The organism is Haloarcula nitratireducens (genome assembly GCF_019599505.1).
Genome location: NZ_RKLT01000002.1, coordinates 330357 through 385239, shown reverse-complemented (window position 1 = coordinate 385239; position 54883 = coordinate 330357). Strand labels below are relative to the sequence as shown.

Below are 54883 nucleotides of genomic sequence, written 5' to 3'. Positions count from 1 at the left end.
GGCGAGCGCTCGCAGAGGGACTTCCAGTCGGCGACGTTCTCCTCGTTGGCCCGGCGCTTGGCGTCGCTGACGGCGTCCACCCACTCGGGCTGGGTGTGTTTGTGGTACTGGCGGACGACCTCCTTCGAGACCTGCTGGCCGTCGTAGGAGAAGCGGTTCTCGTCGAAGGTGCCGACGACGTCGGCCACGCGGACCTGGCCCTCGTGATAGAGGCACTCTATCTTCCCGTCCTCGTGGACGAGGTCGGCCTCGGCGGCTTGGTCGGTGACGATGTGGTTGACCGCGAGCGCGAGTTCGGCCAGTTGGTCGACGTCCGCCGCGCCCGCGATGCGGTCGGCCTCCTCGCGATCGAGGTAGCGGTCCTGCTCCTCGTACTTCGTGGAGAACTCGACGATGGGTTCGTCCAGGTCGACCGGTTCGACGGGCCACTCGTCGTACTTCAGTCCGTGGTCGCTCGGCTTCGTACGCGACCGCAGCGAGGAGCCGACCGGGACGCGGTTGCGGAAGACGACCTCCAGCGGGACGAGGTAGTTCTGCCCGGCGTCGTCGTGGAACGACTCGTAGTCGTACGTTCCGTTCTCGAACGGGAGGTCGGGCACCTGCGTCAGCGAAATGACCATCTCCGCCGGCACGTCGCCGGTCGACAGCGCCTCGCCGAGGTCCAGCACCTCGTCGCTGCCGTCGACGCGGACGCCCTCGTAGTGGGTCGGGATGTGGTTCTCCTCCAGCAGTTGGAAGTTGAACGCGCCCATCGCACACAGCGAGGCCCCCTTCTGCGGGATCTGGTCCGGCATCTTCCCCCAGTCGAACACCGAGTAGTCGTCCGTGAACACGAACGCCCCGCGGCCGAGGTCCGTGGTTGTCGCGGGTTCGTCTACGCGGAACTCCTTGACGCTCGTCATTGGCGTCGCTTCGCATGGGGGGACAAAGACGTTTTCACTTGCGACTGCTCGGTACGGGCCGTCGGAGTCGCCCGTTCAGCCCCGGCGTCGGCGGGACCGCTCGCTTGTGTGCCGTCCGTCGGTACATCCTCGCCAGTCGCTCGGCCGTCTCCGAGTCCAGATCGAGCCCCTCCGCGGCCGCCGCGATCGGGAGGTCTCGGTCGACGAGGCGTTCGAGAAACGGATCGATGGTCCCGTAGGGCGCGCCGAGGTCGGCGGCGTCGGTCTGGGCGGGGTAGTCGCCGGCGGTCGGTTCCGCCTCGACGATGCTCTCGGGGACGCCGAGGAGCTCGGCGAGAGCCCGGACCTCCGTCTTGTAGAGGTCCCCGAGCGGACAGAGGTCCGCCGCGCCGTCGCCGTACTTCGTGAGGTAGCCCAACAGGAGTTCCGAACGGTTCGACGTCCCGAGGACGAGGCGGTTCGTCCGGTTGGCGGCGTAGTACGCACACACCATCCGGAAGCGGGCGACGGCGTTGCCGAGCGCGCGGTCGACCGTCGGCGTTGCCTCGTCCGTTTCGTCCGGGTCGAGTGGCGGGGCGACGCGCTGGTCGAACTGGTTGAGCAGCGGCCGGAGGTGAATCCGCTCGAAGTCGATGCCGAGGTGGTCCGCGATCGCCCCGGCCTCCATCGCCGCCGAGGCGTCGGTCTTGTGACAGGGCAGGGCGAGACCGAGGACGCGGTCGCTGCCCAGCGCTTCGGCGGCCAGCGCCGCCGTCACCGTCGAGTCCAGGCCGCCGCTCATGGCGACGACGACGCCCTCTGCGCCCGCCGCTTCGACCCGGTCACGGACGAACTCGACGAGCGCCGATTCGACGGCCGTCGGATCGTCGGTCGGTGGCTGAGTTTCGGTATCGGAATACTGCATGTCATCGTCTCGAACCGAACGACCGTTTTCTTCCATAGGTGTAAAAAGCCGAACGGTGACATATACGACTGGTCCTTAAACAATTGATTGACTATTCCCGTGTGCCAATGTGTTGGTATCCGGCCGCACAGAAAACTCTCTTTGTTCCGGGCGACGTGGCGACGGTCACATGAGCGCGAATCTGCTCGTCGAGGGGGCCGTTATCCTGTTGGCGACGGGGGCGATATGGAAGGGAAGCGACTGGCTGGAGGCGGCGAGCGAGCGGTTGGCGGCGCACTACGGGCTACCGGAAGTGGTTCAGGGAGCGATAATCGTCGCCGTCGGGTCGAGCTTTCCGGAACTCGCGACCGTCGTCGTGGCCGCGCTGGGCGGATCGATGCCGCTCGGCGTCGGCGCGATCGTCGGGTCGGCCATCTTCAACGTCCTCGTCATCCCGGCCGCGGCCGGCATCGCCACCACCGACCACATCGAGTCGAACCGGACGCTCGTTTACAAGGAGGCGCAGTTCTACATGCTCGCCGTCTCGGTGCTGCTCATCACCTTCGCGCTCGCGGTCATCTACTACCCGGGCGAGGCCGCGCTCTCGGGGGCGGTCACGCGACCGCTGGCGCTCATTCCGCTGGCGCTGTACGGTCTCTACGTCTTCATCCAGTATCAGGACACGGCCGACCACGAGGTCGAGGGGAACGAGGCCGGCGACGTGGCCGTCGGCCGACAGTGGCTCTACCTCTTAGCGGGGTTAGCGGTCATCCTCGTCGCCGTCGAGAGCCTCGTTCACTCGGTCGGGGTCATCGGGCAGGCGATCGGGGCCGACGAGTTCCTGCTCGGCGTGACCATCCTCGCCGCCGCGACGAGCCTCCCAGACACGCTCGTCAGCGTCCGCGCCGCCCGCGACAACCGCGGCGTCGCCTCGCTGGCGAACGTCCTCGGGTCGAACACCTTCGACCTGCTCGTCGCGATCCCGATGGGCGTGCTCATCGCCGGCGTGTGGACCGTCGACTTCGCGATGGCGGTCCCGATGTTCGGCGTCCTCACGCTGGCGACGATTCTGCTGTTCACCGCCCTGCGGACGGACCTCGAACTGAGCGGCGCGGAATCGTACGCGCTGCTCGGCGCGTACGTCTTGTTCGTCGCGTGGGTCGTCGCCGAGACGGCCGGTCTCGGCGCCGGGCTCCTGCCCTCGGAGTGACCCAGACTGCGACGAGACGGACCCTCGAATCGGCGGACCGCCGCCAGCTCGCCGCCGACCCACACGTTTTTGACCGTCGTCGTCGTCCGGTAGACCAATGTCGGACGCCTTCGACGCGGCACGGCACGGCGGCGAGTTCGACTTCGCTCACCGACCGGCGACCGACCAGTCCTTCGAGAACGCGCTGGCCAAGGCCCGGAACGGCGAACGCCTGACAGTCGACGACGGCGTCGAACTCATCGCGACCGGAACCGACCGCGCGGGCATCGACAGTCGCCGGAAGGAGCTGGTGCTCGAAGCGGCCGACCGGCGGCGCGCCGAGGTGGTCGGCGACGAGGTGACGTTCGTCGCCAACCTCAACAACAACGTGACGACGGCCTGCAACACGGGCTGTCTGTTCTGTAACTTCAAGGACCGCTCGGAGCAGTTCCGCAGCGACTACCAGGAGGAACACGGCGGTTTCACGAAGACGCCCGAGGAGTCCCGCGAGATCGTCGCCGACGCCGTCGAGCGGGGCATCTACGAGGTCACGTCCGTCTCCGGTCTCCACCCGGCGCTCGCGCTGGACGACGAGCACCTCGAGATACTCGAAGCGAGCGAGCGGGGCGACCTGAACTACCGCCCCGCGAGCGAGTACGACACCGATCCGGGGACCTACGCGGAACAGATCCGCGCGATGAGCGTCGACGGCGTCCACGTCCACTCGATGACGCCCGAGGAGGCCTATCACGCCCGCCGCGGGACGGAGTGGTCCTACGAGGAGGTGTTCGAACGGCTGCGGGACGCCGGCCTCGACAGCGTCCCCGGCACCGCCGCCGAAATCCTCGTCGACGAGGTCAGGGACGTCATCTGCCCGGGCAAGATCGGCAGCGGCGAGTGGGTCGACGCGATGGAAGCGGCCGCGAACGTCGGGCTCGATACGACGGCGACTATCATGTACGGCCACGTCGAGAACGCGAGACACCGCGTCATGCACCTCCGGACAATACGGGAGTTACAGGACCGAACCGGCGCGATCACGGAGTTCGTCCCGCTCTCGTTCGTCCATCAGGAGACGCCGCTGTACGAGCGAGACATGGTCGACGGCGGCGCGAGCACCGACGAAGACGAGCTGATGATCGCCGTCTCGCGGCTCTTCCTCGACAACGTCGACCACATCCAGTCCTCGTGGGTGAAATACGGCGACGAACAGGGGCTGAAGATGCTCAACTGCGGCGCGGACGACTTCATGGGGACCATCCTCTCGGAGGAGATAACGAAGCGCGCCGGCGGCGGCTACGGGGAGTTCCGGTCGATTCGGGAGTACGCCGACATGATAACCGCGCTCGGTCGGACGCCCGTCGAGCGCTCGACGGACTACCGTCAGCGCCGAACGGTCGACGCGGACGCCGACGTCGTGGGACCGACGCTCGGTCCCGAAGCGGACGGGACGCCGCTGTTGGAGTGACGGCGTCGTCACTCCGGGATTTTCTCTCGACGGCAGAACCGAGTCGGCCACCGATTGAACGTGACCGACTCGAAACGGCGTCGTACCCGGGCAAGCTGTCAGAGGCACGACCCGGGTATGTAAAATATTGCGGGCGGGGTCGGTATATACGTACAACCTAGATAGCTAGGTGGCCTACCGCTCACGCGTCGGCCGGGCTCTCGTCCCGGGCGAGTATCGACCGAAATCGCTCGCCGGCCGGGGTATCGGCTTCGACGGCGTCCTCGATCTGGTTCGAGAGCCAGCCGTCGTCGACGAAGCGTTCGTACACCGGCAGGCGCTCGACGAGCGGCACGTCGGCGGCGTCGGCGACCGCCTCTAGCTCTCGGAGTGCGGGCCACTCGTACTCGGGATTGATGTGGTCCACCGTCACCGGCGAGACGCCGCCGAGGTCGTCGATGCCGCAGTCGGTCAACTCGCGGGCCGGCGCGAGGTTGGGCGGCACCTGCACCGAGACGTCGTCGGGGAGGCCCGCGCGGGCCATCGCGGTCACGCGGCGCATCGTCCCTAAGTCGGGCGAACCGCCCTGCCAGCGCTCGTTCTCGGCGACGGGCTGGACGATGACTTCCTGAATGTGCCCGTAGCGTTCGTGCAGTTCGGCGATGGCCAGCAGGCTCTTCGCCCGGTCGGGCCACCCCTCGCCGATGCCGACGAGGATGCCGGTCGTGAAGGGGACGCCGAGTTCGCCCGCGGTTCGGATGGTCGCGAGGCGCTGCCCGGGGTTCTTCGCGCGCGGGCCGCCGTGGGCCTGCACGTCCGCCGTCGTCTCCAGCATCACGCCCATCGAGGCGTTCAGGTCCGCGACCGTCGCCATCTGCTCGCGGGTCTGGTCGCCGGGGTTAGCGTGAGGAAGTAAGCCCTCCTCCAGCGCGATCTCACAGGCCTCGCGCAGGTACTCGTGAATCGTCTCGTGGCCGTACTCGGCCAGTTGATCGTACATCTCGGTGTAGCGATCGTCGGGGTCGTCGCCGAAGGTGAAGAGCGCCTCCGTACAGCCGGCGTCGGCCCCCCGCCGGCACGTCTCGCGGATCTCCCCGGGGGACATCAGGTCGGCCTCCCCCGGCGGGTCGTAGTAGGTGCAGTAGGTGCAGGTGTATCGGCAGGCGGTCGTCAGCGGGACGAACACGTTCCGGCAGTAGGACAGTTCGTCGGCGCTCTCGACGTGCGTCGGTCTCGTCGTCAGCAGACGCTCTACGTCAGCGTCGGCGATGGCAAGGTCGATGTCGTACTCGTCGGCCCCGGGAATCACGTGCGCCGTTCGACGCTCCGCGGTGAAAAGCGTTCACTCGCGCTCGACGCCGACGCGGCCGTCGTCGAACGCCAGTTCGAAGCCCGCGTCGGCGAGCCACTCGCCGGCCGCGCCGTCGCCGTGTAACAGCACCTCCGCGAGGTCCGCCGGTTCGTCGATATCTGTCGCCAGCAGGCGGGAGTCGACTTCCGCGAGGTCGGCTCCGGCCGCCGCGGCGATGCGGCGGTGGTCCCGGATCGACGCGCCGTGGTAGTCGACGCGGAAATCGGGGTGCCGGCAGACGAAGGCGTTCGTCCCGCCGCCCAGTCCCGGCGCGAGCACCACGTCGGCGTCGGGCGCGAACAGGCGCTCGACGGTCTCGGTCGTGATCAGGGGTACGTCCGCCATCACCACCGCCAGCGGTCCATCTGAGAGCAGGTCGTTGACGAGGGCGTCCAGTCCGCGGTCGTCGACCGTCACCGGCGCGTCACAGTCGATGGGCGCCGTCGAGACGACCTCGGGGTCGTAGCCCGCGGCGTCGAGCGCGCGCAGCACGTCGGCCAGCATCGCCTCGGTGAACTCGCGGCGCTCGTCCGGGGAGAGAACGGGGGAGAGTCGCGTCTTCGGGTCCGACCCCGAGACGGGGACGACGACGCGCATTACAGTTTGCTGTAATCGTCGCCCTGGGACTTAGTGTACAGGGCGTAGCCGAGGCCCGCGAGGACGAGGAGCGCGACGATTGCGCCGCCACCCAATAGAAGCGTTCGGGTGTTCTGTTGGCTCTGTTGGGCCTGCTGGGCCGTGCTCTCGGCGTCCTCGGCGAGATTCCGCGCGTTCTCGAAGTTGTCGTTCTCGTAGGAGGAGACCGCGCTCTCGACGAGGTTCTCGGCCTCCTGGTTCCCGCCGGCGCCGTCGATGGCCCGCTGGGCGCTATCGATTGCCTGTCGCGCCTGTCTGCTCTCCTCGGTGTAGTGGTGGGCCGTGCTGTTCTGGAACGTCTCCTCGTTGTTCCCGCTCACGCGCGTGAGTTCGGCGACGGTGTACTGCTGTGGCGGTTCGTAGGTGTAGTTCGTCACTTCGGGGGCCGTCCCGGTGAGTTGCACTCGCACCTCGTCGCCGTTGTTGTCGATGTCCAGCGCCCTGCTGAAGTTCTGGCCGCCGTAGGTCGCCTGGTCGACCTGACTGCCGGCGCGAAGCACCGTCACGGTCCAGCTCACGTCCCGCAGTTCGGTCTGGCCGCGGAGCGTCCACTGGTTCGACGTCCCGGTGAAGGGATCGTCGACGGTGTAGGTGACCGACACCTCGCTGCCGACGGCCGTCTCTTCGGGGACGCCCTCCGCGGAGACGGAGAAGGCGCTCGCGGTGCCGGCGAAGGCGAGGAGACCGACCACGCACAGGAGGACGACGGTGCCCTCAGAAGAGCGGATCGAGTTCATCCTCATCGTCTTCGACCAGGTCCTGTAGGTTTCCGTCGCTCTGTTCGCGGATGTCGTCGATGTTGTCCTGCGCTTCGATGGCGACCTGCTGGAGCTCCTTGATGCGCGGGACGTTGTGAACGCCCGCCAGCAGGATCGAGGCCGCGACCTTCGGGGAGTTGGTCGGGTAGTCCCCGCCGCGGACCTCCATCGACCCCGTCTGCTCCTCCAGCCACTTCCGGCCGCGCTCTATCCCCTTCCGATTGAGGTGGGCCGGCGGCCCGGCCATCACGAGGAGGGCCCGCTCCGCGCCTTCTATCTCGCAGGGGAGCGTCAGCCGACCGAGCGCCGCCTTCCGGACGAGCGACGTGATGCGGTTGGTCGTGTTCGCCGTGTCCAGTCCGTCGTCGCCGCCGTCGTCGCCGGTGAACCGCGAGAGGAGTCCCCCGCCGCCGCCGGACGTGACCTCGACGTCCTCGGAGGCGTACCCGACCGTCGAGACGCCGCCGCCGTCGAGCGTGTTGATGATCTCGGAGGAGTCGACGACGCTCTCGGCGATGTCGTCGCCGGCCTCGACCTCGCCGGCCCCGAACAGCACGCCGAAGCGCCGGACGATCTCCTCGTTGATGTGGTCGTAGCCGCCCTCGACGGACTCGCCGGTCTTGCGCCAGGCGTCGTTGTCGAAGACCATGAGGTTGTCAACCTCGCGGACGAACGTCTGGAACGAGCGGGCGGCGTTCAGCGTGTAGATGCCGCCCTCGTCGCTGCCCGGCAGGACGCCGAGGCCGTAGACGGGTTCGGTGTAGATGCGCTTGAGGTGCTTCGAGATGACCGGCGATCCGCCGGAACCCGTCCCACCGCCGAGACCGGCGACGACGAGGAACGCGTCGACCTCGTGGACGGGGATGTTGTCGATGGCCCCCTGCACCTCGTCGATGTCCTCTTCGGCGATCTCCGCGCCGAGTTCGTTGTCCGCGCCCACGCCGTGGCCCTTGACGCGGGCCTGGCCGATGAGCACTCGATTCTCCTCCGGGATGTGTTCCAGTCCGAGCAGGTCTGCTTTCGCCGTGTTGACCGCCACCGCGGAGCGGACGATTCCCGAGTCCGTGTTCCGGTCGTACTCGAGGAATTTGTCCACGATTTTGCCGCCGGCCTGCCCGAAGCCGATCATCGCGAGTTTCATGATTAGGTCTTCCGCTTAAAAGGGGTAAGTAGGATAGTGCCTATAAGTTTTTTCCCCAAATATCACCGCTGAAAGTCCCACTCAGGAATGAAAATAGCTCGGAAATGCCGAGAACGACCTCTCAGTGCCCGCTCTCGCACTGATACCCGTAAATAGGGTCTGTCGGCTACGATTGGTGGCTGAGCGAGAAAGTAACCGCAGCTGAAAGGTCTCCGGCGCGACCGCTGCGCGCGGGCTATCGGCGCACGCCGAGGTAGTCGCCGAACGTCCGGAACTCGCTCACGTCGTAGCCGAACGCGTCGACGTCGTTGTCCCGCGGCGTGTTGTCGAAATCGAGCCCCTCGTACTGGTCGCTGCCCATCGGGAAGCCGAGGCTCCCCAGCACCGGGAGCCCGACCTTCGCCAACTCCATCGGAAGCGGGACGATAGTGATGGACTCGCCCTCGCTCTCGTAGACGAGTTCCGTCGCCTCCCGGAGCGAGAGGACTTCGGGACCGCCGACCTCGTATGTCTGCCCGACGTGTTCGTCGCTCTCCAGTGAATCGGCGAGTATCGGCGCGAGGTCCTCGACCCAGACGAGCTGGAAGTGCGCCTTCCGGCCGCCGCCGGGCAGGGGGTACAGCGGCACGCCGGGGGCGAAGATCTGCTTGAGCCGCTTGGTGAAGTAGACGAACTCGTCGCCCTCGCCGAAGACGATCGAGGGCCGGAAGATCGTCCAGTCGAGGTCCGAACTCTTGACCGCCTCCTCGGCCTTCCCCTTCGCCCGCAGGTAGTGGGTCGCGCCGTTCGGGTCCGCACCGAGCGCGCTCATCTGGACGTATCGGGAGACGCCGTGTTCCTCGGCGGCCCGCACCGCGTTCTCCGTCCCGCCGAGGTGGACCACCTCGTGCATCTCGTCGCCGCCGTCGGGCTTGAACAGCGGCGTCAGCGCGGGGAGGAAGAAGACGGCGTCCTGCCCCTCGAACGCGCCCTCGATGCTGTCGTAGTCGGTGACGTCCCCCTCTTTTCGAGTGACGCCGGTCGGCAGGTCGGCGTCGTGGGGGTTCCGCGACAGCGCGGTGACCTCGTGGTCTCGGTCGTCGAGTTCTCGACACAGATACTGTCCGACGAAGCCGGTTCCGCCGACGACAAGTACGTCCATACGCGAACCCTCGCCCGGACGCCTCGTAAAAGTACGCCGCAACCAGTTTGGGAGTCCGCGGCGGGCGGCGGTTCTACGGGGGTCCGAGTCGCTTACGTGGCCCCGCGCCGACGCTCGGATATGCTCGTCACGCTCGAAGGACTCGACGGGAGCGGGAAGACCACGGTCTGGGAGCGGCTACGGGCCGACGACGCCCTGCCGACCGACGCGACGTTCACCCGAGAGCCGACCGATAGCTGGTACGGCGAGGCCGTCCAGCGCTCCATCGACGACGCCGACGCCGACTCCGTGGCCGAACTGTTCCTCTACACCGCCGACCACGCCGCTCACCTCGCGGAGACGGTTCGCCCCGGCCTCGACGACGGCGGCCTCGTCGTCTCCGACCGCTACTCCGACTCGCGCTACGCCTATCAGGGCGCGACCCTCGCCGAGACCGACTGGTTCGCGGACCCGCTCGACTACGTCCGCGAGGTCCACGCGCCGTGGACGCGCCCGCCGGACCTGACGCTGTTTCTCGACCTCGACCCCGAGACGGCGGCCCGGCGAAGCGGGGCCACGAACAAGTTCGAGACGGCCGACTACTTAGCGGACGTTCGGGAGAACTACGACCGGCTCCGAGCGGCCGACCCCGAGCGGTTCGTCACGGTCGACGCGACGGCCGATCCGGACGCCGTCTACGAGCGGGTCCGGTCGGCCATCGTCGAGCGTCTCTGAACTCAGTTCATCGAGGTGGGGAGTTCGACGTCGTCCGGCGCGGGCATCCAGATGTAGTCGAAGGTCATTCCCACGGCCAGCGGCACGACGATCGTGAGGAAGACGACGGACCCCGGACCGAGCGTGAGGTCGCCGCCGAACCCGAGCGTCGCCAGCACCATGAACAGGACGAACATGGCGATCGGACACAGCAGTATCGAGTAGAGCAGCCCGCCCCAGCGGGTGTTCATCCGTACCCGGAAGAAGCGTGTCATGAGTGCCGTCACGGCGCTGTTTGCCAGCACGATGACGAGCAAGCCCACGAGTCCCACGACGCTGACCATACGGGCGTTACGACGGCGACGCTCTTTGCGGTGTCGGAACGGCCTCACTCCAGACAGATGTACGTCCGCGTGTCGGCGACCCCCTCCAAGTCCCGCACGCGCGTCGCCACCGACTGCATCACGTCGTACACCTCGGAGCCGCTCGCCTCCGCGATGATGTCGTACTGCCCGGCGACGATGTGCGCCTCGGTGATGCCCTCCGCCTCGCGCACCGCCTCTAGGAGTTCGTCGGACTTGCCCGCCACCGTCTTGACCATGATGAACGCCGTGACCATACTGTGCGATGAGGTACCATGCAACCAAAAAGTTTCCCGCGGTCGGCCCCTCGCTACCGGTCCGCCCGTCGGGATACTTTTATTCATCCCCGTGTCTTACGACTGGACATGCGATTTGTTATCGTGGGTGCAGGCCGCGTCGGCCTCCGAACCGCACGCGTGCTGCAAGAGAGCGGACACCACGTCGTCCTCATCGAACAGGACGAGGGAGCCGTCGAGCGGGCCCAGACCGCCGGCTTCGAGGTCATCGAGGGCGACGGTGCCATCGAGGAGACGCTGTCGCTCGCCGACCTCGACTCGGCCGACGCGGTCGGCGCGCTCACCGGCGACCTGAACGACAACTTCGTCGCCTGCATGATCGGCAAACAGCACGGCTGTCGAACCGTCATGCGTATCGACGAGGACTACCGCGAGGAGATCTACAAGCGCTACGCCGACGACGTGGACGAGGTCATCTACCCCGAACGACTCGGCGCGATCGCCGCGAAGAACGCGCTGTTAGGCGGGAACATCCGCGCCGTCGCGGACGTCGCCCAGAACCTCCAGCTCGTCGAGTTCACCATCACGGACGCCTCGCCGATGAACGGCTACTCCCTCTCGGAACTGGAACTGCCCGCCAACGCCCAACTTCTCGCGCACGGGAAGGGCGAGACCGCGCTGACGATTCCGGACCCGGACGAGACGCTCGAAGAGGGCGACCACGTCGTCGTCCTCGCGGGCTTCGACACCCTCGGCGACGTCCGGAGCATCGTCGCCGGCGAATCCGGCCGCGCGACCGCACTCGGAGGTGCCTGACATGGTCACTGCATACGTTATGGTCAAAGCCCACACCGGAGACGCGGACCGCCTGAAAGACGAGATCGAGGCCATCGACGGCGTCCGGGAGGCCCACATCGTCGCCGGCGACGTCGACCTCATCGCGAAGGTTACCGTCGACACGCCCGCCGAGGTCAAGGACGTCGCCGCGACCCACATCCAGGACATCGAGGGCGTCGAGAGCACGCAGACGTACATCGCCATGGACTAACCGATACCCACCTCTTTCTTCGTTGGGTGGCCTGCGGCCACCACGCCTCGAAAAACGTCCTCAGAAGTCGAAGACTTCTGATGGGCTGCGTTAGAGTCGTCCGAGAGCGCCGTGCGCTCTTTCGGATGACTTCGCTCTAACGAACGTGGGCGAAAAGAGCGCGACGCGTCGCGCTCGCAGTGAAACGGCGGCGAAGCCGCCGTATGCTACTTCTACAGCGGCGTTCCGCCGCGCGTCCCCTCGCTGCCGCCGGTGCTCGCCGAATCCATCAGCTCGGCGACGGTGCCGACGTAGTCGTAGCCGGGGACGATCCCCTCGACGTAGGTGCCCTCGACGTACTCGACGAACGTCTTCGCCACGTCGGCGGCCTGTCGCTCGCCGCCGAGGCTGAACCGGTAGGTGACGACGACCTCTTCGCCGTCGCGCTCGACCGCGTACTCGTCGAGTTCGACGGCGGTTCGCGTCGCCTTGGGCGCGTCTTCGAGGCGGCGCTCCAGCGTATCGAACCAGCCGTCACGGACGGCCGGCCCCACGTCGTCGGCCGTCGCGGCCTGTAACGTCGGCGCTCTGACCGTCACTTGGTAATTCGTCTCCCACGTCTCGCCCTCGCTGGCGGTCACGCGACCGCTGAAACTCGTCGTCTCGATCGCGTAGCCGCCGTCGCTCTCGGCGAACTCCTCGCGGCTATCGAACGCCTCTGCAACGTCCGGTGGAACGTCGGTCATTGGGACGCTATAGCCGTCTGAGCCGGAAAAGCGCGTCGTCTCGCCGAGTCGTCGCCGATTCGCACCGTCACGTCCGCCGTTCCTGATCGACGTCTCGGAGCTCGAAGCGCGCGCCGCCGGCCTCGCTCTCGATCACGTCTACCTCCCAGTCGTACGCGTTCGCTAACTCGCTGACGAACGCCAGCCCCAGCCCGGCACCGCCCCCGTCGGCCGCAGTCGTATAGCCCGCCTGGAACACGGTATCGCGTTCGTCCGGCGGGATGCCCACCCCGTCGTCTTCGACGTAGAATCCGGTCGGGAGTCCGCCCACCCTGACGGTGACGTCTCGACCGCCGTGCTGGAGCGCGTTCTCGAAGAGGTTCCGAAGGAGGTGTCTGAGGTACGTCTCGTCGGCCGCGACCGTGTAGTCGCCGTCGGTCTCGAGGGTCCCGTCGGCCGTGTCGATCTCCTCCCAGACGTCTTGTGCGACCGGCAGGAGCCGGAGCGTAGTCCGGTCGCTGACCGCCTCCTCGCCCCGGGTGAGCACCAGCATGACGTTGATCATGTCCTCGATACGGTCGAACGCCTCGACGACGTACTCGACCGCGTCCGAGTCCGGTTGCGAGGAGAGCTGTTGCGCGTAAATCTGCCCGATGGCGACCGGATTTCTGAGCTCGTGGGCGAGCATGCTGGCGAAGCTCTCCAGTCGTTCGTTCGACTGCTCCAGTTGCCGCTGATACGCCCGGCGGTCGGTGACGTCCTGTGAAAGACCCAGTGCTGCGAAGACCTCACCGTCGTCGTCACGGACCGGATGGAAGTGGAACTGGTACGTCTCGTCGCCGACCGACTCCTCGAACGCGGATATCTCGCCGTCGAGCGCGGCTCGGTAGTGGGGAACGACGACGTCCGCCAGTTCCGCCGGCAGCGCGTCCCGAAGCAGTTCCCCCTCTAACTCCGTTCTCGTCACGCCGGAGTCCCCCTCCGGCGTCCCGCCGAACGTGACGTACCGGAGGTCGCGATTCACCAGCGCGACGGCCCCGTTCGGGAAGTTCTCGACCAGCGTCCGGTACCACGACCGATGCTCTTCGAGTTCCCGCTCGCGTTCCCTCTGCGTCGTGATATCCGAGATGATACCTTCCAGCATCACCAGTTCGCCGCCGTCGTCGTCGAAGACGCCGCGTCCGTGGTTTCTGACCCACCGTCGCTCGCCGTCGACGGTCTCGATCCGGTAGGTGTTGGAGAACGGTTCGCGGTCGGTGACGGCGGTCTGAATCCCCTCCCAGACGGCTTCGCGGTCGGCGTCGACGATGACGTCCTCGCCCCACACGACGTCGCCGCGTTCGACCGCGTCGGGCGCGTAACCCGTGAGATCGCGGCAGGCGTCGCTGACGAACTCCATCGGCCACCCGCGCTCGTTCCGGCACCGATACACCATCCCCGGGACGTTCTCCATGAGTCGCGAGAGCTGTTCCTCCCGCTCTCGAAGCGCCCGCGTCTGCGATTTCCGTTCGGAGATGTCACGGAAGTACACCGATAGGCCAGTCTCGGAGGGATACGCACTGATCTCGTACCACGCGTCGAGCGGCTCGGGATAGTACAACTCGAACACGGTCGGCTCCTGCGTCTCCATCGCGGCGTGGTACTCCGCTTTCAACTTGGAATCGGCCGCCCACTCGAACACCTCCCAGACGTTCTCGCCGACCAGCCCTTCCCCTCGATAGTCGATGAGTGCCTCCGCGCGCTCGTTGACGTACGTGAACCGCCAATCGGTGTCGAGCGCGTAGAAGCCGTCCGAAATCCGGCTGAAGACGTCCCGAAGTTCGGTCGTGAGATGGTCGTGCTTCGCCTCCTCGGGCAGCATCTCCTCGACCGCGCCGAGGGACCGACTCTCCGTCGCGGGTCGCCACCACACTCGCTGTCCTTCTCCGACCGTCTTACTGCGGAGTTCGCCTCGCCCGGCCAGCTCTTCGAGCCGGTTCCGAACCGTGTCGGGGTGACTCCCGAGCTGGTCGGCGACCTCGCCCGCCGTCACTGGCTCCCGAGCCGCACCTGCGGCGTCACAGGCACCGAGTACGTCGTCGGACGTGATCCGGCCGGGACTCATTTCCCTGCTTTCCGCGCGTGAGGGTTAAAAGTCCGTTGCAGGCCCAGACAAGGTGGCAGCCGTCGTGCGACGACATCGAAGCCCGCCGCTCGATCCGTCGTCGGGAAATGCGAGGGATGGGATTCGAACCGAACTCAGACGTGCTCGCTCACTGCTCACGGCTACGCCGTTCGCTTCGCGGTTCTCGCTTCACTCGAACCACCCACTCGCTGCGCGCGACTGATAGGCTTCGAATCGCCATCGGTTAGATTTTCACGACTCTCACGTTCGTTCGAGTCGGAAAATGCGAGGGATGGGATTCGAACCCATGGACCCCTACGGGAGCGGGTCTTAAGCCCACCGCCATTGGCCAGGCTAGGCGACCCTCGCGCACTCGCCTCTCCACGCCGGAGGGGAAAACGGGTTTCGATTACCAGTCGACCGAGAGGGTACCGTCGCCGTGGGGGTCGGGGGCGATCTCCTCGTCGGTTCGGCGGTCGACGACGTGGATGACGCCGCGGTCCTTCTTCGCCGGACAGACCTCGGCGGCTCTGACGTTGTGGTCGAGTTCGTCCTCGCCGAAGAAGTACGTCTCGGGCTTGGCGATGCCGGTGTCGAGGTCCAGCGACCAGTTCTCGGAGACCTCGGCGCACTTGCCCGCGCCGAAGCACTTGTTGGCCTCGAAGATGAGCTTGTAGGGCTTCTCCTCGACGGGCGGGCCGCCCTGTTCGCCGATCTCGCTCGGGTCGACTGGCTCGTCGGCCTCTGTCATGTCACGCGGTTGGTCTCGAACGACCTTTCGACTGTCGATTCCGCGCGGGCGAGCGACTCACCCGCTCCAGCCGCCCGCGACGTCGTCGGTGATGCGGCTTCGCCACGTGCCGAAGGCGGCCTCGCAGTCTGCTTTCTCCTCGATGTGTGCGACGAAGCCGGCTCCCGGCGAGTCCAGCGCGTCGTCACAGAACGGACAGCGGTTCGGGTCGCTCCACGTCTCGGTAGTGGACATATACGACAGTCCCCGTCGGTGATATATAAATTTCGGCTGGTAAGAAGTATATTACTCCCTATGCCATTATATAACGCTAATACAGTTACGAGAGATAGTATCGATCTCGGAATCGAAGCGAGTGAGAGAGAACTACCCTACCGAAATCAGCTTCCGAGGCGCACAGCGGCTCTCTATACGCCCTAATATTCGTATATCGATATTATAATAACTCTCATATACCGCGAGTAGCTCTCATCCGGTAATGGCAACGCACCAGCGAACCGCGGTCGAATCGTACCGATGTCCCGAATGCAGCGACGTACTCGCGATGGCCGACTCGCCCTGTGAGTGCGGATACGTCCCGCGACGGAGCGCCGACTGAGACTCGGTGCAAGAGACGAGCGGGGCTTCGCTCCGCATCACTATCCTCACTCCAGCGTCGTCACGTCGTCGCCGACGGCGATCGTCTTCTCTCGGTCCGCGTCCGGAACGCGAGCGATGAGCATCAGCGTGTAGAAGTGGTCGAAGGCGTCGCGGTCGGCCCACTCGGGGAACGTCTCGCGGCGGCGTTCGACGAACCGTTCGCGGAACTCCGTCGTCGGCTCGCCGGTGTCCGGGTCTCGCTCGGGGACGACACAGCGACCGCAGGGAGTGACGCCCTCGATGCGAACGTCGCCGGCCTCGAACACCGGGGCGGCCTCGCCGACGAACCGATCCTCCCAGAAGGCCTCGACGCCGCCCACCTCGACGTTCGCGCGGAGGCGACGGCGCGCCCCGTCGACGGTCACGCCGGCGAACCACGACGCGACCGTTTCGAGGGTCGCCGTGCTGATGACCGACGGTCCCATCTCCCGCCGGTCGACGTGGCCGAGGGCGGTGTCCCGCGTCAGCGTCGCGTCGAGGCCGAACACCTCGCCGAACCAGTCGGCGGCCCGCTCGCGGCCCGACGCGGTCGCCAGTTCGAACCGCTCGGTGCCGGCGTCCGGGACGCTCGCGTTCAGAGTTCGCGTCTCGGGGTCGTAGGAACTCTCGACGTCGTGGACGCGGTCGGTCCGCTTGCCGTTGACGACGTCGCCGTCGGCGTCTAACAGCGCGAACTCCCGGTCGTGGGCGAGCGTGCCGCCCGGGAGCACGCGGGAGCGTTCCACGTCACGACCGTCCAGTGCCTTCACCGGGTAGACGGTGAGTCGCTCGATGTGTGCCACTGACGGGTCGAAGGCCCGCCGCGATGATAGCCGTTACCCTCGTCGGCGACCCGCCGAGCGCGAACGCGTTCCGGCCGATTATTCTCGCCCGTGCACGCGTTAGCCCGAGAGACCGACGGACCTGTTATCCAGAGAGCGACACAATTACATGGGATTCGAGATTACCGAGGTGCAGACGACTAATGGTCGAGCACACCCGGACCCTGGACTTCAAGATAGCGTTCGCTATCGGTCTCGGGACGATGATCGCGGCGGGGATCTTCTCGCTCTCGGGGACCGCCGTGGCGGCGATCGGTTCCAGCGCCGTCATCGCCTTCGTCATCGCGGCGCTCATCGCCGGCGTGACGGCGGCGGCGTACTCCGAGTTCGCCTCCATCTACTCCGAGAACGGCGGCGGCTACCTGTTCTGTTCGCGGACCTTCGAGGACCGCGACCTGTTGACCTACGCCATCGGGATGTCGCTGTTCCTCGGTTACACCGGGACGACGGCGTTCTACCTGGCGACGATGGACGAGTGGTTCTTCGAGTTCGTCCTCCCCCAGTGGCTCCACTTTCTCCCCCACGGGACGACCGGCGTCCTCGCGGCGCTCCTCTTGGGCGCGCTGAACGCACAGGGGACCGAGGAGAGCGGCGGGTTCCAGCTCGTCGTCACCGGCGCGAAGGTCGCGGTGCTGCTCGCCTTCATCGGCGGCGCGTTCGCGTTCCGCGGCCCCTCGACGGCGGTCGGGAACTTCGCCGCGAACTTCGGCGGCGGCCCCATCGACGTCCTGACTATCTCCGCGCTTGCGTTCATCACGTTCTTCGGCTTCTCGGCGATCGCGGCCAGCGCCGGCGAGATAATCGAACCCCAGAAGACGGTTCCCCGGGCCATCGCGGCGAGCATGGTCACGGTCACGGTGCTGTACGCGCTCGTCATCATCGCGATGGTGAACTCCCCGGTTCCGGCCGAAGTCATCGCCCGGCAGGGCGAGACGGCGATGGGAGAAGTCGCCGCGGGCTTCCTCGGGCCCATCGGTCGGTCGCTCATCGTCGCCGGGGCCATCTTCTCGATGGTGTCGGCCTCGAACGCATCGATCCTCGCGGCCAGCAGCATCGGGTCGCTGATGGGCCGGCAGGGACAGGCCCCCCGTCGCTTCTCTCGCATCCACCAGAAGTACGGGACGCCGTTCTGGAGCGTCGTCACCGCGACGGGCGTCATCGTCGCGCTCATCGTCCTCTTCATCGCGGTGTTCCCGGCGGAGGGCGGCCCGCTGCCGTTCGACCTCACGATATCGCTCCCGCTTCTCGGGTCGCTCGCGCTGACGGACCTCGGTCTCGAAGCGCTGACCGGGTTCGCCACGCTGAACCTCCTCATGCCGCTCGCGGTGGTCAACGTCGCGCTCATCTACTCGCGGCGGAAGCTCCCCGACATCGCGCGCGGGTTCGAGGTCCCCGGCGTCCCGGTCGTCCCCGTCGTCGGCGTGCTGGCGAACATCGGCCTCATCTACAATCTCCCGCGCATCGGCGTCGTGGTCGGTCTCGTACTGACCGCCGCCCTGGTCGTCGCCTACGTCCTCTGGGGCGGCGCGCCCGAGACGGAGGACCTGCTCCGGGAGGTCGTTCCCGAGTCGGAGCCCTCGGCGGCCCCGAACGGCGCGGACGACGCCGAGGGTGACGTGTTCCGCGTGCTCATCCCCGTCGCTCGACCGGACCGCGCGCTCCGATACGTCCGTCTCGCGGGCGCGCTCGCGGCGGTGTCGGACAAGCGACCGCTGATCCACGTCCTCAACGTCACGCAGGTGCCGGACCAGACGCCGTGGGAGACGGTACAGGACACCGCTCGCGGCCGCACCGAGCGCATCCAGAACGAACTCGACAGTTCTGACGTGGGCGTCGACTACACCGTCGAGGGCCACACCTGTCGGGACGTGGCGTTCGACATCGTCCAGACGGCCCGCGACGATAGAGCCGACCTCATCCTGATGGGCTATCCCGAGCGCCACCAGGACGTGACCGAGACGGTCGAACGCGAAGCCCCCTGTGACGTGTTCTTCGCCGACCCCACCGTCTCAGCGGAAGATTTAGACGTCATCAACATCGGCGCCGGCGGCGGCCCGCACCACCAGGCGCTGCTGCCGCTCGTGAACGCGCTCGGACAGCGCGGGAGCGAACTCCACCTCATCAACGTCTCCTCGGGCGAGCCCGGAGCCGCCGAGACCCCCGGCGCGACGCTCGACGCGCTGGAGGGCGTCGAGCGGACGGAGGTCCACAACGTCACCGCCAGTTCCGTCGCCGGCGGCCTCGTCGAGACGGCGGCCGAGAACGGCGGCGTCCTCGTCATCGGCGCGTCCCGGGACCGCTGGCTCCGCCAGGCGCTGTTCGGCAACACGCCCGACGAGGTCCTCGCGCTGGCCGCCGAGATGGACGTTCCGGTGCTGGTCTACGCCAGCGAGACCGGCGTCTCGGACAGAGTGAGCGAACGGCTGTTCCCGGTCGTGCGGTACGTCAGAAAGCGACTGCCGCTCACGGGGTCGAAACAGAGCGGCAGCCTGAACCGAAGCTAGGGCGGCTATTTTCGCGGCGTCTCAGCGGCTGATCTCGACGGATTCGAGGAGGATGTCGGCGGTCGGCGCGTCGTTCATGTCCGTGTCGGCCTCGGCGATGGACTCGACGACGTCCATGCCGTCGACGACTTTCCCGAAGACGGCGTGCTTGCCGTCGAGGTGCGGTTGGGCACCGAGCGTGATGAAGAACTGCGAGCCGTTCGTGTCGGGGCCGCGGTTGGCCATGCTGACGACGCCCGCGCCGTCGTGCGAGAGGTCGTCGTCGAACTCGTCGTCGAAGGTGTAGCCGGGACCGCCGCGGCCGGTCCCCGTCGGGTCGCCCATCTGGACCATGAAGTCGTCGATGATGCGGTGGATCTCGATGTCCGTGTACAGCGGGTCGATGCGCTTCTCGCCGGAGTCGGGGTCCTCCCACGCGCCGGTGCCGGGGCCGACCTCCGCCTCGTCGTAGTCGTCCGCGCCCTCGGCGAGGCCGACGAAGTTCTCGACGGTGTTCGGTACCTCGTCCTCGAACAGTTCGATCTCGATGTCGCCCTCGGTGGTGTGAAGCGTCGCGGTCAGGTCGCTCATACCCGGCCGGACGGAAGCGCGGCAGAAAAGCCTGCCCACTCGTCCGGGAGGGCACGAGCCGACTCTCAGGACAGATGTGAGAGCAGATACTCGCTCACGCGGTCGGGCGCGTCGAACTGCACCCAGTGACTCGCGTCGGGGAGCCGCTCGACCCGGATATCTGACACCCACTCGTCGAGGCCCTCGGTGAGGCGCACGTCGAGCATCCCGTCTCGTTCGCCCCAGACCAGCAGCGTCGGCACCTCGACGGCCGCCTCGCCGAAACCGCCCCGCGTGAGCGTCAACCGCGCGTTTCGGCGGAACAGGGACCGGTAGTAGTTGACGGCCGCCGTCAGCGCGCCGGGCCGGGCGAGCGCGGCCTCGTATCGCTCGATATCCGTCTCCGTGAACGCGTCCGGTCGGGCGGGTTTCTCGCGGAGCATCCGCTCCAGCGCGGCGAAGTCGCCCCGCCGAATCGTCCACTCGGGAACGCGCGGTAACTGGAAGAAGAAGACGTACCACGACTTCGCGACCTGGGCGGGCGAGCGCCGGAGCAACTCCTCGTAGCGCGCCGGGTGGGGCGCGTTCAGTACGGCCAGTCGGTCCACGAGGCCGGGGCGGTCGATAGCGGTCTGCCACGCGACGAGGCCGCCCCAGTCGTGGCCGACGACGCGGGCGCTCTCGCGGTCGAACGCCCGGATGACCCCAGCCACGTCGCTCACCAGTTCGTCGACGTGGTAGGCGTCGACGCCGTCGGGTTTCTCCGAACAGTTGTATCCGCGCATGTCCGGCGCGACGACGCGGTAGCCTGCCTCGACGAGCGCCGGAATCTGGTGGTGCCAGGCGTACCAGAACTCCGGAAACCCGTGGAGGAGAACGACCAACTCGCCGTCTTCGGGTCCCGCGGTGACGACGTGTAACTCGACGCCGTTCGTCTCGACGGTGTCGTGAGACCACAGTTCGCCGTCGGCGGGGACGGCCCACTCGGTGGCGGCCGCGTCGGTCGCTGGCATATCCGCGGTTTCGAACGCGGGACGAAAGACGGTTCCGGGGACCGCTCAGAAGTCCCGCAGCGCTTCGAGCGCCTCGGCCGCGCTGCCGTCCTCGATAGCGCCGCGGGCCTGCTCTAAGCCGTCTTCGATGCTGTCCGCGTCCTCGCGGGCGTAGATTCGGAGGGCGGCGTTGAGCGCGACGGCGTCGGCGAAGCCGTCCGTCCGCTCGCCGGTCAGGACCGCCTCGGTGACGTCGGCGGAGTCGCCGGCCACGTCCTCGACTTCGAGGTCCTCGCTCGTCACGTCCATGCCGTAGTCGCCGGTGCGGATCTCGAAGTCGGCGATGCCCTCGTCGTCCGAATCGCCGCCCTCGACGGGCCACTCGGCGACGACCGTCTCGCCGGGTCGCACGTCGTCGTAGCCCTCCATCCCCTGGAAGAACAGGGCGCGGGAGACGGTGCTGGTCTCGGCGTTGCCGAGCGTGCGGACCATCTTTTTAGCGAAGGGTAGGTGGTAGAAGCTGCCGAGGTGGACGCCGGCGTTAGCCGGGTTGGCGAGCGTCTCGACGGTGTTGACGAACGTGCGGACGCCCATCATCTCGCGGCGTTCGGACAGCTCGTCGATGCCGGGATTGAACCGGGGCTGGTAGTAGAAGCCGAAGCCCACGTCGTCCACCATCTCGGCGCTGTCCCTCGGTTCGAGTTCGGTGCGGACGCCGAGTTCGTCCAGCACGTGCTTGTAGGCGTCCTGTTTCTGCGTCGGGACGCGGTCGCCCGAGTGGACGACGACGGGCGTCCCGGCGGCGGCGGCGACGAGGCCGGCCCCGACGCCGAAGATGGCCGAGCGGCCCTTCCCGTCGTAGTTCGCGCCGCAGTCGACGGGGTCGGCGTCGGGCTCGGCGGTGACGACGGACTCCTCGCGCATCACGTCGACGTACGCGCCCAGTTCCTCGGGGTTGTTGCGCTTCCAGCGGTTGGCGAGCCAGAACGCGCCCAGCGTCGTGTGGTCGGGTTCCCCGGCGAGGATGCGCCGGAAGGCCTCGCGGGCCTGCTCGCGGGTCATGTCGTCGGCGGACTTGTGTCCGGAGCCGACGACTTCCGTCATCAGCCGCTTGAGCGGCCAGTCGCCGTATTCAGGGGTCGTTTGTGCCATACGAGAGGCTTCGATGCGGAGTTTGAAAGCCCCTGTGTTTCCCTCGCATGTTGCGGCACCACTGCCGGCCCGAAAGTGATACCCGTATTCGCTCCTAAGCCCGGCCAATGAGCCTCCCGTCGGGTGACTGGCGCGAGCGCATCGACGACGTGGACGCCGCGCTGGTCGACGGATTCCAGAGCGACTTCCCGGTGCGTGAACGCCCCTTCGAGGTGGTGGGTGAGCAGTTGGGTATCTCGGGCCAGGAGGCCCTCGAACGGGTCGAACGCCTCCGCGAAGAGCGCATCTTCCGCCGGTTCGGCCCGGTGTTGAACCCGCCGGTCGTCGGCTCGTCGACGCTCGCGGCCGTCTCGGCCCCGCCGGAGCGGTTCGACGAGGTGGCCGCCGTCGTCAACGAGTATCGGCAGGTGAACCACAACTACGCCCGCGACCACGAGTGGAACATGTGGTTCGTCGTCACCGCGGGCTCCCGCGACCGACGCGACGAGATCCTCGCCGACATCGAGACCCGCACTGGGTGTGAGGTGCTGGTCTTGCCGATGCTGACGGACTACTACATCGACCTGGAGTTTCCGGTCGTCAACGGCGACAGATTCGCGCGGGAGTCTATCGAGGGGACCGACGCCAGCGCGACCCGGATCAGCGAGGACGCCGCGGCCGACCTCACGGCGCTGGACCGGCGGCTCCTGCTGGCGATTCAGGAGGGGTTTCCGCTCTCGGAGACGCCGTACCGAGACGTCGCGGCGACCATCGACGCGGACGTCGACGACGTGCTCGCCGCCATCCGGAAGCTCCGCGAGACGGGCTGTATCAAGCGCGTCGGTTGCGTCGTCAATCACCTCACGACCGGTTTCGACAACAACTGTATGGTCGTCTGGGACGTCCCGGACGAGCAGCTGGACGACCGCGGTGAGCGGGTCGGCGCGCTGCCGTCCGTCACGCTCTGTTATCACCGACCGCGTCGGCCCGAGCAGAACTGGCCGTACAACCTCTTCACCATGATTCACGGTCGGGACGCCGACGCCGTCGACGAACAGATCGACGAACTGGCGACGGAGTTCCTGCCGTACGACCACGACCGCCTCTATTCGACGGCCACGTTGAAGCAGACGGGCGCGCAGTACGACGACATCGTCGGGGAGTGATCGTCGGCAGTTCAGAAGCATACTACGCGAGCGAAGCGAGCCTAGTTTCTCCGGTTCGAGGCCGACGGCCGACGAACCGGCCTTTTTCATCGACGTTTTTCGAGGAGGGAACCCGACGAAGAAAAAGGTCGGCGCGCAGTACGACGACATCGTCGGGGAGTGATCGTCGGCAGTTCAGTAGTCCCGGTTCGGGACCGGAGCTCGGAACTGTAGATTAGATGACTGGTAGCGGAACGCTTTTGCCATCGTTTGACACACCGATAGGTGGATAGATGACAACCGGTGGGGAAGACACGATTCTCGTCGTCGACGACGAGGCCGACGTCGCCGACGCGTACGCCGCACAGCTCCGCGAGCGATACGCCGTCGAGACGGCGTATAGCGGTGAATCAGCGCTCGACGTTCTCGACGAGTCGATCGACGTGGTGTTGCTCGACCGACGGATGCCGGGAATGTCCGGTGACGAGGTGCTGTCGACCATCCGCGAGCGGGGGTTCGGAGCGCGGGTGGCGATGGTAACGGCGGTCGAACCGGGCTTCGACATCGTCGAGATGCCCTTCGACGACTACGTCGTCAAACCGGTCTCGCGGGGCGCGTTGCTCGAGACGATAGAGCACCTCGGGCGGTGCGCCACCTACGAGGAGCGGATACGAGAGTACTACGCGCTGACGGGGAAACGCGCGGCGCTGGTGGCGAACAAGCCGCGGGCCGAACTCGCCGCGAGCGAGGAGTTCCAGTCCCTCGAACGGGAGATCGACGCCGTCCGGGAGACCCTCGACGAGATCACCGCGGGGTTCGACGAGACCGACTTCGAAGCCGTGTTCCGCGACCTGAACCGGGCGTCGGCGGCGACGGAGTGAACCGGACGAGCGCACCCGGACGGCGAAACCCCGGGTTTCGAAAGCCCTAACCCGGTCTCTCCCATAACCGTGTTCAATGAGCCAGCAACTGCCGGACGTGCAGGCGTCGAGTCCGGATGTGACCGTGGGTCTCAACCGCGTCGGCGTGACGGGCGTCGAGAAACTCGTCAAGCTCGGTCGGCGCGACCGCGACCCGATCGTCCTGATGGCCGAGTTCGAGGTGTTCGTCGACCTCCCGTCCTGGCGGAAGGGCGCGGACATGTCCCGCAACATGGAAGTCATCGACGAGACGTTGGAGACCGCGGTCTCCGAACAGGCCTACCGCGTCGAGGACGTCTGCGGTGACGCCGCCGACCTCCTCCTGGAGAAACACGACTACACGACGAAGGCCGAAGTCCGGATGGAAGCCGAGTACGTCACCCACGAGAAGACCCCCGAGAGCGGGATGGCCACCCAGTCGACGGCTGACATCATCGCCTCGGCGACGGCCACCGAGGAGGGCACCAGCGAGGAGATCGGTGCCCGCGTCACCGGGATGACGGTGTGTCCCTGTTCGCAGGGGATGTCGGCGGCCCGCGCCCGCGAGACGCTCCGCGGTATGAACGTCGAGGACGAGGTCATCGACGAGTTCCTGGAGACGATGCCCCAGGCCGGTCACTCCCAGCGCGGCCACGCCACGCTGACCGTCCAGAGCGACGGCGCGCCCGAGGTCGACCTCAACGAACTCATCGAGGTGGCCCGCGACTCGATGAGCGCCCGCATCTACAACCTCGCAAAGCGGCCCGACGAGGACCACATGACCTACGAGGCACACAAGAACGCGAAGTTCGTCGAGGACTGCGTCAGAGCGCTCGCCGAGGGCGTCGTCGAGCACTTCCCCGACCTCTCCGACGACGCGATCGTCACGATGAAACAGTCAAACGACGAGTCGATTCACCAGCATAACGCCCACGCCGAGCGGGTGGCGGAACTGGGTGACCTCCGCAGCGAACTCGAGACGGCCTGAGAGCGATCGAAGACGAGTCCACGAGGGGCAAGCGAGAGCGTTTCAGGGTGGATTGATCGTCTGGGCCTCGGCCCAGTGGTCGGCGAAGGCCTCGCTGATGTCGGCGGTGAACTCCGGGTCCTTGAGGTCGATGACGCCGAACATCTCGTCGCGGCCGAGCGGGTGTGGCACTTCGATGCACACCTCGACGTCGTCGATGAGTTCGAACGTCGTCGTCACGTTGGGGCTGGCGCGAGCGCTGTAGTTCTCGTGGGGGCTGAGCCGCTCGTAGTACTCCCGGTTGACCTCCCGCGGGAGGGTTTTGAACAGGTCCGGGCGGACCAGCAGCGACACCTCGACGCCGCGTTCCAGCGCCGATTCGAGTTCGTCGACGATGCGTTCGGTCGCCTCGACGATGTCGACCTGTCTGGCCGGAATCGAACCGACCATGACGATGCGGGAGTCGGCGGCCGCCAGCCGCTCTAAGAGGAGGTCGAGCGTTTCGTCCTGCCCGACGGCGGCCGTCCAGAACGGTTCGTCCACCGGGTCGGCCGTCTCCAGTTGTTTCGAGAGGTCCTCGACGATGCCCTCGTACTGGTTCGCTTTCTCCGCGAGCTCCTGTTTCTTGTCGTCTAGCAGCCGGTCCAGCGCGGTGTCTGGTTCGACGGCGACGTACTTCTTGGGCCGGCTCGCCGTCTGACTCCGCACGAGGTTGTAGGTCTCTAAACTGTTCAACACGTCGTAGATGCGCCCCATCGGAACGTCGCTCGCTCTCGAGAGGTCCTTCGCCGTCGTCGGTCCCGTCTCTAGGAGGGACCGGTACGCTCTGGCCTCGTACTCGGAGAGGCCGAGATCTCTCAGACTCGCCATGTTCTCTAATATTCTCCAGGGGGTATAAACTCAGCGAAGGTTTACCGTTTCTCCCCGTTGCTCGCGGTTCATCGTTCGGGCGGTTGGTCGCCGCTCAGTCGCCACGCGGTCACCGATCGGTCAATCACCGGTCAGCGCCGCTTCGAGATCGGCGGGCGTGGACGCCTCGGCCGTGACGGTCTCGCCCTCGTATCGGCGGGCACTCCCGTCGCCGTCGGGGTCGGGGACGACCGTCGTCTCGTGGTCGGCCAGCCGGAGCGCCGCCCGGTGGAGGTCGGTGCCGGCCTCGGTGCCGACGACCAGCCGTTGGGGGTCGAGCAGTCGGGCCGCGACGCCGGCGTAGCCGGCCACCTCGACGCCCATCCGCTCGGCCGCTCCGGCGAACGATTCGACGGCCTCGGTCGCCACCTCGCGGTAGCGGTCCTCGCCGGTGAGCGCCGCGAGGTCGACGAGCGCGTCGGCCAGTTCCACCGTGGCGTCGAGCGGGTGGAGCGAGCGTCCACAGAGCCCCGCGCCCGTGTCCGGGCCGTCGCGGAACGCACCCGTCTCCTGCTGGCGGTTCTCGATAGTCCAGTCGGCGACGGCCTCGGCCGGGCCGCCCTCGCCGAGGACCTGCCAGCTCGCGGTCAGTCCCTGCAGCAACTGCGCCTGGTCCGACAGGAGGCCGGCGTCGCTGTCGTCGCCGGCGTAGTGAGCCACCTCGCCGTCGGCGACGAGCGTCTCGCAGACGTTGTCGCGCGCTCGACTCGCGTAGCGTCGGGCGCGGTCGTCGTCCGTGTAGGCGTGGAACCACAGCAGCCCGTCGATAGCCAGCCCGTTCCGGTCGGCGAACACCGTCTCGTCGACGTGCGGGGCCTCGCGGGCCTCCCGCTCGCTCGCGCCGAGTTGGTAGTAGTCGTCGTCGCCGGCCTGACTGGCCGCGAAGGCCTCGCCCGTCCAGAGATCGGTCGTCAGGTACTCGACGGTCCGCCGGGCGGCGTCGCGGTAGGCGTCGGTGCCGGTGTAGCGGTAGCCGTGGGCGAACGCCCGCACGAGCGCCGCGTTCTCGTCGGCGAGCTTCTCCCGGCGCGGGTTCGACCAGTCCCGGCCGGTCCCGTAGCGGAAGAAGCCGCCATCGTAGGTATCGAGGAGGTGCGTGCGGACGGCTTCGAGCGTGCGCGTCGCCTGATCGCGGGCGCGTACCAGCGCGAACTCGACGGTTCGCGGGAGCGGGAACTTCACGTCGGTTCCCCAGCCGCCGTACTCCTCGTCGAACGCGCCGAGCAACTGCTCGATCATGTGCTCCTCGATTCGCGGGCGCAGCTCCCCGGCCGGCGGCGCTTCGTCGCGTAACTGCCGCGGGATCGACCCGGCCGCGGCCCCCTTCGCGTCCCAGGATTCGCGGACGCTGTCGAGGATACCCCGGAACCCCTCGGGACCGAGGAACGTCGCGCCGGTGATGACCTCGCCCTCGGGGGTGAGAAACACCGTCGATGGGAAGCCGCCCATCGTGTAGCGTTCGCGCACGCGGGGGTTCCGGTCGGCATCGACGCGGACCGGGACGAACCCGTCGTTGACGTTCGCCGCGATGCGCGGCTCGCCGAACACGCCGCGGTCCATCGCCCGGCACTCGGGGCTCCAGGGCACCGTCAGCGACAGCAGGACCGGCTTGCCGCTGTCGGCGGCGCGTTCGAACGCCGCCGGCCCCCACTCGCGCCACTCGACTTTCGTCTCCGCCGCGAACTCGTCCATACGCCGTCTCGGTGATGGCCGTACAAAGGCCCTCTCACTCCGGTGAGATTTCCGGCCCCGGAGGGCCGGCGAAAGACCGATTCCGCCGGAGTGACAAGTGCGAGTATGAGCCCCGAACAGGTCCAGTCGACGCGGCGCGGACCGACGACGCCGGGCGACCGACCGCCCCGCCTCGGTCGGATCCCGCTCCTCGACAACACGCTCTCGATGCTGCGAGACCCGCTCGGCTTCTACGACCGCGTGGGCGCGATGGACGCCGACGTGGTCGGCTACAACGTCGCCGGGACGACGGGCTACTTCATCACGCATCCCGACCTCGTCGAGGAGGTGCTGGTCACGAACGAGGGCGACTACGAGAAGGGCCGCCTCCTCCGCGACACGCTCGGGGAGTTCATCGGGAAGGGGCTCTTCCTGCTCGAGGGCGAGGAGTGGCAGCGCCAGCGGACGGCGCTCCAACCCGCGTTCTACCGCGAGCGCATCGCCACCTACGGCGAGACGATGACCGACTTCACCGCCGAGACCGCCGCCGGGTGGGACGACGGCGACCGCGTCGACCTGCTGCCCGAGATGCAGTCGCTCACGCTCCGCATCCTCGGGAAGACCCTCTTGGACATCGACGTCGACCGGACGGCCGAGACGCTCGAACCGCTGCTCGACGCGCTCCGGACCCGCACCGACCCCAGTTCGCTGTCGGCGTACGTTCCCCTCGGCGTCCCGACGCCGAGCAACCGCCGGATCAAGCGCACTCGGGCGGCGTTCGAGGCGACGCTCGACGACGTCATCGCCGAGCGGCAGGCCGAGGCCGCCGAGACGCGCGAGGCCCGCGACGACGTGCTCTCGCTCCTGTTGTCGCTGGACGAGGAGACGATGGATCGCGAGCGGCTCGGCCACCAGCTGCTGACGTTTCTGGTGGCGGGCCACGACACGACGGCGCTGACGCTGACCTACGCGTGGTTCCTGCTCGGCAACTACCCCGAGCGACAGCGCCGGCTCCACGAGGAACTCGACCAGACGCTCGGCGACGACGACCCGACGCCCGCGGACCTCTTCGAGTTGCCCTACCTCGACTCGGTGCTGACCGAGGTGTTGCGCCTCTACCCGCCGGCCTTCACGACGTTCCGCCAGCCGACTCGCCCGGTCACGCTCGGCGGGTACGACGTCGGGGAAGACGCCCAGCTGACGATCCCCCAGTGGCTCGTCCACCGCGACGGGCGCTGGTACGACGACCCCGACGCCTTCCGCCCCGAGCGCTGGACCGACGAGTTCGAGGCCGAGTTGCCGGACTACGCCTACTACCCCTTCGGCGGCGGTCCGCGCCACTGCATCGGCATGCGCTTCGCCCGGATGGAGGCCAAACTGGCAATCGCCACGCTCGCCCGGCGATTTCGCTTCGAGTCGGTGACCGAACCGCCGCTGGACCTGGCGATGCGGATCACGCTCTCGCCGACGGACCCGGTGCGAGTGCGCGTCCGCGAGCGGGAGTGAGCAGCCGGGAAGCGGTTCCGTCTCTCCGCCACCTCTCGAAAGGCGTTTGGGGCCGGACCTGCAAACGGGGGTATGCTCCGGGTCATCGGGTTGTTGTTACTCATCCCGCTGTTCGACGCCGTACTGCTGGTGGCGCTGGCGACGGGGATCATCTATCCGATCCCGCCGCTCGTCGTCGTGGCGCTCGTCGTCCTCACGGCGCTCATCGGCATGCTGCTGGTCCGCGCGGAGGGCCGCGCGACGCTTCAGGCGATCCAGCGGAAACTGGCGAGCGGCGAGGTGCCGACGGACGAGCTCATCGACGGCGGCCTGCTCATCGCCGCCGGGGCGTTCTTCCTCACGCCCGGTCTCGTGACTGACTTCGTCGGCCTCCTGCTAGCGGTGCCCCTCACGCGCTACCCCATCCGCGCCGCGACGCGCCGCTGGGTCGTCCGCCCCTACATCGACGCCAAGACCGGCGGCTTCGCCAGCGGCCAAGTCTACATCGGCGGCTTCCCTAACGAGGGCGGCCAGGCGACCGGCTCCGACGGCCCGACCGGCCCGGGCGGCGGGTCGCCGAGCGACGCCGGCTTCGACAGGGACGACGCCACCGACGCGGACTTCGAGGAACGCGACGGGAACTGACGCCCTGGTGCGGTTTCCCACCCGGTATTCCGAAACGTTACCCTTTTCTATACCCCTCGGGTACACCAAAACGCGCTCACCTGGGCCAATAGCTCAATCAGGTTGAGCGCTCGGCTGATAACCGGGAGGTTCGCGGTTCAAATCCGCGTTGGCCCACTCCCTTTCCTGACGATTCCTATTCCCCACACAGCGGCGTGTTACTTATAAATACTGACGGAAAGCACTGAGTCATTTCAACAGACGCTCGGTTGATCAGCTTTTCATCCTGCTCCCGTCTTGTGGTTTGACTTATTTGAATTCCTGATTTGGCTGATTAGAACTCTCAACAAACCGAACAATCGACGGGAGAGCGGAGTCGAACCGAGACGCGGCTCAGACCGCTCGATAGCCGCTGGTCCGACCCACTCCGAGCGACGACTGTGCCGCTGCCGGACCCGTTCGCTGATAGTCCGTGAACTGCACCTCGACCGTGACCTCCCTCAGAGTATCTTCAGCAATTGCCCGCTGGAGCGTCGCCGAGAGCGACGCGTACTCCCTGTCGGAAGTTCGGCCGACGACGATGGAGACGGTGTCGCTGTCGCCTTTCCGTATCAGTTGCGCGCCGTAGTCGGTCCGGACGTCGATGAGTTCGAGTTCGTCGTAGCGCTGTTGGGTCAGGACGTCCTCGACGTTGTGGTTGGTCGTCTCGACGAAGGCGAGGTACTGGTACGTGCTGACAATCGCGCCGAGGAGCGCGACGGCGACGACGGCACCGACGACGGCGTAGCCGATGGTCCGTGCGTCGACGCTGACGTACTCCGAGAGCCGTTTCGAGGGGGACGCGCGGTAGCCGAACAGCGTGAGCGAGACGTACGCCGAGAGGTTGATGAGCAGCAGGTTCATCAGGAGCAGGACCGTCGCCCCGAAGATCACGGTCGGCTCCCTCCAGACGACACCGATGCCGACGGCGGCGGCGGCCGGGACGATGGCCGCGGCGACGGCGACGCCGGCGAGCGAGACGTCGAGGTCGGTCGCGAGCGCCAGCGCGCCGGCCGCGCCGGCGAAGATCGCGATGACGTACGTGAGCACGATGGGGATCGAGAAGGCGCTGACCTGCGAGATGTTCTGGATGGCGAGGTTCGGCGGGACGAGGTACCCCCACCTGAAGACGGCGGCGGCCGCCGTCGCGGCGGTGACGGCGACGACGAGGCCGAGCAGCTGGGATTTGATGCTGTCGAGGATCGACGGGTAGTCGCCGATGACCGCGCCGACGCTGGCCGACAGCGCCGAGCCGGCGAACGGCGAGATGACCATCGCGCCGACGATGACGATGGCCGAGTCGAGCATCAGGCCGGCGGCGGCGACGATGGCGCTCAGCGCGGCGAAGGTGACGAACATCGCTCGTCCCGGCGTCACCTCGCGGGCGTTCGCCCGGAGCGTCGCGTGCGAGAGGCCCACCTCGTCGTCGGGTCCCTGCGTGTACTGACTCTCCAGTTCGTCGAACGTCGGCGTGGTGGCAGACTGGATGTCGGTGATGATGGTGAAGGCGTCCTCGTCGAGCCCGGCGTCGTAGAGGCGGTCCATCACCTTCTCGACCGCGCCGTCGGGCAGCGGGAAGTAGAGGATGATCGCGTCGCTCTCGTCGCGCTCGGCGGCGGCGATGTGCTCGATGTTCTCCTCGTCGAGCACCGCCATGACCTCGTCCTCCGCCTCGTTGCCGACGCGGATCTGGATGAGTCGCACGCAGTCTCTTAGTCTATGCGGCGGAAGAAACCGTTGCCTGCAGCGCGAAGAACGCCGCTATCGCCCCGGTCCGTCACGCGTTTGCAACCCGGATGTCTTTCAGGCGCGGTCGCTAGCGGCCGGCATGGAGGTTTTCGAACCACTCGAAGAGCAGCCGACCACGAGCGACGCGCTCCTCTCGACGGGGCGAACGTGTAGTCTCCTCCTCTTGCTCGTCCTGTTGGCGTGGGGGACCGGACAGCCGTTTCTCTTCCCGAGCCTCGGCCCGTCGGCGTACGCGCTCGCGGTGACGCCGTCGGCGGCGACGAGCCAGTGGCAGCGCGCGCTCGGCGGTCACTTCTTCGGCGTCGTCAGCGGGCTCCTCGCGTACCACACCATCGCGCCCGGCCTGTCGGTCACCAAGATTCCGCCCGCGATGTCGATGCCCGGGCTACAGCTCGTCGCCGCCGGATTCCTCTCGGTCGGACTGACGAGCTTCGCCATGCTCCGGACGGACCTCCGGCACGCGCCGGCCTGTGCGACGACGCTCATCGTCGGGCTCGGATTGCTGACCAGCGCCCTCGAAGCCGGCATCATCCTGTTCGCCATCTGCGTCCTCGTCGTCGCCGACCACGTCCTCCCGACGACCGGGGTCGAGGAGCCGCCCCAGTAGTTCATTCCTGGTGTGCGTCGACGTCGACGTCTTTCGGCTCGCCGCCCCTGACGGCCTGGCCGTAGTTCAACAGCGCCACGAACACGCTGCCCCCGACGACGTTGCCGAGCGTCGTCCAGCCGAGGAAGTAGGCGTACTCGCCGGCGGTCACGCCCTGGTCTAAGAGCAGCGCGGCGAGGACTTCGGTCGAGCCGAGGAGGCAGTGATGAAACGGCGCGAAGCCGATGCCGGCCGTGATGAGCCAGACGAAGAGGAACTGCGCCACGGTGTTTCTGGCGGCCGAGATCCCCATCAGCCACCCGGCGATGACGCCGCTCAGGAGTATCGTCTGCGGGGGAAACGGAACGAGATTCTCGGCGAGCGTCCCGACGGCCGCGGGCTCTACGATACCCATCGCCGGGCCGACGGTCGCCATCAGTACGGCGAAGACGGCACAGCCGACGAGGTTCGACCCGTAGACGACCCCCCAGAGCCGACCGAGCTGCCGGACGCTCCCGCGCCCGTCGAGCAGCGGCAGGATTCCCATCGTCGTGTGGGCGGTGAACAGCTCCGTCTGTCCGAGGACGACGAGGACGAACCCGATGGCCGACGCGTTCGCCAGTACGAGCTGCTGGAAGAACCCCGACTGGGACGGTCCCATGAACGTCAGCGCCATCGCCATGAACAGCGCTCCGAAGCTGACGTTGAGCCCGGCCGACAACCCGGAGAGAGCGAGCCCCGACGTCGGTCGTTCGAACTCCCGAAGCGCGCTCTCTATCTCCGTCTCCAGTATCCGCGTGTACGCGAGCGTCTCACTGGGTTCGCTCTCTTGAGACATGCCTCGAACGTCCGCCGAGACACTGATGTGGCCCGTGCTTGCGATAACAGGCGTCTCGTATCGCTCTCGGCCGCGTCGGTCGTCAGGACGGGCTGGCCGCGCCCTCGTCGCTCTCCGACTCGCCGTCGGTCTCGTCGATCTCCAGCCCGAAATCGTCGGCCCGCGAGCGCCAGAACTCCTCGTACCCCTCGCGGTCGGCCTGCACGGTCGTCTCGCCGCCCCGCACCCGATCGAGTTTCAGGTTCGTCTCCTCCAGGAGGCTTTCGGCGATGTCGTCGGTGATGACACCCTGTTGGGTGGCGTCCATGATGGCGCTCTTCTCCTCGGCGAGGACGCGCCGTTCGCCCTGTAACACCTGTTCGTGGCGCAGCTCCTCGTGGTTGTGCAACAGCGTGGCGATGGCGTCGTTGAGATCCTCCTTCTCCCGGCTGTACTCCGCTTCGAAGTCCCGGTACACCTCGGTCGGGATGTCGCCGGCGGCGTCTAAGCGCTCGGCGGCTTCCAGCGCGGCGTCGACCGCGCGGGCGCGGCCGACGAGGAGTTCGTACAGCTCCTCTGCGTCCGACCGAGTCACGACGCCGAGGCGGTTCAGTAACGGCCCCATCGTCAGCCCTTGGACGACCAGCGAGAAGGCGGCGACGCCGAACACCATCGCCAGCAGCTGCTGTCGGAGGGGGAAGCCATCGGGGAGGCCGAGCACGAGCGCGATGGGAATCGATCCGTGGAGGCCGCCCCACAGCATGACGTGCTGGTAGTTCATCGGGACCGCCGGTTCCGTGACGCGGTTGACGAGCGCCGTCAACGGATAGACCGCCGCGGCCCGGGCGGCGAGCACGAGCGGGATAGCGAGCAGGACGTGGTGTCCGTACTGGAGGAAGTCGCCGATGGGCGTCACGACGCCGATCATCAGGAAGATGAACGTGTTGACGACGAACGAGGCGGTCTCCAGCGAGTTGAAGACGGTGATCTTCGTCTGCGGGGCCATCGCCTTCTCCGCGCCGCGGTTCCCGATGAGCAGACCCGAGACGACCGTCGCTATCACGCCGGAGACCCCGAGATAGTGTTGGGCCAGCAGGAAAGAGCCGTAGGCGAGGATGAACGCGAGCACCGTCTCGGTCATGTTCTCGTCTAAGTGCGCCATCACGGTGTAGACGGCGTATCCGGCCGCGAGACCCACTAACAGGCCGCCGACGCTGGAGACGACCATCTGGAGTCCCAGTTCGGTCAACCCGGCGGCCGTGAACAGCTCCGCCGGGTTCGCCCCTTCCTGTATCAGGACGAAGAACGTCGAGAAGATGACGACGCCGATACCGTCGTTGACCAGCGATTCGCCCTCGACGAGGACGGAGAGGCGCTCGGGCGCCCCCAGTTCCTCGAAGAGGGCGAGGACGCTCACGGGGTCGGTCGGGAGCGCCATCGCGGCGAACAGGAGCGCGATGAGCAGCGGGAACCCGAAGACGTACTGGCCGACGTAGCCCAGAAGCGTGATAGAGATTATCAGTCCGACGGCGGCCATCGCCAACACGGGTTGGGCGTTGCGCCGCAGTCGTTCGAGGTCCGTCGTCGCCGCGCCCTCGAACAGCAGCGGCGGGAGGAGGACGAGCAAGATGAGGTCGTGCGTGAGATTGATGTCGATGTCCGCGCCGATCACCGAGATAGCGAACCCCGCGAGCAAGAGCGCGATGGTGTAGGGAAAGCGACCGACCTTGGCGACGAAGATACCGACGCCGGCCGCGATGATGAAGACGGGTAACAGCTCCAGCAACAGGCTCTCGATGGGGCTGGTCTCGACGGCGAGCACGACCGGGTCCATGTGTACGCTACGAATCGTCGCTTTCGGATAAGTCCCCTGCCTGTTATTCGGTGCTCGTTCCGTTTCTCGACGGCTGTCCGGAACGCTCTCGGCGAGGGGCGATTCACCCCGACGAAGTGGCGGTGTCGACGGCGATTCGGCGCAGTCGAACACGCATGCGACACCCTATTGGCACGCCGTGGTCACGAAGCGGTATGATCATTCGCCTGTGGGCGCTGGCGTGGGCGGCGCGCTATCTGAAGTATGTCCCCATCCTCGGCTGGCGGTTCTCCGAGAACATCGTCCAGAACCTCGAGAGCAGGATGGAGCGCGACGTGGATATCAGCGACATGACCGTCGAGTTCGAGGGCGACGACGCCTCGGACGTTCGGATCCAGGTCTCGGTCACGAACGAACTGCCGGTCGACCTCACCGTCAACGCCGTGAACTTCCGACTGGGGTACACGGAGGAGTCACAGACGGTCGCGAACGTGCTCTGGTCGGAAGACGCCCACGGGTCGCCGCCGGTGAACATCTCGCGGTCGATGATCGAGAGCGGCACCGAGGAGGCGGTCCGCGTCGAGCGGCACCTCCCCGCGGAGGGGCCGACCGAGACGCTCCACGTCGACGGGTCGCTCACGACCGAGGCGTGGCTGGACGTCCCGTCGACGAAACGGATCCCCCTCGGGACGCTCGAGCGTGACCTCCCCAGCGTGACGACCGACCTCCCGTCGTAACCGTCGGACTGCGTTCAACAGACGCCGACGCACTGAGAGACGCCCGCGGTGCCGACCGCGCCGGTGAGCCGCTCCCACACCGCGTCGGCCCAGTTAGCGATTCGAGCGCCCAACCCGTCGACCTGCGGCGTCTCGTCGGCCCCCTGCGACTGGGCCTGTGCCCGCTGGAAGTCGAGGAACCGGACCTGCACCGTCACCGGGCGGTCGGTCGCCCGGGAGACGTTCGACTGGACGTTCTCGTCGAGTAGTTCGTACTGGGCGTCGCTCGACCGACTGACCGTGACCGTGACCGACTCGTCGCGGCCGAGGAGGTTCATGTCGTTGTACCCCGTCTTGACGCTGACCAGTTCGAGCGAACTGTACGCCGGATCGGCCAGCACTTCCTCCACCTCCTGATTGACCTCCTGTTCGTAGACGACGTGCTGGTACGTGCCGACGCTCGTCAGCGCGATGACGACGGCGAAGGCGACGATGACGACCGCGTACGCGCCCGACCGAACGGAGACGGCCGCGTTCTCGCGGACGCTCCGGATGACGGACGAGCGGTAGCCGAGCGAGACGAGCGCGAGGTAGGCCGCGAGGTTGATGAAGACGATGTTCATCAGGAGGAGCACGATCGCGCCGAGGACGAGGAGCGGTTCGCCCCACGCCGTCCCGATGCCGGCGGCGGCGGCCGCGGGGACGATGGCCGCGGCGACGGCGACGCCGGCGATGGAGACCGGGAGGTCCGTCGCCAGCGCGAGCGCGCCCGCGAGACCGGCCGCGATGGCGATAGCCAGCGTCAGCGAGTTCGGCGTGGCGAAGGCGGCCACCTGCGACACCAGCGAGACGCTGAGCGTCGACGGGACGAACCCGGTCTGCTGTAAGAACACGCCCATCGCCACCGCGCCGACGTAGGCGATGACGAGGCCGACGACCTGCGAGGAGACGCTGTCGACGACCATCTCGCGGTCGCTGATGACGAGGCCGACGCTCGCAGACAGCGTCGACCCGGCGAAGGGCGCGATGACCATCGCGCCGACGATGACGATGGCCGAGTCGAGCAAGAGACCGCCGACCGCGACGATGGCGCTCAGCGCGGCGAACGCGATGTAGGTCGCCGTATCGGGAGTGAGGTCCGCCGCGCGCTCTCGTATCTCCGGGTGGGACGCGCCGCGGTCGCCCTTCGGCCCGTCGACGTACTTCTCGGTCAGTTCGTCGACGTTCGGGACCGTCGCGCGGTCGACGTCCGTGACGACGGTGTACGTGTCCTCGTCGAGCCCGACGTCGTACAGCCGCGCGAGGACGGTGTCGACCGCGCCCGCCGGGACCGGTATCTGTGCGATACTGCCGCCCCGGTGCGTGTCCTCGTCGGCGAAGACGAACTCGACGTCCATCTCCGCCAGCTCGTCCCGCACCGCCGTGCGGTCCTCGGTGGGGACGAACAACTGAATGAGTTTCATACGGATGTCTCAAAACGAGGCCAGTTGTATATGCGGGCGCTATCGGCGGGTTAGCACTCAGTTAAACCGACGGGTCGCGCGTTTTTATCGGGCTTACCGTCGGCTCGTCTCCACGAGTGGCCGTGTCGCTGTCGCTCGGCACGGCGAAGAAAAGAGCGCCGGTGAGGCGGTGAGTCCGTCCTCAGTCGGCGGCGATCTGCCCGTAGTCGAAGTCCTCCGCGAGCGAGGCGAGCTCGTCGAGGGCGTCCTTCTCCTCTTCTAAGTTCTCGTGGAGGATGTCGCCGACCTCGTCCTCGCCGAGCCGGTCGGCGAGCATCGCCAGGGTCCCGTAGGCGGCGATCTCGTAGTGTTCGGTCTTCTGGGCCGCGATGAGGTTGTGGACGTCGAGCACGTCCTGCGTCGGGTCCTCGTCGGCGAACTCCTCGTGTTCCTCGATGAGGCCCTCGATGCCCTCACACTCCTCGCGCTCGGGCTCCTTGCCGAGAATGTCGAAGGCCTCCTCCAGCCGGTCGACGTGGCCCTGCGTCTCCTCGCGGTGCTCGCTGAACGCCGACGCGATCTCCTCGCTCTCCGTCTGGCTCTCCAGCTCGTCGAGCGCGTCGAGGAGCTCGTTCTCGGCGTAGTAGATGTCTTCGAGGTTGTGCATGAACAGGTCGTGCAGGTCGGATGGTGCCATCACCGGGAAAGAAGGACTCTCGTTCGGTAAGCGGTCTGCCTGCGAAGGCAGGGACGAGGCGTCGCCGACCCGTCAGCGCCGGTCCGTCAGGTGAACAGCCGCTTGAGCCGCGAGTCCGCGCCGACGTTGCGCTGGGCGACGAGCGTCGTCCCGTCGATCCGGTCGGCGACCGCCTCGGGGACCGACCCGAAGACGAACCGCTGGAGGATGCCCTCCTTCTCCGCGGCCATCGCGGTCAGGTCGTGGTCCTCCGCCGCCTCGACGAGCGTGTCCTCGACGTCGTCGCTCTCGATGGTGCGCGTCTCGAAGTCGAGCGTCGTGTGGTCGAACTCCTCGTTTCGCTCGGAGAGCGTCGCCTCGGCCTCGGAGAGCTTCGCCTCGCTGTCGGCTCGGTCCTCCTCGCTGAGCACGCGGACCACGTCGATGCTCGCGCCGGTGGTCCGAGCGATAGCGGCGGCCGTCTCGGCCGCGAGGTCGCCGTGAGTGCTGTCGGTCCACGGGAGGAGGATCGAGTCGACCTTCCCGTCGCTGTCGCCGGTTCCGACCTTCTCCACGAAGACGTCGGCGTCGGCTTCCTCGGCCACCTCGTCGACGGTGCTCCCCAAGACGACGTCGCGGGCGCTGGAGCGGTTGCCGCCCCAGCCCATCAGGACGCCGTCGCTGCCGTACTGTTCGACGGTGTTCAGGATGGCGTCGGTCGGGTCGTGCGTGAGTTTGACCGTCCCGCTCGCCGGCGTGTCGGTCTCCTTTGCGATGTCCAACGCGCGGTTGACGACCGGCCGCCCCTCCTCGACTCGGTCGCGGCCCTCGGCGTAGGGGGTCTGCGGGGGGAGCGTCACCGCGTTCATCACGAGCAGCTCGGCGTCGCGGTCGGCCACGAGGTCCGTCGCGGTCCGCATCAGCTGCTCGACGTTCGCCTCGTTGGCGACCGGGACGACCAGCTGGTAGTCGTGGTCGCCACGGGTCGTCTCGGCGAGAGCCGTCGGCGTCTCCGATTCGAGGCGCTCTTCGGAGGGACCGGCCCGACGGATGACGAACCAGAGGGCGACGCCGACGAGTTCGGCGAGCAGCGCGAGGCCGGCGATGACCGGTGACTGGACGACGATGTTCGCGCCGAGCGCCAGGTTCCCGACGACGGCCAGGGCCGGCACCCACGGGACGAACGGCACTTCGAACCCGCGCTCGATGTCGGGGAACCGCTGGCGCGAGCGGATCAGCGCGAGGTTGACGATGGAGAGGCCGAAGATGAGGAGGATGTTGGCGAAGTTCGCCAGCCCCTCCAGTCCGAACTCCGCGCCGAGGGGGATCGTTTCCGGACCGACCGCGCCCGGCACGTCGAAGAAGACGACGGTGAACAGCCCGAGGAAGATGGTAATGATCGTCCCCGTCAGCAGCACCGACTTGTACGGCGTCCCCCACGAGTCGTGGGTGTCCGCGAAGGACGGCGGCAGGTGGCCGTTCCGGGCGAGCGCGAGCTTCACGCGCGAGCCCGCGAGGATCGTCGCGTTCGCCGCCGACAGCATCGACACCAGCGCGCCGGCGATGATGATGTAGAAGCCGACCGGACCGAGGAAGTACTCGGCGGCCAGCCCCATCGCCAGTTCGCCGTGGTTGGCCACGTACTCGGCCGGGCCGAGATTACCGAGGTTGACCTGGCTGCCGAGGAAGGTCAGGAACTGCTGGTTGTTCACCGCGATGACGATGGCGATGACGACCAGCGTGTAGATGACGGAGACGAACGCCATCGAGAAGTAGATGGACTTCGGGATCGTCTCGCCGGGGTCCTTTATCTCCTCGGCGTCGGTGGCGATGGCCGAGAAGCCGAAGAACGTGATGAACACGAGCGCGCTCGTCACGCCCAACTGCGCGAAGTCTCCGATGTTGTTCGCGAAGGAGGTCGTCACGGCCTGCGGGTCGAACGCCTGGAAGACGCCGAACAGGAAGATGCCGATGAGCACCACCTTCAGTGCGGTGACGACGATCTGGAACTGCCCGGCCTCCTCCGCGCCGGCCATGTTGAGGGCGACGAGGAGCCCGAGGATGATCAGTCCGAACACCCAGTACGGAATCGCCCCCGGGATCGAGAGCGGGTCGTAGAGGAACTCGTAGAACCACTTCGAGAAGCTCCCGAGGTAGAAGGCCGCGCTCGCGGGATAGCCGAGAATCATCGTCCAGCCCATGATGTACGTGATCTCCGACGGAATCGTCTTGGCGACGTAGACGTAGCCCCCGCCGGATTCGGGATAGACCGACGCGAACTCGGCGTAGGAAGCCGCCGTGAGGCTGGCGATGAACGCCGCGAGCAGGAACGAGACGATGGCGGCCGTCCCGACGTTGCTCACCGCGAGCCCCGAGAGCACGAAGATGCCCGCCGCGATCATCGTCCCGACGCCGATGGCGGCCGCGCTCCAGAACCCCATCGAACGGTCCTCTTCCTCGCTTATGTCGTGATCTGGTGGATTGTTCTCACTTGCGTTCGCGGTCTCGTCCATAGAATCGTTGTTCGTTACAGGGTATCGACGGAGATACCTACTGCTTGCAATGCTAGAGACGGCTTGCGAGATGCCTGTCAATCTCACGCAGACAGCGGGACCGTCCGACGCCGACCGCGCTCACAGCGACCGTTCGGGGTCGCCGTGGAGGAGCATGTCCGCGACCATCTGTTCGAACGTCGATTCGTCGACCGCCTCGACGACGCGCGTCCGGGGCTCGCCGTCGGTGATGCCGAGTTCGTCCACGAGGCTGTACCCGCGGGTCATCCCCTCCCGTTCGTCGACGTCGACGAAGTACGTCCCCGCCTCCGTCACGAGGTCCGGGTTCAGCAGGCAGGCGAGCGCGAGCGTGTCCGGTTGGGTGGCCGCGTCGACGCCGAGGCGCTCCCTCGAGAACTCGCGGGCGTGGCCGGTGACGGTCGTGAAGAACTCCGCGTAGGGCGTCTCCGCCTCGGCGAAGCGGTCGAGGTCGTCGGCCCCTATCCTACCGTGTCGAACGGTCACCCCCCAGTCGACGAGCGTCACGTCGAGTTCGTTCATCACGATCTTCGCGGCGTCGGGGTCGACCCAGAAGTTGAACTCCGCCGAGGGGGTGTCGTTGCCGAGCGTGTTCACCGCCCCGCCCATCACCACCACCTCGTCCAGCAGGTCGTTCAACTCCGGTTCCCGCCGGATCGCCAGCGCGACGTTCGTCAGCGGGCCGATGCAGGCGAGGCTCACCTCGCCCGGTGACTCGCGCGCGATATCGACGATGGCGTCGACGGCGTGGCCGTCGGCGGAGGGGATGCCGGTGTCGGGGAAGAGTTCGCCGCCCAGCCCGCCCTCGCCGTGGACGTGGTCGACGTGGTCGAACTCCTTAAGGAGCGGTCGGCGCGCGCCCTCGTAGACCGGGACCGAGTCGGCGACGCCGGCGAGGTCGAGCGTGTACTTCGCGTTCTCGACCTCGTAGTCGAACTCGACGTTCCCGGCGACGATCGTGACCGCCTCGATGTCGATGGACTCGGCGAGCGCGGCCATGAGAAGCGCCTGCGAGTCGTCGCCAGCGGTGTCCGTATCGACGATAAGTCTCTGTCCCACGGTATCATATCCCTCGGAGGCGACTTAACTCCCTCGCGAGCGGACCGTCGGACGGCGCCGACGTGACCGAGGTGCGATCAGAGGTTATCGCGCAGGTGGAGCTTCTCGTCGGCCTTCGTCTCGACGGCGTCCTGTTTGACGGTGTACTCGTCGCTGTCCGCGTCGGCCCGCCCGAGGTCGGCTTTCACCGTCTCGGTGAGCCCCGGGTCGGGGTCCACGAACGCGGTGTCGTCTTCGATCTCCGTGACCAGCCCGAGCGTGTTGCCGCTCGCGTCGACCACTTCTTTGCCTTCGTCGTCGTCAGTGAACGTGACTGTCATCGAGTGCGGGTTCGACGAGCCGAGGGGAGTACCTGTGGCTTGCAAGTCTATCGACCGACCCCCTCGATTCGGAACAGACCGCGTCGAGAGACGGAGACTGCCGTGACGAGGCGGTTTCGCCGGCGGCACGCTCGACCTTGCATCTGAAACGGCCGGCGGGGCCGCGGATTCGCCCGGATTTACCGTCCTTTCTACGGGCTCGTCTGACCCGCTATCGTCTCTCGACCCGTCTGTGGTCGACGTATCAACCGCGCTGTGGTTGAAGATACAGTCAGGTCACTCATGGCGCTGACTTCCCTATCGAGGGCCACTGTGAGAATCGAAGAACCGATTCGAGTGATGTCCGTCCTCAGCATCGCCGTATTCGGACTCGCCGCGATCGGGATGGACATTCCATGGCCGCCGATAGCGGCGCTCATCTCCGTCCCGCTACTGATCAGCCTCCCGGTGGAACTCGCCCGTCACTGGGACTTCCTCGACGCACAGATCTCGCACCACTCTCACCGAGACCCGGACGAGGCGGGAGAGACGGCCGACTGAACGGCTCATAACGATGTCTGCAACGAACTCCAACGGTTCAGACGACGGAAACGGATCGGCCGACGGGAGCGGGACGCCGGAGGAACAGATGGACACCCTCCGGTCGTACACGGATATCTTCTACAACCAACTCGACGAGGGGATGCGGACGCTCAACCGACCGGCCGCGGGGCAGTTCGTCTCCTCGGTGTCCTGTGGTCTCGACATCAGCCTCGGCCCCTTCATGATGATCGCCATGTTGACGGCGTTGAGCGGGACGGTAGCGGACCCGATAACCCGCGTCGTCATGCCGATCCTCTACACCTTCGGGTTCATCTTCGTCATCCTGGGACGGTCGGAGCTGTTCACCGAACACACGACGCTCGCCGTCTTACCGGTTCTCGACGGACGCGAGCCGATATCGAATCTCGCCCGCCTGTGGGGAATCGTCTACAGTGGGAACATCATCGGGGGCACCGTCGCCGCGGTTTTCGTCGGGTGGGCGACGGTCGCGCTGGACATCGTCAAACCCAAGTACCTCGTCAAGACCGGGATGACGTTCATCGACCTCTCGCCGGAGGGGGTCTTCGCCGGGGCGATACTCGCCGGGTGGCTGATGGGCCTGCTCTCGTGGATGCTAACCTCCGTCGGCGACACGATCAGTCGAATCGCAGTCATCGTCGCCGTCACCTACCTCATCGGCTTCGGGCACATGCCCCACTGCGTCGCCGGCAACATCGAGGTCATCGCCGCGATGATGGCCGGCGCACCGATATCGGTCGCCCAGTGGGGGCAGTTCCTCGCTCTCACGTCGGTGGGGAACGCCATCGGCGGCGTGGTCTTCGTCTCCCTCGTCAAGTACGGCCACGTGACCTTCGGGTCCGAAGCGCCCGAGCTCGACGAGGAAGTCCGGCGCGGCGGTCCCAACATCGACTCGACGGCCGACGACTGAGGTCCGCGTCCTTCGGCACTTCGGAGCGGATGCTACCACCGATACTCTCGTCCGCTCTGTCGTTTCGTCGGAAGGTCCGGCGTCCGTATCGAAAGGACGCGTCGGGAGAGCCCGCGAGTCGTATTTGCAGCCCGCAGCGTTAAGGCCGACCGCGAGGTATCCACGATGCCCGCGTCGAGCGAGAGCGGGCGCGAGCTAACGGAGGTTCCATTCAATGGGAAAACTTCGAAAGGCGATGAAGACCTGGCGACGGCTCCCGCGTAGCGTGCGGCGACGCATCGTTCGCAAAGGACGGCGCCTGCTCCGACGGCGCTGACCCGTCGGACCTGTTCGTTCCGATTCGTTCTACGGTCGTTCTCTCGGCGGCGACGGCCACAGATACTCCCGACCTACGACTACAGTCACTCGAAGACGGCGTTCACGGCCGGTGTCTCGAGCTTCGGGTGCCCGAGCTGCCGACCGCCGTCTACGAGACGCTCGTGGACTCGTTTCACCGCCTGTCTCGCCTTCCGCCGCACGTTCGAGTGGGTTCGATAGGCGATGCCGGCGTCGTCGAGCCACCGACGCGCCTCGGCGAGGCCGCCCGGCTCTGATGGGACGAGTGAGATGGCAGCGGCGAATGAGGTCGTCGCGTCGCCGGAGAAAAAGCGAAGCGGCCCGCCCGCGACCGCGTCGCGGGTCGTCGAGGCGGTTACCGAAGGACGGTCGCGATCAGTCGCTCGCGAGCTGCTGCTGGTCGAACTCCTCGCTCGCCTGCGTGACTTCATCGAGGGCCTCTTCCTCCTCGCTGAGCGACTCCGACAGGAGGTCGGCGGCCTCGTCGTAGCCCGCCTTCTCGGCCAGCGAGGTGACGTTACCGTACGCGGCGATCTCGTAGTGCTCGGTCTTCTGCCCGACGCTCATGTTGTACCGGTCGAGCACATCGCCGTCGTTGTCCCGTGCGAACTGCTCGTGTTCTTCGATCAGCGCGTTCACGACCTGTTCTTCCTTGGTCCGGGGCTCCTCGCCGATCTGGTCGAACACCTGTTCTAGTCGATCTACCTGGTTCTGCGTCTCCTCGCGGTGCTCCGAGAACCCCTGGCTGGCGGCCTCGTCGTCGGTCTGGTCGGAGAGCGTCTCCAGCGCGTCGACGAGTTGCTGTTCGGTGTAGTACAGCTCCTGCAGGCCCTGGACGAGAAGCTCGTCCACTGATTCTGTTGTCATCGTCGTCCCTCTATTGGGGAATTACGCCATTGAGTAGCCCGCCTGTATGTGCAGGCTAAACCTCGACGAGGTCGCTGACCCGCGTCCGGCCCGAAAACGGCCGTCCGGCGGCCGAGCGAAGGACCGCCAACCGGCGTCGCGTCCGGAAGCGACTTCGGAAAACGGCCGACCGAGACGCCGGTCGGTAGTCGGCCTCGGCACTCATAGGGTTCGTCACCGCCGCGGAGTCACCGCGGCTCGGAACGCGCTGTCGTCATCGGCCGGGCGACCCTACCGGACGCGGCGGCAAGACGGTTGCCCCTCGGGAACGCACGGGAGAACAAACGATAAACCCGGGGAGTCCCTTCGGGCGGTATGCAGCGACGACGCTTCCTGGCGCTCTCGGGGGCGGGGTTCGCCGGCGGGCTCGCGGGCTGTGGGGGCAGCGACGCGACGGGTGAGTCCATCGAGAACCACCCCGCCGCGGCGGGACTCGACGCCCAACCGCGACAGGGGGACCTCGGCAACCACGTCGTGCTAGCGTTCGAAGACCCCTCCTGTGAGCGGTGTGCGGCGTTTCACGCCGAGACGGTGCCGCAGATACTGTCGAACCTCGTCGAGCCGGGACTCGGCGCGTACGTCGTCCGGATGTATCCCGTGGTGTTCCCGTGGGGCGAACCGGCGAGTCAGGCGCTCGAGGCGACCTACGCCCGCGACGACGCGGCGTTCTGGTCGCTGCTTGGCCACTACTTCGAGAACCGCTCTCAGTTCTCCGCCGAGAACGTCCTCGACCGGACGGGCGCGTTCCTGCGTGAGGCGACGGCCCTCGACGCGGACGCCATCGTCAGCGACGCCGAGAACCGAGCGTACGCGGACGCCGTGCAGGCCGACGTCGAAGCGGCTGAGAACGCCGAACTGGGCGAGACGACGCCGGTCGTCCTCCTCTTTCGGGACGGCGAGTTCGTCACGAAAGTCAACGGCAGCGTCAGCTACGAGGTGGTCGCGGAGGCGCTCGGGGAGGCGTCGTGACGGGGGGCTGGCGGCGCACGCTGCGTCCGCCGCTGTCCCGGAGCGACTGGCGGTTGATGGGCCGGACCGCCCGACTCGTGCTCACACTGCCGACCTACGCCGTCCTCGCCGTTCTCGCCGCCACTCTCTCGTTGACGGCCTTCGTCGTCTCGCTCAACGTCCCGCTCGTGATGGATCTCGTCGTCGGCGGGTCGCTCCCCCTCGAAAGTCGGTTGACCGTCCTGTTGGAGTTGTACCCGTTCGTCGGGACCTTCTTCCACCCGGCCCAGGGCCTCTTGCTGGTGGCCGTCGCGGCGCTGACCGGCGTCGACGTGGCGATGGCGGTCTATCACTTCCGGGAGCACGGCGTCGCCATCAGACAGGGCGGTGCCGGCGCGGCCGGCGTCCTGCTGGGGACGCTCGGAGCGGGGTGTGCGGCCTGCGGGTCGGCGGTCCTCCTCGGACTGCTCTCGCTGCTGGGCGTCTCCGCCTCGCTCGTTTTCCTGCCGCTCGACGGGTTGGAGTTCGCGCTGGGCGCGCTCGTCGTCCTCACGCTCTCGATCCACTGGCTCGCCGACGGGATGCGCGGCGGCGAGATAAACGGCTGTCCGGTCGATATCTGACCGCGCGTCGCTCAGTTCGTCGTCGTGATCTCGACGACGTCCCGGTGATCCAGTTCCGTGTCGGCCCCGACCTGCCGACCGGAGCGCACGTCGTGGGCGTGGAGGAAGCCCTCGCCGATGTCGGTGTGGAGGAAGTACGCGAAGTCCTCGGCCGTCGAACCGTCGGGGAGGACGAAGCAGTCCTGTAAGAAGGTGCCGTCCTCCTGTGGCTTGCGCGCGCCGGGGAAGACGGCGATCGCGCCCAACTCCTCGAACAGCGCGGTCTCGAGCGCCCGCTGGACGCCGGTCCCCTCGAACTCGGTGACGAACTCCCGGATCTGTTCGAGGCCGGCGGCCTTCTCCTCGGGGAGGTCCGCCGTCACCTCGAAGCCGGCGTCGCCGGGCCGATAGTCCAGCACGCCCTGCTCGTCGCCGTTCTTCAGCGCCTTCTCGGCGTGGGCGGAGACGGGGACGAACGTCAGGTGCTCGTAGTCGGGGTCCTCGGTGATCTCCGTCCAGTTCTCCTGTGCCGCGTCGGCGTCCATCTTGTTGGCCGCGATGACCATCGGCTTCGTGCGGATGCGGATCTCGCGGGCCAGCGCCTCTCGGTCCTGCTCGTCCCACTCGTCGGGGTCCAGTTCCAGGTCCAGCGCGAGGACGATCTGCTTGATCTCGTCTTCGCCGATCTTGAACGCCGACATCTGCTCCGCGAGGTCGGCCTCGATGTCCTTGTCCTCGCCGTGATACCCCGAGCGGTAGCGCTCGATGCCCTTCTCCAAGATGTCGAGGTACCACATGTCGAGTTCGTTCTCCAGGAACTCGATGTCCTCGCGCGGGTCGTGGTCTTCGGTCGGTTCGCCCTCCAGGTCCGTCTCGCCGGTGAAGTCGACGACGTGAACCAGCACGTCGGCCTCGTTGAGGTCCGAGAGGAACTGGTTGCCGAGCCCCTTTCCTTCGTGGGCGCCGGGGACGAGCCCGGCGACGTCGACGAGTTTCGTCGGGACGAACCGAACCCCCTCGGTGCAGTAGCCGTGATTGGGCGTACAGCTATGCTCGAACTCAGGGGCGGCACAGTCGACGCGAACGTACGCTTCGCCCATCGACGGGTCGATGGTCGTGAACGGGTACGCGCCCTCGGGCACGTCGTTCATCGTCGCCGCGTTGAAGAAGGTGGACTTGCCGACGGAGGGTTTGCCGACGAGTCCGATCTTGTAGCTCATTGAGAGGTACCAAGCGAATCAGCGGCTAAAACGTTGCCAAACGAACGGAGAGCGTGTGGGAGTGCCTAGCGAGGGTCTTCGCTTCGTCGTCGGGCCGCAGTGCCGCCCGACTACTCGAGGGACCGCCGGTCCCTCGCTGCTCAGACTCTCGCTACTGCTCCGCGGCTCTTTCCAGTCACCGCGTCGCTTCGAGGGTCTTCACTACCGTTCAGACCCTCGCTAGCGACAGCTCGTAGACGTTCACCGGCAACTCTTTCCCGCCGAGACGGGCGGTGCGCTCGCCGGCGGGGTCGAAGTGCGTCCGGTAGAAGGCGTTGCCGACCTCGTTGTCGACCAGGACTTCGTCGCGAATCGTCCGCACCGAGAGGCTCTTGAGGTGTTTCTTCCCGCGCTCCAGCAGCTCGCTGCCGATGCCTTCGCCCCAGTAATCCGGGTGGACGTAGAGGTCTAAGTCGCCGATGCCGACGGGGTCGGTCATCCCGCAACTGGCGTACCCGACGACGTCGTCGTCGACGGTCGCCACGAACAGCCCGACGTCGTCTACGTCGATCATCCGTTCGAGGACGTTCCGGGCGTACCCCTCCGAGAGATGCGTGTCGACGGCCTCCCCGCCGAGGATGTCGTCGTAGACGGCGTGCCACGCGGCGTGGGCCACCTGCTGGATCGCGGTGATATCGTGTTCGGTCGCCGGCCGAACGCTGATCTGGAATGACATGTGTGAACGTATGGCTTGGGAAGGTATAGAACTACGCCCGTCGCCGGGCCGCTCGACCGCGAGATATTGCTACTCCCCGGCGCGTTCGCGGGCCGCGGCGACCACCAGCGGCAGGGTGATGGTCGCGTCGGCGTAGACGCTCACGTTGCGGGCGTCCTTCTCCAGTTTGCCCCACGAGCGCGACTCGTTCAGCGTCGCCCCGGAGAGGCCGCCGGTGTTCGAGGAGTCCATCGTCAACTGGACGGCGTAGTCGTAGGCGTCCGGCGAGACGAGCATCGTCTGGAGCGTGTAGTTCTTCGGGACGCCGCCGCCGACGAGCATCGCGCCCGCGCTGTCGGCCTCGTAGGCGATGTCCGTGATGTCGGTCATGTCGGCCAGCGCGTCGACGGTGAACTCGCTGGTCTGGGAGTACATCCACGCCTGCAGGCCCAGCACGGAGTCCTGGAACGCCGGGCAGTACACCGGCACGTCGTTCTCGTAGGCGGCCGCGAGCACGCCGGCGTCCTCGGCGATGTCCTCGCGCTCGTTGACTTCGCCGTTGGCTCGGCCCAGTTCCTCGGTCATGCGCTGGATGGAGACGGGACTCTCCGCTTCCAATTCGGCGAACACCTCCTCGCGCAGGTGGCTCTCGAACAGCGCGAAGTGCTCCTGCGGGAGATAGACGTTGTAGATGCGGTCGACGCCCTCGTCGCGGAGCGTCTCGTCGTGTTCGCGCTCGGTCTTCTCCGGGGGCGTGACCTCGCCGTGGTGGTGTTTCCCGCCGATGGCCTCGATGCTGTCGTGGGTCAGGTTCGCGCCCGTCGTCACCAGCACGTCGACGTGACCGTCCCGGATCAGCTCGGAGACGATGGCGCGCATCCCCGTCGGGACCATCGCGCCGGCCAGTCCGAAGAACGTGGTCACGTCCTCGTCCAACATCTCGGCGTAGACGTCGACGGCCTCGTGGAGGTCGTTCGCGCCGATGCCGGCCTCGCCGTAGCTCTCGGCCAGCTCGCCGACGGTCATCCCCGCGCGAGCCTCCGCGTGGCCGATGGGGTCGTGCCTGAACGTCTCGCGGTCCTCCTGGTCGCTCATTGCTCCCCTCTGGTCCGGCCGAGGGCTTGAACGACGTGGTTCGTGCCGGACTCGCGACGCCGACGCGCGCCGGGCGGCTGGCCGCCAACCGCAACCGTTACGCCCCGCCCGCGTCGTTCCCGGAACGATGAGTCTGAAGACGGCCGTGGCCGCGCCGTTCCGCCAGCGCGGCACCGACCGGATGGCCGAGAGCGAGTTCGTCGTCGCCCTCTCGTTAGACCGGAGCTGGTTCTCGCCGGACCAGGCGAAGACGCTCGTCGACGTCGCCGCGAGCGAGGGCCTCGTCGAGCGGACGGACGACGCCCTCGTCGTCGGGTTCGACGCGGCGGCGGTCAACGTCCCCGAGGGGTTCGCGCCGAGCGAGGACGTCCTCCGCTCTCGGTCGACGTTCGAGCGGATTCTGGATACCGTCGTCGAGAGCGGCGTCGAGAAGCAAGACGCCGTCGCCGGTATCAACTCGCTGCAGTCCGAGCTCGGCGTGACGCTGGAGGCCGCGGCGGTGGTCTACGCCCGCGGCGAGGGCGTCGCCGTCGAGGAGATCGCGGCCGACGCGCGGGAGGAACTCTGATGGTCGAAGACCGAATCACCGACGGCAGACGCATCGCGCAACTGCTCGCCTCCGAGCTGACGGGACTGGAACGCGGCCCGCTGGGAGACGTTTCGGTCGTGGACGCCGATCGGGACGTGGAACCGACGGCCGACGGCGCGTTCGCGTTCGGTATCGAAACCGACGGCCGCTCGCTCGGCGAGGTCCACGTCACGCCCGATACCGCGCGGCTGACGCTGCCAGAGCGACGGGACGTCAGCCTCGACAGAGCGGACGTGACAGTCGAAGAACCGAGCGGGGAGAGCGAGCAGAAGACCGTCGTCGTCGCACACAGCGGGGCCGCGGTCAAAGCGCTGGTCGACGTGCTCGCCGACGGACTCGACCGTTAGGCCGGTTCGCCCAGCGTCTCGGCCGTCCACGCGACGAACCCGGTGAGCACGAGCGCCGACCCGACGAACGCCATCGTCGCGGCCGTCGCCAGCACGAGCACGGAGAGTCCGAGCGGCGAGCCAAGCGCCATCACGACGGGCGCGAGCGTGATACAGAGCGCGCCGATCGCGACCGCGCGGCGCTGTTTCGTCGAGAGGTTCACGCCGATGTGAAACCGCGAGTCGGACGGCGGCTCCGCCGCTGCCAGTCCGAGGCTGAACAGCGGGACGCCGACGAAGACGAGCGTCGCGGCCACGGCGTTCGACCAGAAGGTCAACTGTCCGGTGGTGGGCGCGAGCGACAGCGACGCACCGACTGCGAGCAGCACGGCCCCGCCGAGCACGCCGAACGGTCGCAGTCGCGGGTCTTCGAGCGTCTGCCCCACGTCGGGCAGCGTCTCCGCGACGTGACCGACGTCGAGGGAACGGTCCATGACGCTCGCTTTCACCTCCTCTCTCAAATAGCCGCGGGACCGATTCTCAAATCTGATTTCCGGATGCGGCCGACCAGCACTGAGAGGGAAACGCTTGTGTTCGTCCCCGTCGCCGCGCTACCCATGCAGTTCTTCGACCGTCTCCACGACCGCATCGCGGCCGCCGACTCCGTCGTCTCCGTGGGGCTGGACCCCGACCCCGACCGCCTTCCCGAGAGCGTGCGGGACGCGGACCTCCCGCGCTGGCAGTTCAACCGCCGCATCATCGACGCGACCCACGAACACGCCGCCTGTTACAAGCCCAACGCCGCGTTCTACGAGGACCCCGACGGCTGGCGCGCGCTCCGAGAGACCATCGCCTACGCCCACGGAAAGGACGTGCCCGTCCTACTGGACGCCAAGCGCGGCGACATCGGCAACACGGCCCGGCAGTACGCGACGATTCTAGACGACGAGCACGGTCCCGCCGCGGACGCCATCACCGTCAATCCGTACCTCGGCCGCGACTCGCTGGAACCGTTCCTCCAGCGCGAGGAGAAGGGCGTCTTCGTCCTCGGCCGCACCTCGAACCCCGGCGGAGCCGACTTACAGGACTTAGAACTCGCCTCCGGCGAGAAACTCTACGAGCGCGTCGTCCACCTCGCGGACCTCTGGAACGACGACGGTAACGTCGGTCTCGTCGTCGGCGCGACCGCGCCCGAAGAGCTCGAAGAGATCCGCGAACTCGTCCCCGACATCCCGTTTCTCGTCCCCGGCGTCGGCGCGCAGGGTGGGGACAGCGAGGCCGCCGTCGAGTACGGCCTCGCCGACGGCGTCGGCCTCGTCAACTCCTCGCGCGGCATCATCTTCGCCGGCGAGGACGCAGCGGACCGCGGGGCTCCCGAGAAATTCTTCGAGGCCGCCGGTCGGTCGGCGAAGCAACTCAAGGCCCAACTGAACCAGTTCCGCTGATTCAGAACTCGTAGGTGTCGACGCCGTCGGGCATGTCGTCGGGATTCGTGGGCTCCTCGGACTCGCCGCGGCCGCCGCCGGTCTCGGCGCTGCACTCGGTACAGAGGCCGGTCGTCTCGTCCCAGTGGCGGTCACACACCAGCTTGCCACAGCGGTCACAGCCGTGTTCGACGTCCGCGTTCTCACAGATGTTACAGAGGCCGGAGACGCTCATGCTATATGATAGCACGGTCGCGTCCTTGAACGCTCGGGTTGCAGCTGCGGAATCGACGGAACCGTAGCGACGAGCGAGACGCTTACGGTTCTCTGGTCCAAACTCCGGGTGTGCAGTACGACCGTCTCATCACGGGGGTCGCCGCGGTGTTCGCCGTCCTGACAGGCATGCTCACCGTCGTGGGGGTACTGGTGAACCCGGCCGTCCTCTTCCTGGCCCTGATGTTCGGCGCGTCGGCGTACTTCATGTACTACCACGCCAGCGGCAAGCTGGCGGCGGACGTCTACGAGCGAGTCGAACGGCGGGCCGCCCGCGGGGCGCGGGGCGGCCGGGGCGCGCGCCGCGGCGGGTTCGGTGCCGGGCCGCGAGAGGAGTGGGAGGCCCCGCGGGGCGGGCAGCGAGTCCGCGACGCCGCCCGACGGGCGCGGCAAGCCAGAGAGCAGCAACGACGCCGACAGCAGGGTCGTCGACAGCAGCGAGGACGGCAACAGCGACGCGGGGGCCGGGGCCAGCGCATCCAACAATCCAGCGGCCCCAGTCCCAGCGAGGCGTACGCCCGACTCGACTTAGACGCGAGCGCCGATCAGGGCGCGGTCAAGCAGGCCTATCGCGAGAAGGTCAAGGAGGTTCATCCGGACACCGATACCGGCAGCGAGGCGGAGTTCAAGCGGGTGAAAGCCGCCTACGAGACGCTGACCGACTGACCGCGACCGCAACGGCCAAACCGACCGGGGCGTCAGTGAGGGTATGACGCAGACGCCGCCGCTTCTCGTCGACATCGACGGCACGCTCACCGACGAGTCACGCGCTATCGACCCGCGGGTGTTCCCCGTCTTGCGGGAATGGCCCGAACCAGTCGTCATCGCCACCGGGAAGGCGATGCCGTTCCCCATCGCGCTCTGTGAATTCCTCGGTATCCAACGAAACGTCGTCGCGGAGAACGGCGGCGTCGTCTTCGTCGAGGCGACCGACGAACTCCAGTTCGAGGGAGACCACGAGGCGACGCTGGCCGTCGCCGAAGCGTACCGCGAACTGAGCCACGAAATCGGGTTCGGGTCGGTCGACCTCGCGAACCGCTGGCGCGAGACGGAAGTGGTCGTCAGCCTCGACCAACCGCTGGAACCGCTCGAACGGTTGGCCGCCGAGTACGGCCTCGTCGTCCTCGACACCGGCTTCGCCTACCACGTCACCGACCCGAGCGTCGACAAGGGGACCGGACTCGAAGCGGTGTGCGCGGAACTGTCACTGGACCCGGCGGCGTTTCTGGCCGTCGGCGACTCGGAGAACGACGCGGAGGCGTTCGAGGTGGCCGGCGAGTCCGTCGCCGTCGCCAACGCCGACGCGACGGCGAAAGCGCTCGCCGACCGCGTGACCGACGCTCGATACGCCGACGGGTTTCTCGAAGCCGTCGCGCCGTACCGCTAACGGTCGCTCCGTAGCGAACTGGCGACACCAAATGTTCGCTTCGAATCCGCACGGGTGCGGTGTCACACGGCCGCGTCGTCCCGTGCGGCGACTCGTCACATACGCTCTGCTGGTCCCGCTTTCGCTGATAAACGTCCGCTCGCCCCTATTGTGATAGATAGTCGCAATCATCGCGCTAAACACCGGTAAGCAGGTCCGAACCCGGGGAAGGCTTTTATCTCGCCACCCGCTACGGACCCCCATGAGCCCCGACCGGGCCGTCCTCCGTCGCGCCCTCGACCGCGGCGAGGAGGAGGGCGGTAGCGTCGAGTTCAAGGAGCGGCTCACCGAAGACCTACACCTCTCGGAGGGACGGCTCGAATCACTGGCGGCACAGCTACGCCACCGCGTGCTCTCCGGCGACGGGGAGGCGACCTACGTGGTCGGCGTCACCGACGACGGCGGCCTGGCGGGCATCTCGCCCGACGAGTTCTCCGAGTCGATGGACGTCCTGAGCCTGCTGGCCGAGGAGGCCGGCGCACACATCGAGGAGGTCAAGACGTGGGGCGTCGACGGCGTGGGGTCGACGACCCCGCGAGCGGACGGAACCGACGGTTCCGCCGACGGCGTGGCAAGCGAGAGCGACGAGAGCCCGCTCGACGGCATCGTCGGCGTCGCCACCATCCGGGAAGGGACGGTACTCGACGACGACGACCACATCGTCGTCGGCACCGCCGGCCACGTCGACCACGGGAAGTCCACGCTCGTCGGCTCGCTGGTGACCGGCGAGGCCGACGACGGCGAGGGCGGGACCCGCGGCTTCCTCGACGTGCAACCCCACGAGGTCGAACGCGGCCTCTCGGCCGACCTCTCCTACGGCGTCTACGGCTTCGACGACGATGGCCCGATCCGGATGGACAACCCGCATCGCAAGAGCGACCGCGCGCGGGTCGTCGAGGAGTCCGACCGCCTCGTCTCGTTCGTCGATACGGTGGGCCACGAACCGTGGCTCCGGACGACCATCCGGGGGCTGGTCGGGCAGAAACTCGATTACGGCCTGCTTACCGTCGCCGCCGACGACGGCGTCACCGAGACGACCCGCGAGCACCTCGGCATCCTGCTGGCGACGGACCTCCCGACTATCGTCGCTCTGACGAAGGTCGACATCGTGAGCGACGAGCGGGTCGCCGAGGTCGAGCGCGACGTCGAACGGGCGCTGCGCGAGGTCGATAAGACGCCGCTCCGGGTCGAGCGCCACGGCGTCGAGACCGCGATCGAGGAGATCTCCGAGACGGTCGTCCCCGTCGTGACGACGAGCGCCGTCACGCAGGAGGGGCTGTCCGACCTCGACGCGATGTTCGAGGCGCTCCCGAAGACCAGCGGCGAAGTCGGTGACTTCCGGATGTACATCGACCGGACGTACAACGTCCAGGGCGTCGGTGCGGTCGCTTCGGGGACGATCAAATCCGGTGAGGTGGAAGCCGGCGACCGGCTCCTGCTCGGACCGATGCAGGACGGCGCGTTCCGCGAGGTCGAGGTGCGCTCCATCGAGATGCACTACCACCGCGTCGACGAAGCGAAGGCCGGTCGCATCGTCGGCATCGCCCTCAAGGGGGTCCGCGAACCCGATATCGAACGCGGGATGGTCCTTCTCCCGGCGGACGCAGAGCCCACGGGCGTCCGCGAGTTCGAGGCCGAGGTGATGGTGTTGAACCACCCGACGCGCATCGGCGAGGGTTACGAACCGGTCGTCCACCTAGAGACCATCAGCGAGGCGGCGTCGTTCCGCCCGGAGGGCGGTCAACTCCTCCCCGGCGACGCGGGCGCGACCACCGTCGAGTTCAAGTTCCGGTCGTACTTCGTCGAGGAGGGCCAGAAGTTCGTCTTCCGCGAGGGGCGCTCGAAGGGAGTCGGAACCGTGACCGACGTGAGCACGGACTGACTCGGTTAGGTATCATCGGTTTATCCGCCGGACGCGTCGTCGGTACCATGCAACTGCTCGTCTTCGGCGCGAGCGGCCGAGTCGGCCGTCGCGTCTGTGAGTACGCCACCAGCGACGGCCACGGCGTCACCGCGTTCGTCCGCGACGCCGACCGCGCGCCGCCCGGCGTCGGCGTGGTCGAGGGCGACGTCCGCGACGGTGAGTCGGTGATCGCCGCCGTCGCCGGCCACGACGCGGTCTGTAACGCCGTCGGGCCCGACG

General features: G+C 67.2%; 58 protein-coding genes and 2 tRNA genes (2 of these 60 only partly in view). 26 read left to right on the top strand and 34 right to left on the bottom strand.

The window, feature by feature from the left end; all coding sequences use genetic code 11:
- On the bottom strand, positions 1-902 hold the 5' portion of the coding sequence (locus tag EGH23_RS08685) for a phosphoribosylaminoimidazolesuccinocarboxamide synthase (RefSeq protein ID WP_220579604.1). It extends 133 nt beyond the left edge of the window; 902 of the gene's 1035 nt are visible here — the first part of the coding sequence; its start codon is at positions 900-902; its stop codon lies beyond the left edge, outside the window.
- A gap of 34 nt (positions 903-936) precedes the next feature.
- The gene (locus tag EGH23_RS08680) at positions 937-1806 is read right to left on the bottom strand and encodes an NAD+ synthase (RefSeq protein WP_236044712.1); all 870 of its coding nucleotides are present in this window, start codon (positions 1804-1806) and stop codon (positions 937-939) included.
- Between the two features lie 169 nt (positions 1807-1975).
- Between EGH23_RS08680 and EGH23_RS08675 the strand changes: the two genes are divergently transcribed.
- Together EGH23_RS08675 and cofH are read left to right on the top strand one after the other, a co-directional pair.
- A complete protein-coding gene (locus EGH23_RS08675; protein WP_220579602.1) occupies positions 1976-2995 on the top strand; it encodes a sodium:calcium antiporter in 1020 nt (339 codons plus the stop codon).
- A gap of 97 nt (positions 2996-3092) precedes the next feature.
- Positions 3093-4442: a 7,8-didemethyl-8-hydroxy-5-deazariboflavin synthase subunit CofH gene (gene cofH, locus EGH23_RS08670; protein WP_220579601.1), complete on the top strand. Its 1350-nt coding sequence runs from the start codon at positions 3093-3095 to the stop codon at positions 4440-4442.
- Between the two features lie 181 nt (positions 4443-4623).
- Here cofH and cofG read toward each other — a convergent pair whose 3' ends face one another.
- The 5 genes from cofG to EGH23_RS08645 form a co-directional block, all read right to left on the bottom strand.
- Entirely contained in the window at positions 4624-5730 is a 1107-nt protein-coding gene (cofG, locus tag EGH23_RS08665; RefSeq protein ID WP_220579600.1) for a 7,8-didemethyl-8-hydroxy-5-deazariboflavin synthase subunit CofG, read from the bottom strand.
- 33 nt (positions 5731-5763) lie between these two features.
- Positions 5764-6369, bottom strand: coding sequence for a 2-phospho-L-lactate guanylyltransferase (cofC, locus tag EGH23_RS08660; protein WP_220579599.1), 606 nt, complete (start codon positions 6367-6369; stop codon positions 5764-5766).
- Complete coding sequence (locus tag EGH23_RS08655; protein WP_220579598.1) at positions 6369-7145, bottom strand: hypothetical protein; 777 nt, start codon at positions 7143-7145, stop codon at positions 6369-6371. Before EGH23_RS08655 ends, cofC begins: the two co-directional genes overlap by 1 nt.
- Positions 7123-8307 (bottom strand): tubulin/FtsZ family protein, encoded by a 1185-nt coding sequence (locus EGH23_RS08650; protein ID WP_220579597.1) that lies wholly within the window; start codon positions 8305-8307, stop codon positions 7123-7125. Before EGH23_RS08650 ends, EGH23_RS08655 begins: the two co-directional genes overlap by 23 nt.
- A 235-nt stretch (positions 8308-8542) precedes the next feature.
- On the bottom strand, positions 8543-9448 hold the full coding sequence (locus EGH23_RS08645; RefSeq protein ID WP_220579596.1) for a complex I NDUFA9 subunit family protein: 906 nt from the start codon (positions 9446-9448) through the stop codon (positions 8543-8545).
- Positions 9449-9568: 120 nt separating this feature from the next.
- Between EGH23_RS08645 and tmk the strand changes: the two genes are divergently transcribed.
- The gene (gene tmk, locus EGH23_RS08640) at positions 9569-10162 is read left to right on the top strand and encodes a dTMP kinase (RefSeq protein WP_220579595.1); all 594 of its coding nucleotides are present in this window, start codon (positions 9569-9571) and stop codon (positions 10160-10162) included.
- Between the two features lie 2 nt (positions 10163-10164).
- Here the strand turns inward: tmk and EGH23_RS08635 are convergent, their stop codons facing one another.
- Together EGH23_RS08635 and EGH23_RS08630 are read right to left on the bottom strand one after the other, a co-directional pair.
- Entirely contained in the window at positions 10165-10485 is a 321-nt protein-coding gene (locus tag EGH23_RS08635) for a DUF7991 family protein (protein ID WP_220579594.1), read from the bottom strand.
- Between the two features lie 44 nt (positions 10486-10529).
- Positions 10530-10760, bottom strand: coding sequence for an Lrp/AsnC family transcriptional regulator (locus EGH23_RS08630; protein WP_220579593.1), 231 nt, complete (start codon positions 10758-10760; stop codon positions 10530-10532).
- 108 nt (positions 10761-10868) lie between these two features.
- Between EGH23_RS08630 and EGH23_RS08625 the strand changes: the two genes are divergently transcribed.
- Together EGH23_RS08625 and EGH23_RS08620 are read left to right on the top strand one after the other, a co-directional pair.
- Positions 10869-11555 (top strand): potassium channel family protein, encoded by a 687-nt coding sequence (locus EGH23_RS08625; RefSeq protein ID WP_220579592.1) that lies wholly within the window; start codon positions 10869-10871, stop codon positions 11553-11555.
- Between the two features lies 1 nt (position 11556).
- Positions 11557-11787 (top strand): Lrp/AsnC family transcriptional regulator, encoded by a 231-nt coding sequence (locus EGH23_RS08620; RefSeq protein WP_220579591.1) that lies wholly within the window; start codon positions 11557-11559, stop codon positions 11785-11787.
- 212 nt (positions 11788-11999) lie between these two features.
- Here EGH23_RS08620 and EGH23_RS08615 read toward each other — a convergent pair whose 3' ends face one another.
- The 6 genes from EGH23_RS08615 to EGH23_RS08590 all read right to left on the bottom strand — a co-directional run bounded on the left by EGH23_RS08615 (position 12000) and on the right by EGH23_RS08590 (position 16767).
- The gene (locus tag EGH23_RS08615; RefSeq protein WP_220579590.1) at positions 12000-12512 is read right to left on the bottom strand and encodes a DUF5813 family protein; all 513 of its coding nucleotides are present in this window, start codon (positions 12510-12512) and stop codon (positions 12000-12002) included.
- Positions 12513-12579: 67 nt separating this feature from the next.
- Positions 12580-14595, bottom strand: a complete 2016-nt coding sequence (locus EGH23_RS08610) for a PAS domain-containing protein (RefSeq protein ID WP_220579589.1) — start codon at positions 14593-14595, stop codon at positions 12580-12582.
- Between the two features lie 284 nt (positions 14596-14879).
- Positions 14880-14964 (bottom strand) — tRNA-Leu (locus tag EGH23_RS08605).
- A 40-nt stretch (positions 14965-15004) separates the two neighbouring features.
- Positions 15005-15346, bottom strand: coding sequence for a ferredoxin (locus EGH23_RS08600; protein WP_162317752.1), 342 nt, complete (start codon positions 15344-15346; stop codon positions 15005-15007).
- A 57-nt stretch (positions 15347-15403) separates the two neighbouring features.
- Positions 15404-15580: a DUF7501 family protein gene (locus EGH23_RS08595; protein WP_164509637.1), complete on the bottom strand. Its 177-nt coding sequence runs from the start codon at positions 15578-15580 to the stop codon at positions 15404-15406.
- A 410-nt stretch (positions 15581-15990) separates the two neighbouring features.
- Positions 15991-16767: an MOSC domain-containing protein gene (locus EGH23_RS08590; protein WP_220579588.1), complete on the bottom strand. Its 777-nt coding sequence runs from the start codon at positions 16765-16767 to the stop codon at positions 15991-15993.
- Positions 16768-16949: 182 nt separating this feature from the next.
- On the opposite strand from EGH23_RS08590, the gene EGH23_RS08585 reads away from it, so the two are divergent.
- A complete protein-coding gene (locus tag EGH23_RS08585; protein WP_220579587.1) occupies positions 16950-19310 on the top strand; it encodes an amino acid permease in 2361 nt (786 codons plus the stop codon).
- Positions 19311-19331: 21 nt separating this feature from the next.
- Here the strand turns inward: EGH23_RS08585 and EGH23_RS08580 are convergent, their stop codons facing one another.
- From EGH23_RS08580 to EGH23_RS08570, 3 genes are all read right to left on the bottom strand, one after another.
- The gene (locus EGH23_RS08580; protein ID WP_220579586.1) at positions 19332-19880 is read right to left on the bottom strand and encodes a peptidylprolyl isomerase; all 549 of its coding nucleotides are present in this window, start codon (positions 19878-19880) and stop codon (positions 19332-19334) included.
- Between the two features lie 65 nt (positions 19881-19945).
- Complete coding sequence (locus EGH23_RS08575) at positions 19946-20872, bottom strand: alpha/beta fold hydrolase (RefSeq protein WP_220579585.1); 927 nt, start codon at positions 20870-20872, stop codon at positions 19946-19948.
- Between the two features lie 45 nt (positions 20873-20917).
- Entirely contained in the window at positions 20918-22003 is a 1086-nt protein-coding gene (locus EGH23_RS08570) for an anthranilate phosphoribosyltransferase (protein ID WP_220579584.1), read from the bottom strand.
- Positions 22004-22110: 107 nt separating this feature from the next.
- Here EGH23_RS08570 and ahbB point away from each other — a divergent pair, with 107 nt between their 5' ends.
- The 3 genes from ahbB to mptA all read left to right on the top strand — a co-directional run bounded on the left by ahbB (position 22111) and on the right by mptA (position 25014).
- The gene (gene ahbB / locus EGH23_RS08565) at positions 22111-23148 is read left to right on the top strand and encodes a siroheme decarboxylase subunit beta (protein WP_220579583.1); all 1038 of its coding nucleotides are present in this window, start codon (positions 22111-22113) and stop codon (positions 23146-23148) included.
- 272 nt (positions 23149-23420) lie between these two features.
- Positions 23421-24008 carry a HalX domain-containing protein gene (locus EGH23_RS08560; RefSeq protein ID WP_220579582.1) on the top strand — a complete coding sequence of 196 codons (588 nt, stop codon included), beginning with the start codon at positions 23421-23423 and terminating at the stop codon, positions 24006-24008.
- Between the two features lie 76 nt (positions 24009-24084).
- Positions 24085-25014 carry a GTP cyclohydrolase MptA gene (gene mptA / locus EGH23_RS08555; protein WP_220579581.1) on the top strand — a complete coding sequence of 310 codons (930 nt, stop codon included), beginning with the start codon at positions 24085-24087 and terminating at the stop codon, positions 25012-25014.
- Between the two features lie 42 nt (positions 25015-25056).
- On the opposite strand, the gene EGH23_RS08550 is transcribed toward mptA, so the two are convergent.
- Both EGH23_RS08550 and EGH23_RS08545 read right to left on the bottom strand, forming a co-directional pair.
- A complete protein-coding gene (locus tag EGH23_RS08550; protein WP_220579580.1) occupies positions 25057-25863 on the bottom strand; it encodes a TrmB family transcriptional regulator in 807 nt (268 codons plus the stop codon).
- A gap of 120 nt (positions 25864-25983) precedes the next feature.
- Positions 25984-27594: a DUF255 domain-containing protein gene (locus EGH23_RS08545; protein WP_220579579.1), complete on the bottom strand. Its 1611-nt coding sequence runs from the start codon at positions 27592-27594 to the stop codon at positions 25984-25986.
- A gap of 105 nt (positions 27595-27699) precedes the next feature.
- On the opposite strand from EGH23_RS08545, the gene EGH23_RS08540 reads away from it, so the two are divergent.
- The 3 genes from EGH23_RS08540 (at position 27700) to EGH23_RS08530 (ending at position 29859) form a co-directional block, all read left to right on the top strand.
- The gene (locus tag EGH23_RS08540; protein WP_220579578.1) at positions 27700-29079 is read left to right on the top strand and encodes a cytochrome P450; all 1380 of its coding nucleotides are present in this window, start codon (positions 27700-27702) and stop codon (positions 29077-29079) included.
- A gap of 72 nt (positions 29080-29151) precedes the next feature.
- Positions 29152-29703, top strand: a complete 552-nt coding sequence (locus EGH23_RS08535) for an FxsA family protein (RefSeq protein WP_220579577.1) — start codon at positions 29152-29154, stop codon at positions 29701-29703.
- Between the two features lie 82 nt (positions 29704-29785).
- Positions 29786-29859: transfer RNA gene (locus EGH23_RS08530), tRNA-Ile, on the top strand.
- 216 nt (positions 29860-30075) lie between these two features.
- Here EGH23_RS08530 and EGH23_RS08525 read toward each other — a convergent pair.
- Complete coding sequence (locus tag EGH23_RS08525; RefSeq protein WP_328765877.1) at positions 30076-31425, bottom strand: TIGR00341 family protein; 1350 nt, start codon at positions 31423-31425, stop codon at positions 30076-30078.
- A gap of 124 nt (positions 31426-31549) precedes the next feature.
- On the opposite strand from EGH23_RS08525, the gene EGH23_RS08520 reads away from it, so the two are divergent.
- Positions 31550-32077, top strand: a complete 528-nt coding sequence (locus tag EGH23_RS08520; RefSeq protein WP_220579576.1) for an HPP family protein — start codon at positions 31550-31552, stop codon at positions 32075-32077.
- 1 nt (position 32078) lies between these two features.
- Here the strand turns inward: EGH23_RS08520 and EGH23_RS08515 are convergent, their stop codons facing one another.
- Both EGH23_RS08515 and EGH23_RS08510 read right to left on the bottom strand, forming a co-directional pair.
- Positions 32079-32894, bottom strand: a complete 816-nt coding sequence (locus tag EGH23_RS08515) for a formate/nitrite transporter family protein (protein WP_220579575.1) — start codon at positions 32892-32894, stop codon at positions 32079-32081.
- Positions 32895-32976: 82 nt separating this feature from the next.
- Positions 32977-34707 (bottom strand): cation:proton antiporter, encoded by a 1731-nt coding sequence (locus EGH23_RS08510; protein ID WP_220579574.1) that lies wholly within the window; start codon positions 34705-34707, stop codon positions 32977-32979.
- Positions 34708-34901: 194 nt separating this feature from the next.
- Between EGH23_RS08510 and EGH23_RS08505 the strand changes: the two genes are divergently transcribed.
- A complete protein-coding gene (locus EGH23_RS08505) occupies positions 34902-35423 on the top strand; it encodes a hypothetical protein (RefSeq protein ID WP_220579573.1) in 522 nt (173 codons plus the stop codon).
- 14 nt (positions 35424-35437) lie between these two features.
- Here EGH23_RS08505 and EGH23_RS08500 read toward each other — a convergent pair whose 3' ends face one another.
- The 5 genes from EGH23_RS08500 to EGH23_RS08480 all read right to left on the bottom strand — a co-directional run bounded on the left by EGH23_RS08500 (position 35438) and on the right by EGH23_RS08480 (position 41430).
- Complete coding sequence (locus EGH23_RS08500; RefSeq protein WP_220579572.1) at positions 35438-36865, bottom strand: DUF389 domain-containing protein; 1428 nt, start codon at positions 36863-36865, stop codon at positions 35438-35440.
- Positions 36866-37046: 181 nt separating this feature from the next.
- Positions 37047-37541 carry a YciE/YciF ferroxidase family protein gene (locus EGH23_RS08495; RefSeq protein WP_220579571.1) on the bottom strand — a complete coding sequence of 165 codons (495 nt, stop codon included), beginning with the start codon at positions 37539-37541 and terminating at the stop codon, positions 37047-37049.
- 86 nt (positions 37542-37627) lie between these two features.
- Complete coding sequence (locus tag EGH23_RS08490; RefSeq protein WP_220579570.1) at positions 37628-40033, bottom strand: amino acid permease; 2406 nt, start codon at positions 40031-40033, stop codon at positions 37628-37630.
- Between the two features lie 120 nt (positions 40034-40153).
- Complete coding sequence (locus EGH23_RS08485; protein ID WP_220579569.1) at positions 40154-41110, bottom strand: nucleoside hydrolase; 957 nt, start codon at positions 41108-41110, stop codon at positions 40154-40156.
- A 77-nt stretch (positions 41111-41187) separates the two neighbouring features.
- A complete protein-coding gene (locus EGH23_RS08480) occupies positions 41188-41430 on the bottom strand; it encodes a PRC-barrel domain containing protein (RefSeq protein ID WP_220579568.1) in 243 nt (80 codons plus the stop codon).
- A gap of 312 nt (positions 41431-41742) precedes the next feature.
- Between EGH23_RS08480 and EGH23_RS08475 the strand changes: the two genes are divergently transcribed.
- From EGH23_RS08475 to EGH23_RS08465, 3 genes are all read left to right on the top strand, one after another.
- Complete coding sequence (locus EGH23_RS08475) at positions 41743-41970, top strand: hypothetical protein (protein ID WP_220579567.1); 228 nt, start codon at positions 41743-41745, stop codon at positions 41968-41970.
- Between the two features lie 13 nt (positions 41971-41983).
- Positions 41984-42901, top strand: coding sequence for a formate/nitrite transporter family protein (locus EGH23_RS08470; RefSeq protein ID WP_220579566.1), 918 nt, complete (start codon positions 41984-41986; stop codon positions 42899-42901).
- 443 nt (positions 42902-43344) lie between these two features.
- Entirely contained in the window at positions 43345-43494 is a 150-nt protein-coding gene (locus tag EGH23_RS08465; RefSeq protein ID WP_220579565.1) for a hypothetical protein, read from the top strand.
- Positions 43495-43612: 118 nt separating this feature from the next.
- On the opposite strand, the gene EGH23_RS08460 is transcribed toward EGH23_RS08465, so the two are convergent.
- Positions 43613-44104, bottom strand: coding sequence for a YciE/YciF ferroxidase family protein (locus EGH23_RS08460; protein ID WP_220579564.1), 492 nt, complete (start codon positions 44102-44104; stop codon positions 43613-43615).
- Positions 44105-44458: 354 nt separating this feature from the next.
- Between EGH23_RS08460 and EGH23_RS08455 the strand changes: the two genes are divergently transcribed.
- Both EGH23_RS08455 and EGH23_RS08450 read left to right on the top strand, forming a co-directional pair.
- Positions 44459-45112 carry a DsbA family protein gene (locus EGH23_RS08455; protein ID WP_220579563.1) on the top strand — a complete coding sequence of 218 codons (654 nt, stop codon included), beginning with the start codon at positions 44459-44461 and terminating at the stop codon, positions 45110-45112.
- Between the two features lie 56 nt (positions 45113-45168).
- Positions 45169-45714, top strand: coding sequence for a hypothetical protein (locus EGH23_RS08450; RefSeq protein ID WP_220579842.1), 546 nt, complete (start codon positions 45169-45171; stop codon positions 45712-45714).
- 11 nt (positions 45715-45725) lie between these two features.
- Here EGH23_RS08450 and EGH23_RS08445 read toward each other — a convergent pair whose 3' ends face one another.
- The 3 genes from EGH23_RS08445 to EGH23_RS08435 all read right to left on the bottom strand — a co-directional run bounded on the left by EGH23_RS08445 (position 45726) and on the right by EGH23_RS08435 (position 48702).
- Positions 45726-46913 carry a redox-regulated ATPase YchF gene (locus tag EGH23_RS08445; RefSeq protein ID WP_220579562.1) on the bottom strand — a complete coding sequence of 396 codons (1188 nt, stop codon included), beginning with the start codon at positions 46911-46913 and terminating at the stop codon, positions 45726-45728.
- Between the two features lie 208 nt (positions 46914-47121).
- On the bottom strand, positions 47122-47628 hold the full coding sequence (locus tag EGH23_RS08440; RefSeq protein WP_220579561.1) for a GNAT family N-acetyltransferase: 507 nt from the start codon (positions 47626-47628) through the stop codon (positions 47122-47124).
- A 69-nt stretch (positions 47629-47697) separates the two neighbouring features.
- Positions 47698-48702, bottom strand: a complete 1005-nt coding sequence (locus tag EGH23_RS08435; protein ID WP_220579560.1) for a deoxyhypusine synthase — start codon at positions 48700-48702, stop codon at positions 47698-47700.
- 127 nt (positions 48703-48829) lie between these two features.
- Here EGH23_RS08435 and EGH23_RS08430 point away from each other — a divergent pair, with 127 nt between their 5' ends.
- Both EGH23_RS08430 and EGH23_RS08425 read left to right on the top strand, forming a co-directional pair.
- Entirely contained in the window at positions 48830-49270 is a 441-nt protein-coding gene (locus tag EGH23_RS08430; protein WP_220579559.1) for a DUF2240 family protein, read from the top strand.
- Positions 49270-49638, top strand: a complete 369-nt coding sequence (locus EGH23_RS08425) for a DUF7993 family protein (RefSeq protein ID WP_220579558.1) — start codon at positions 49270-49272, stop codon at positions 49636-49638. The genes EGH23_RS08430 and EGH23_RS08425 overlap by 1 nt, the downstream gene beginning before the upstream one ends.
- Here EGH23_RS08425 and EGH23_RS08420 read toward each other — a convergent pair.
- Complete coding sequence (locus EGH23_RS08420) at positions 49635-50111, bottom strand: hypothetical protein (protein ID WP_220579557.1); 477 nt, start codon at positions 50109-50111, stop codon at positions 49635-49637. The genes EGH23_RS08425 and EGH23_RS08420 overlap by 4 nt on opposite strands.
- A gap of 123 nt (positions 50112-50234) precedes the next feature.
- Here EGH23_RS08420 and pyrF point away from each other — a divergent pair, with 123 nt between their 5' ends.
- Positions 50235-51062 carry an orotidine-5'-phosphate decarboxylase gene (gene pyrF / locus EGH23_RS08415; RefSeq protein WP_220579556.1) on the top strand — a complete coding sequence of 276 codons (828 nt, stop codon included), beginning with the start codon at positions 50235-50237 and terminating at the stop codon, positions 51060-51062.
- Between the two features lies 1 nt (position 51063).
- Here pyrF and EGH23_RS08410 read toward each other — a convergent pair whose 3' ends face one another.
- A complete protein-coding gene (locus EGH23_RS08410; RefSeq protein WP_220579555.1) occupies positions 51064-51276 on the bottom strand; it encodes a hypothetical protein in 213 nt (70 codons plus the stop codon).
- A gap of 110 nt (positions 51277-51386) precedes the next feature.
- Here EGH23_RS08410 and EGH23_RS08405 point away from each other — a divergent pair, with 110 nt between their 5' ends.
- The 4 genes from EGH23_RS08405 to EGH23_RS08390 form a co-directional block, all read left to right on the top strand.
- Entirely contained in the window at positions 51387-51980 is a 594-nt protein-coding gene (locus EGH23_RS08405) for a J domain-containing protein (protein ID WP_220579554.1), read from the top strand.
- A gap of 43 nt (positions 51981-52023) precedes the next feature.
- The gene (locus EGH23_RS08400; protein WP_220579553.1) at positions 52024-52701 is read left to right on the top strand and encodes a phosphoglycolate phosphatase; all 678 of its coding nucleotides are present in this window, start codon (positions 52024-52026) and stop codon (positions 52699-52701) included.
- Between the two features lie 241 nt (positions 52702-52942).
- Positions 52943-54622, top strand: coding sequence for a GTPBP1 family GTP-binding protein (locus EGH23_RS08395; protein ID WP_220579552.1), 1680 nt, complete (start codon positions 52943-52945; stop codon positions 54620-54622).
- Positions 54623-54669: 47 nt separating this feature from the next.
- Positions 54670-54883: the 5' end (the start) of an NAD(P)-dependent oxidoreductase gene (locus EGH23_RS08390; RefSeq protein WP_220579551.1), read on the top strand. The gene runs 401 nt beyond the window's last position; the window shows 214 of its 615 coding nt (coding positions 1-214); the start codon lies at positions 54670-54672; its stop codon lies beyond the right edge, outside the window.

Coding starts and splice junctions, on each gene's coding strand:
- EGH23_RS08560 (WP_220579582.1), top strand. CDS start 23,421: ATGACAACCGGTGGGGAAGACACGATTCTCGTCGTCGACGACGAGGCC.
- EGH23_RS08460 (WP_220579564.1), bottom strand. CDS start 44,104: ATGACAACAGAATCAGTGGACGAGCTTCTCGTCCAGGGCCTGCAGGAG.
- EGH23_RS08550 (WP_220579580.1), bottom strand. CDS start 25,863: ATGGCGAGTCTGAGAGATCTCGGCCTCTCCGAGTACGAGGCCAGAGCG.
- EGH23_RS08495 (WP_220579571.1), bottom strand. CDS start 37,541: ATGGCACCATCCGACCTGCACGACCTGTTCATGCACAACCTCGAAGAC.
- EGH23_RS08595 (WP_164509637.1), bottom strand. CDS start 15,580: ATGTCCACTACCGAGACGTGGAGCGACCCGAACCGCTGTCCGTTCTGT.
- ahbB (WP_220579583.1), top strand. CDS start 22,111: ATGAGCCTCCCGTCGGGTGACTGGCGCGAGCGCATCGACGACGTGGAC.
- EGH23_RS08400 (WP_220579553.1), top strand. CDS start 52,024: ATGACGCAGACGCCGCCGCTTCTCGTCGACATCGACGGCACGCTCACC.
- EGH23_RS08420 (WP_220579557.1), bottom strand. CDS start 50,111: ATGGACCGTTCCCTCGACGTCGGTCACGTCGCGGAGACGCTGCCCGAC.
- EGH23_RS08410 (WP_220579555.1), bottom strand. CDS start 51,276: ATGAGCGTCTCCGGCCTCTGTAACATCTGTGAGAACGCGGACGTCGAA.
- EGH23_RS08580 (WP_220579586.1), bottom strand. CDS start 19,880: ATGAGCGACCTGACCGCGACGCTTCACACCACCGAGGGCGACATCGAG.
- EGH23_RS08500 (WP_220579572.1), bottom strand. CDS start 36,865: ATGAAACTCATTCAGTTGTTCGTCCCCACCGAGGACCGCACGGCGGTG.
- EGH23_RS08570 (WP_220579584.1), bottom strand. CDS start 22,003: ATGGCACAAACGACCCCTGAATACGGCGACTGGCCGCTCAAGCGGCTG.
- EGH23_RS08505 (WP_220579573.1), top strand. CDS start 34,902: ATGATCATTCGCCTGTGGGCGCTGGCGTGGGCGGCGCGCTATCTGAAG.
- EGH23_RS08540 (WP_220579578.1), top strand. CDS start 27,700: ATGAGCCCCGAACAGGTCCAGTCGACGCGGCGCGGACCGACGACGCCG.
- EGH23_RS08650 (WP_220579597.1), bottom strand. CDS start 8,307: ATGAAACTCGCGATGATCGGCTTCGGGCAGGCCGGCGGCAAAATCGTG.
- EGH23_RS08600 (WP_162317752.1), bottom strand. CDS start 15,346: ATGACAGAGGCCGACGAGCCAGTCGACCCGAGCGAGATCGGCGAACAG.
- cofH (WP_220579601.1), top strand. CDS start 3,093: ATGTCGGACGCCTTCGACGCGGCACGGCACGGCGGCGAGTTCGACTTC.
- EGH23_RS08545 (WP_220579579.1), bottom strand. CDS start 27,594: ATGGACGAGTTCGCGGCGGAGACGAAAGTCGAGTGGCGCGAGTGGGGG.
- EGH23_RS08450 (WP_220579842.1), top strand. CDS start 45,169: ATGGGCCGGACCGCCCGACTCGTGCTCACACTGCCGACCTACGCCGTC.
- EGH23_RS08620 (WP_220579591.1), top strand. CDS start 11,557: ATGGTCACTGCATACGTTATGGTCAAAGCCCACACCGGAGACGCGGAC.
- EGH23_RS08610 (WP_220579589.1), bottom strand. CDS start 14,595: ATGAGTCCCGGCCGGATCACGTCCGACGACGTACTCGGTGCCTGTGAC.
- mptA (WP_220579581.1), top strand. CDS start 24,085: ATGAGCCAGCAACTGCCGGACGTGCAGGCGTCGAGTCCGGATGTGACC.
- EGH23_RS08490 (WP_220579570.1), bottom strand. CDS start 40,033: ATGGACGAGACCGCGAACGCAAGTGAGAACAATCCACCAGATCACGAC.
- cofC (WP_220579599.1), bottom strand. CDS start 6,369: ATGCGCGTCGTCGTCCCCGTCTCGGGGTCGGACCCGAAGACGCGACTC.
- EGH23_RS08455 (WP_220579563.1), top strand. CDS start 44,459: ATGCAGCGACGACGCTTCCTGGCGCTCTCGGGGGCGGGGTTCGCCGGC.
- EGH23_RS08520 (WP_220579576.1), top strand. CDS start 31,550: ATGGAGGTTTTCGAACCACTCGAAGAGCAGCCGACCACGAGCGACGCG.
- EGH23_RS08675 (WP_220579602.1), top strand. CDS start 1,976: ATGAGCGCGAATCTGCTCGTCGAGGGGGCCGTTATCCTGTTGGCGACG.
- EGH23_RS08445 (WP_220579562.1), bottom strand. CDS start 46,913: ATGAGCTACAAGATCGGACTCGTCGGCAAACCCTCCGTCGGCAAGTCC.
- EGH23_RS08510 (WP_220579574.1), bottom strand. CDS start 34,707: ATGGACCCGGTCGTGCTCGCCGTCGAGACCAGCCCCATCGAGAGCCTG.
- tmk (WP_220579595.1), top strand. CDS start 9,569: ATGCTCGTCACGCTCGAAGGACTCGACGGGAGCGGGAAGACCACGGTC.
- EGH23_RS08395 (WP_220579552.1), top strand. CDS start 52,943: ATGAGCCCCGACCGGGCCGTCCTCCGTCGCGCCCTCGACCGCGGCGAG.
- EGH23_RS08680 (WP_236044712.1), bottom strand. CDS start 1,806: ATGCAGTATTCCGATACCGAAACTCAGCCACCGACCGACGATCCGACG.
- EGH23_RS08535 (WP_220579577.1), top strand. CDS start 29,152: ATGCTCCGGGTCATCGGGTTGTTGTTACTCATCCCGCTGTTCGACGCC.
- EGH23_RS08625 (WP_220579592.1), top strand. CDS start 10,869: ATGCGATTTGTTATCGTGGGTGCAGGCCGCGTCGGCCTCCGAACCGCA.
- EGH23_RS08655 (WP_220579598.1), bottom strand. CDS start 7,145: ATGAACTCGATCCGCTCTTCTGAGGGCACCGTCGTCCTCCTGTGCGTG.
- EGH23_RS08615 (WP_220579590.1), bottom strand. CDS start 12,512: ATGACCGACGTTCCACCGGACGTTGCAGAGGCGTTCGATAGCCGCGAG.
- EGH23_RS08585 (WP_220579587.1), top strand. CDS start 16,950: ATGGTCGAGCACACCCGGACCCTGGACTTCAAGATAGCGTTCGCTATC.
- EGH23_RS08425 (WP_220579558.1), top strand. CDS start 49,270: ATGGTCGAAGACCGAATCACCGACGGCAGACGCATCGCGCAACTGCTC.
- EGH23_RS08480 (WP_220579568.1), bottom strand. CDS start 41,430: ATGACAGTCACGTTCACTGACGACGACGAAGGCAAAGAAGTGGTCGAC.
- EGH23_RS08575 (WP_220579585.1), bottom strand. CDS start 20,872: ATGCCAGCGACCGACGCGGCCGCCACCGAGTGGGCCGTCCCCGCCGAC.
- EGH23_RS08430 (WP_220579559.1), top strand. CDS start 48,830: ATGAGTCTGAAGACGGCCGTGGCCGCGCCGTTCCGCCAGCGCGGCACC.
- EGH23_RS08635 (WP_220579594.1), bottom strand. CDS start 10,485: ATGGTCAGCGTCGTGGGACTCGTGGGCTTGCTCGTCATCGTGCTGGCA.
- EGH23_RS08470 (WP_220579566.1), top strand. CDS start 41,984: ATGTCTGCAACGAACTCCAACGGTTCAGACGACGGAAACGGATCGGCC.
- EGH23_RS08435 (WP_220579560.1), bottom strand. CDS start 48,702: ATGAGCGACCAGGAGGACCGCGAGACGTTCAGGCACGACCCCATCGGC.
- EGH23_RS08630 (WP_220579593.1), bottom strand. CDS start 10,760: ATGGTCACGGCGTTCATCATGGTCAAGACGGTGGCGGGCAAGTCCGAC.
- pyrF (WP_220579556.1), top strand. CDS start 50,235: ATGCAGTTCTTCGACCGTCTCCACGACCGCATCGCGGCCGCCGACTCC.
- EGH23_RS08645 (WP_220579596.1), bottom strand. CDS start 9,448: ATGGACGTACTTGTCGTCGGCGGAACCGGCTTCGTCGGACAGTATCTG.
- EGH23_RS08515 (WP_220579575.1), bottom strand. CDS start 32,894: ATGTCTCAAGAGAGCGAACCCAGTGAGACGCTCGCGTACACGCGGATA.
- EGH23_RS08440 (WP_220579561.1), bottom strand. CDS start 47,628: ATGTCATTCCAGATCAGCGTTCGGCCGGCGACCGAACACGATATCACC.